59 protein-coding genes and 2 tRNA genes (2 of these 61 only partly in view) are annotated in these 54,935 nt (G+C 59.9%); 23 read left to right on the top strand and 38 right to left on the bottom strand.

Translation table 11 applies throughout. The features are described 5' to 3' along the window. A protein-coding gene (locus tag PspCFBP13509_RS20995) for a CusA/CzcA family heavy metal efflux RND transporter (protein ID WP_137212641.1) crosses the window boundary here: on the top strand, positions 1-869 show its 3' end. It extends 2,278 nt beyond the left edge of the window; only the last 869 of its 3,147 coding nucleotides appear in the window; its start codon lies off the left edge, out of view; its stop codon occupies positions 867-869. Here PspCFBP13509_RS20995 and PspCFBP13509_RS20990 read toward each other — a convergent pair. From PspCFBP13509_RS20990 to PspCFBP13509_RS20980, 3 genes are all read right to left on the bottom strand, one after another. Continuing rightward, complete coding sequence (locus tag PspCFBP13509_RS20990) at positions 793-2,229, bottom strand: heavy metal sensor histidine kinase (RefSeq protein ID WP_137212640.1); 1,437 nt, start codon at positions 2,227-2,229, stop codon at positions 793-795. The genes PspCFBP13509_RS20995 and PspCFBP13509_RS20990 overlap by 77 nt on opposite strands. Then, positions 2,226-2,900, bottom strand: coding sequence for a heavy metal response regulator transcription factor (locus PspCFBP13509_RS20985; RefSeq protein WP_027606942.1), 675 nt, complete (start codon positions 2,898-2,900; stop codon positions 2,226-2,228). Before PspCFBP13509_RS20985 ends, PspCFBP13509_RS20990 begins: the two co-directional genes overlap by 4 nt. Positions 2,901-3,239: 339 nt before the next feature. Then, positions 3,240-4,559 (bottom strand): OprD family porin, encoded by a 1,320-nt coding sequence (locus PspCFBP13509_RS20980; RefSeq protein ID WP_065948498.1) that lies wholly within the window; start codon positions 4,557-4,559, stop codon positions 3,240-3,242. 225 nt (positions 4,560-4,784) lie between these two features. On the opposite strand from PspCFBP13509_RS20980, the gene PspCFBP13509_RS20975 reads away from it, so the two are divergent. Continuing rightward, positions 4,785-5,117, top strand: a complete 333-nt coding sequence (locus PspCFBP13509_RS20975) for a DUF2790 domain-containing protein (protein ID WP_065923999.1) — start codon at positions 4,785-4,787, stop codon at positions 5,115-5,117. A gap of 110 nt (positions 5,118-5,227) precedes the next feature. Further along, on the top strand, positions 5,228-5,803 hold the full coding sequence (locus tag PspCFBP13509_RS20970; protein ID WP_137212639.1) for a flavin reductase family protein: 576 nt from the start codon (positions 5,228-5,230) through the stop codon (positions 5,801-5,803). Positions 5,804-5,809: 6 nt separating this feature from the next. On the opposite strand, the gene PspCFBP13509_RS20965 is transcribed toward PspCFBP13509_RS20970, so the two are convergent. After that, complete coding sequence (locus PspCFBP13509_RS20965; RefSeq protein ID WP_065948496.1) at positions 5,810-6,619, bottom strand: AraC family transcriptional regulator; 810 nt, start codon at positions 6,617-6,619, stop codon at positions 5,810-5,812. Between the two features lie 137 nt (positions 6,620-6,756). On the opposite strand from PspCFBP13509_RS20965, the gene PspCFBP13509_RS20960 reads away from it, so the two are divergent. Together PspCFBP13509_RS20960 and ddlA are read left to right on the top strand one after the other, a co-directional pair. Beyond that, complete coding sequence (locus PspCFBP13509_RS20960) at positions 6,757-7,395, top strand: LysE family transporter (protein WP_065924002.1); 639 nt, start codon at positions 6,757-6,759, stop codon at positions 7,393-7,395. Positions 7,396-7,439: 44 nt separating this feature from the next. Beyond that, positions 7,440-8,534: a D-alanine--D-alanine ligase gene (ddlA, locus tag PspCFBP13509_RS20955; RefSeq protein WP_137212638.1), complete on the top strand. Its 1,095-nt coding sequence runs from the start codon at positions 7,440-7,442 to the stop codon at positions 8,532-8,534. Positions 8,535-8,700: 166 nt separating this feature from the next. Here the strand turns inward: ddlA and pgeF are convergent, their stop codons facing one another. The 9 genes from pgeF to PspCFBP13509_RS20910 form a co-directional block, all read right to left on the bottom strand. Further along, positions 8,701-9,423: a peptidoglycan editing factor PgeF gene (pgeF, locus tag PspCFBP13509_RS20950; protein WP_137212637.1), complete on the bottom strand. Its 723-nt coding sequence runs from the start codon at positions 9,421-9,423 to the stop codon at positions 8,701-8,703. A 23-nt stretch (positions 9,424-9,446) separates the two neighbouring features. After that, positions 9,447-11,276: a gamma-glutamyltransferase gene (ggt, locus tag PspCFBP13509_RS20945; protein WP_137212636.1), complete on the bottom strand. Its 1,830-nt coding sequence runs from the start codon at positions 11,274-11,276 to the stop codon at positions 9,447-9,449. A 36-nt stretch (positions 11,277-11,312) separates the two neighbouring features. Beyond that, entirely contained in the window at positions 11,313-12,092 is a 780-nt protein-coding gene (locus PspCFBP13509_RS20940) for a PhzF family phenazine biosynthesis protein (RefSeq protein WP_137212635.1), read from the bottom strand. Between the two features lie 100 nt (positions 12,093-12,192). Further along, positions 12,193-14,634 (bottom strand): TonB-dependent siderophore receptor, encoded by a 2,442-nt coding sequence (locus tag PspCFBP13509_RS20935; RefSeq protein ID WP_137212634.1) that lies wholly within the window; start codon positions 14,632-14,634, stop codon positions 12,193-12,195. Positions 14,635-14,738: 104 nt separating this feature from the next. Next, positions 14,739-15,695 (bottom strand): FecR family protein, encoded by a 957-nt coding sequence (locus PspCFBP13509_RS20930; protein WP_137212633.1) that lies wholly within the window; start codon positions 15,693-15,695, stop codon positions 14,739-14,741. Continuing rightward, the gene (locus PspCFBP13509_RS20925; protein WP_065948510.1) at positions 15,688-16,215 is read right to left on the bottom strand and encodes an RNA polymerase sigma factor; all 528 of its coding nucleotides are present in this window, start codon (positions 16,213-16,215) and stop codon (positions 15,688-15,690) included. The genes PspCFBP13509_RS20930 and PspCFBP13509_RS20925 overlap by 8 nt, the downstream gene beginning before the upstream one ends. 132 nt (positions 16,216-16,347) lie before the next feature. Next, the gene (locus PspCFBP13509_RS20920) at positions 16,348-17,181 is read right to left on the bottom strand and encodes an EamA family transporter (RefSeq protein ID WP_137212632.1); all 834 of its coding nucleotides are present in this window, start codon (positions 17,179-17,181) and stop codon (positions 16,348-16,350) included. 226 nt (positions 17,182-17,407) lie between these two features. Then, on the bottom strand, positions 17,408-18,358 hold the full coding sequence (locus PspCFBP13509_RS20915) for a transporter (protein ID WP_235865543.1): 951 nt from the start codon (positions 18,356-18,358) through the stop codon (positions 17,408-17,410). Between the two features lie 190 nt (positions 18,359-18,548). Then, complete coding sequence (locus PspCFBP13509_RS20910) at positions 18,549-19,796, bottom strand: acyl-CoA dehydrogenase family protein (RefSeq protein WP_137212631.1); 1,248 nt, start codon at positions 19,794-19,796, stop codon at positions 18,549-18,551. A gap of 226 nt (positions 19,797-20,022) precedes the next feature. On the opposite strand from PspCFBP13509_RS20910, the gene PspCFBP13509_RS20905 reads away from it, so the two are divergent. Next, positions 20,023-20,712 (top strand): AraC-like ligand-binding domain-containing protein, encoded by a 690-nt coding sequence (locus PspCFBP13509_RS20905; protein ID WP_137212630.1) that lies wholly within the window; start codon positions 20,023-20,025, stop codon positions 20,710-20,712. 292 nt (positions 20,713-21,004) lie between these two features. Here the strand turns inward: PspCFBP13509_RS20905 and PspCFBP13509_RS20900 are convergent, their stop codons facing one another. The 6 genes from PspCFBP13509_RS20900 to PspCFBP13509_RS20875 all read right to left on the bottom strand — a co-directional run bounded on the left by PspCFBP13509_RS20900 (position 21,005) and on the right by PspCFBP13509_RS20875 (position 24,866). After that, positions 21,005-21,682: an energy-coupling factor ABC transporter permease gene (locus PspCFBP13509_RS20900; RefSeq protein ID WP_137212629.1), complete on the bottom strand. Its 678-nt coding sequence runs from the start codon at positions 21,680-21,682 to the stop codon at positions 21,005-21,007. 68 nt (positions 21,683-21,750) lie between these two features. Continuing rightward, the gene (locus tag PspCFBP13509_RS20895) at positions 21,751-22,191 is read right to left on the bottom strand and encodes a nitrile hydratase accessory protein (RefSeq protein WP_137212628.1); all 441 of its coding nucleotides are present in this window, start codon (positions 22,189-22,191) and stop codon (positions 21,751-21,753) included. Continuing rightward, complete coding sequence (nthB, locus tag PspCFBP13509_RS20890) at positions 22,188-22,841, bottom strand: nitrile hydratase subunit beta (RefSeq protein WP_065948489.1); 654 nt, start codon at positions 22,839-22,841, stop codon at positions 22,188-22,190. Before nthB ends, PspCFBP13509_RS20895 begins: the two co-directional genes overlap by 4 nt. 20 nt (positions 22,842-22,861) lie before the next feature. Further along, positions 22,862-23,494, bottom strand: a complete 633-nt coding sequence (gene nthA, locus PspCFBP13509_RS20885; protein ID WP_027606924.1) for a nitrile hydratase subunit alpha — start codon at positions 23,492-23,494, stop codon at positions 22,862-22,864. A gap of 91 nt (positions 23,495-23,585) precedes the next feature. Further along, complete coding sequence (locus PspCFBP13509_RS20880; RefSeq protein ID WP_027606923.1) at positions 23,586-24,074, bottom strand: group I truncated hemoglobin; 489 nt, start codon at positions 24,072-24,074, stop codon at positions 23,586-23,588. Positions 24,075-24,789: 715 nt separating this feature from the next. After that, positions 24,790-24,866 (bottom strand) — tRNA-Met (locus PspCFBP13509_RS20875). Between the two features lie 86 nt (positions 24,867-24,952). Here PspCFBP13509_RS20875 and PspCFBP13509_RS31985 point away from each other — a divergent pair. Then, complete coding sequence (locus tag PspCFBP13509_RS31985) at positions 24,953-25,075, top strand: hypothetical protein (protein ID WP_268876142.1); 123 nt, start codon at positions 24,953-24,955, stop codon at positions 25,073-25,075. A 151-nt stretch (positions 25,076-25,226) separates the two neighbouring features. On the opposite strand, the gene PspCFBP13509_RS20870 is transcribed toward PspCFBP13509_RS31985, so the two are convergent. After that, positions 25,227-25,778, bottom strand: coding sequence for an RNA polymerase sigma factor (locus PspCFBP13509_RS20870; RefSeq protein ID WP_065924015.1), 552 nt, complete (start codon positions 25,776-25,778; stop codon positions 25,227-25,229). A gap of 262 nt (positions 25,779-26,040) precedes the next feature. Between PspCFBP13509_RS20870 and sctW the strand changes: the two genes are divergently transcribed. From sctW to sctU, 11 genes are read left to right on the top strand one after another with little or no spacing between them, the layout of a single operon-like run. Continuing rightward, positions 26,041-27,132, top strand: a complete 1,092-nt coding sequence (gene sctW / locus PspCFBP13509_RS20865) for a type III secretion system gatekeeper subunit SctW (protein ID WP_162844253.1) — start codon at positions 26,041-26,043, stop codon at positions 27,130-27,132. Beyond that, positions 27,129-29,222 carry a type III secretion system export apparatus subunit SctV gene (gene sctV, locus PspCFBP13509_RS20860; protein ID WP_027606910.1) on the top strand — a complete coding sequence of 698 codons (2,094 nt, stop codon included), beginning with the start codon at positions 27,129-27,131 and terminating at the stop codon, positions 29,220-29,222. The genes sctW and sctV overlap by 4 nt, the downstream gene beginning before the upstream one ends. A 34-nt stretch (positions 29,223-29,256) precedes the next feature. After that, positions 29,257-30,165, top strand: coding sequence for an FHA domain-containing protein (locus PspCFBP13509_RS20855; RefSeq protein WP_065924106.1), 909 nt, complete (start codon positions 29,257-29,259; stop codon positions 30,163-30,165). Next, complete coding sequence (locus tag PspCFBP13509_RS20850; protein WP_137212627.1) at positions 30,162-31,520, top strand: FliI/YscN family ATPase; 1,359 nt, start codon at positions 30,162-30,164, stop codon at positions 31,518-31,520. Before PspCFBP13509_RS20855 ends, PspCFBP13509_RS20850 begins: the two co-directional genes overlap by 4 nt. Next, positions 31,507-31,935, top strand: coding sequence for a type III secretion system stalk subunit SctO (sctO, locus tag PspCFBP13509_RS20845; RefSeq protein WP_065924016.1), 429 nt, complete (start codon positions 31,507-31,509; stop codon positions 31,933-31,935). Before PspCFBP13509_RS20850 ends, sctO begins: the two co-directional genes overlap by 14 nt. Further along, entirely contained in the window at positions 31,932-32,393 is a 462-nt protein-coding gene (locus PspCFBP13509_RS20840; protein WP_065924017.1) for a type III secretion system HrpP C-terminal domain-containing protein, read from the top strand. Before sctO ends, PspCFBP13509_RS20840 begins: the two co-directional genes overlap by 4 nt. Further along, a complete protein-coding gene (locus tag PspCFBP13509_RS20835; RefSeq protein ID WP_065948476.1) occupies positions 32,387-33,400 on the top strand; it encodes a FliM/FliN family flagellar motor switch protein in 1,014 nt (337 codons plus the stop codon). Before PspCFBP13509_RS20840 ends, PspCFBP13509_RS20835 begins: the two co-directional genes overlap by 7 nt. Further along, positions 33,397-34,050: a type III secretion system export apparatus subunit SctR gene (gene sctR / locus PspCFBP13509_RS20830; RefSeq protein WP_137212626.1), complete on the top strand. Its 654-nt coding sequence runs from the start codon at positions 33,397-33,399 to the stop codon at positions 34,048-34,050. Before PspCFBP13509_RS20835 ends, sctR begins: the two co-directional genes overlap by 4 nt. Positions 34,051-34,057: 7 nt before the next feature. Continuing rightward, complete coding sequence (gene sctS / locus PspCFBP13509_RS20825; RefSeq protein ID WP_027606903.1) at positions 34,058-34,321, top strand: type III secretion system export apparatus subunit SctS; 264 nt, start codon at positions 34,058-34,060, stop codon at positions 34,319-34,321. Between the two features lie 10 nt (positions 34,322-34,331). Next, positions 34,332-35,120 carry a type III secretion system export apparatus subunit SctT gene (sctT, locus tag PspCFBP13509_RS20820; protein WP_065924020.1) on the top strand — a complete coding sequence of 263 codons (789 nt, stop codon included), beginning with the start codon at positions 34,332-34,334 and terminating at the stop codon, positions 35,118-35,120. Beyond that, entirely contained in the window at positions 35,117-36,214 is a 1,098-nt protein-coding gene (gene sctU / locus PspCFBP13509_RS20815) for a type III secretion system export apparatus subunit SctU (RefSeq protein ID WP_137212625.1), read from the top strand. Before sctT ends, sctU begins: the two co-directional genes overlap by 4 nt. On the opposite strand, the gene PspCFBP13509_RS20810 is transcribed toward sctU, so the two are convergent. From PspCFBP13509_RS20810 to PspCFBP13509_RS20725, 18 genes are all read right to left on the bottom strand, one after another. Next, entirely contained in the window at positions 36,215-36,565 is a 351-nt protein-coding gene (locus tag PspCFBP13509_RS20810) for a transcriptional regulator (RefSeq protein WP_065948508.1), read from the bottom strand. An 11-nt stretch (positions 36,566-36,576) separates the two neighbouring features. Continuing rightward, complete coding sequence (gene hrpT, locus PspCFBP13509_RS20805) at positions 36,577-36,780, bottom strand: HrpT family type III secretion system protein (RefSeq protein WP_065924022.1); 204 nt, start codon at positions 36,778-36,780, stop codon at positions 36,577-36,579. Continuing rightward, positions 36,777-38,900 (bottom strand): type III secretion system outer membrane ring subunit SctC, encoded by a 2,124-nt coding sequence (gene sctC, locus PspCFBP13509_RS20800; protein ID WP_065924023.1) that lies wholly within the window; start codon positions 38,898-38,900, stop codon positions 36,777-36,779. The genes hrpT and sctC overlap by 4 nt, the downstream gene beginning before the upstream one ends. Before the next feature lie 14 nt (positions 38,901-38,914). Then, positions 38,915-39,325 (bottom strand): type III secretion protein, encoded by a 411-nt coding sequence (locus tag PspCFBP13509_RS20795; protein WP_323145765.1) that lies wholly within the window; start codon positions 39,323-39,325, stop codon positions 38,915-38,917. After that, positions 39,309-39,527: a hypothetical protein gene (locus PspCFBP13509_RS31440; protein ID WP_065924025.1), complete on the bottom strand. Its 219-nt coding sequence runs from the start codon at positions 39,525-39,527 to the stop codon at positions 39,309-39,311. The genes PspCFBP13509_RS20795 and PspCFBP13509_RS31440 overlap by 17 nt, the downstream gene beginning before the upstream one ends. A gap of 84 nt (positions 39,528-39,611) precedes the next feature. Continuing rightward, positions 39,612-40,205, bottom strand: coding sequence for a type III secretion system stator protein SctL (gene sctL / locus PspCFBP13509_RS20785; RefSeq protein ID WP_065924026.1), 594 nt, complete (start codon positions 40,203-40,205; stop codon positions 39,612-39,614). Positions 40,206-40,216: 11 nt separating this feature from the next. Further along, positions 40,217-40,765 (bottom strand): type III secretion protein, encoded by a 549-nt coding sequence (locus PspCFBP13509_RS20780; protein ID WP_065948507.1) that lies wholly within the window; start codon positions 40,763-40,765, stop codon positions 40,217-40,219. 13 nt (positions 40,766-40,778) lie between these two features. Beyond that, entirely contained in the window at positions 40,779-41,579 is an 801-nt protein-coding gene (gene sctJ / locus PspCFBP13509_RS20775; protein ID WP_137212624.1) for a type III secretion system inner membrane ring lipoprotein SctJ, read from the bottom strand. A gap of 5 nt (positions 41,580-41,584) precedes the next feature. Then, on the bottom strand, positions 41,585-41,953 hold the full coding sequence (locus tag PspCFBP13509_RS20770; RefSeq protein ID WP_074843642.1) for an EscI/YscI/HrpB family type III secretion system inner rod protein: 369 nt from the start codon (positions 41,951-41,953) through the stop codon (positions 41,585-41,587). A 544-nt stretch (positions 41,954-42,497) separates the two neighbouring features. Next, positions 42,498-43,421, bottom strand: a complete 924-nt coding sequence (locus PspCFBP13509_RS20765) for a sigma 54-interacting transcriptional regulator (RefSeq protein WP_065924028.1) — start codon at positions 43,419-43,421, stop codon at positions 42,498-42,500. 312 nt (positions 43,422-43,733) lie between these two features. Continuing rightward, positions 43,734-44,834: a redox-regulated ATPase YchF gene (gene ychF / locus PspCFBP13509_RS20760; RefSeq protein ID WP_065924046.1), complete on the bottom strand. Its 1,101-nt coding sequence runs from the start codon at positions 44,832-44,834 to the stop codon at positions 43,734-43,736. 22 nt (positions 44,835-44,856) lie between these two features. After that, on the bottom strand, positions 44,857-45,441 hold the full coding sequence (pth, locus tag PspCFBP13509_RS20755; protein ID WP_010213318.1) for an aminoacyl-tRNA hydrolase: 585 nt from the start codon (positions 45,439-45,441) through the stop codon (positions 44,857-44,859). A 167-nt stretch (positions 45,442-45,608) separates the two neighbouring features. Beyond that, entirely contained in the window at positions 45,609-46,208 is a 600-nt protein-coding gene (locus PspCFBP13509_RS20750; RefSeq protein WP_027606889.1) for a 50S ribosomal protein L25/general stress protein Ctc, read from the bottom strand. A 138-nt stretch (positions 46,209-46,346) separates the two neighbouring features. Then, complete coding sequence (locus PspCFBP13509_RS20745; RefSeq protein ID WP_003171603.1) at positions 46,347-47,288, bottom strand: ribose-phosphate pyrophosphokinase; 942 nt, start codon at positions 47,286-47,288, stop codon at positions 46,347-46,349. A 46-nt stretch (positions 47,289-47,334) separates the two neighbouring features. Continuing rightward, positions 47,335-47,409 (bottom strand) — tRNA-Gln (locus tag PspCFBP13509_RS20740). Positions 47,410-47,446: 37 nt separating this feature from the next. After that, the gene (gene ispE, locus PspCFBP13509_RS20735; RefSeq protein WP_205885421.1) at positions 47,447-48,250 is read right to left on the bottom strand and encodes a 4-(cytidine 5'-diphospho)-2-C-methyl-D-erythritol kinase; all 804 of its coding nucleotides are present in this window, start codon (positions 48,248-48,250) and stop codon (positions 47,447-47,449) included. 49 nt (positions 48,251-48,299) lie between these two features. Continuing rightward, positions 48,300-48,917, bottom strand: coding sequence for a lipoprotein insertase outer membrane protein LolB (gene lolB, locus PspCFBP13509_RS20730; protein ID WP_027606887.1), 618 nt, complete (start codon positions 48,915-48,917; stop codon positions 48,300-48,302). Positions 48,918-48,921: 4 nt separating this feature from the next. Then, positions 48,922-50,646 (bottom strand): tetratricopeptide repeat protein, encoded by a 1,725-nt coding sequence (locus PspCFBP13509_RS20725; RefSeq protein ID WP_027606886.1) that lies wholly within the window; start codon positions 50,644-50,646, stop codon positions 48,922-48,924. A 274-nt stretch (positions 50,647-50,920) separates the two neighbouring features. Between PspCFBP13509_RS20725 and hemA the strand changes: the two genes are divergently transcribed. The 5 genes in view from hemA to murI are tightly spaced (each overlapping or abutting the next) and all read left to right on the top strand, a layout consistent with a single transcriptional unit that may run on beyond the window. Next, positions 50,921-52,207 carry a glutamyl-tRNA reductase gene (hemA, locus tag PspCFBP13509_RS20720; RefSeq protein WP_027606885.1) on the top strand — a complete coding sequence of 429 codons (1,287 nt, stop codon included), beginning with the start codon at positions 50,921-50,923 and terminating at the stop codon, positions 52,205-52,207. Then, complete coding sequence (prfA, locus tag PspCFBP13509_RS20715) at positions 52,204-53,286, top strand: peptide chain release factor 1 (RefSeq protein WP_027606884.1); 1,083 nt, start codon at positions 52,204-52,206, stop codon at positions 53,284-53,286. The genes hemA and prfA overlap by 4 nt, the downstream gene beginning before the upstream one ends. Next, positions 53,287-54,117, top strand: coding sequence for a peptide chain release factor N(5)-glutamine methyltransferase (gene prmC / locus PspCFBP13509_RS20710; protein ID WP_137212623.1), 831 nt, complete (start codon positions 53,287-53,289; stop codon positions 54,115-54,117). Next, positions 54,111-54,866 carry a molybdopterin-synthase adenylyltransferase MoeB gene (locus PspCFBP13509_RS20705; RefSeq protein WP_065924049.1) on the top strand — a complete coding sequence of 252 codons (756 nt, stop codon included), beginning with the start codon at positions 54,111-54,113 and terminating at the stop codon, positions 54,864-54,866. The genes prmC and PspCFBP13509_RS20705 overlap by 7 nt, the downstream gene beginning before the upstream one ends. Next, positions 54,859-54,935 carry the beginning of a glutamate racemase gene (gene murI, locus PspCFBP13509_RS20700; protein ID WP_065924050.1) on the top strand. Its footprint extends 718 nt past the window's final position, so 77 of the gene's 795 nt are visible here — the first part of the coding sequence; it begins with the start codon at positions 54,859-54,861; its stop codon lies off the right edge, out of view. The genes PspCFBP13509_RS20705 and murI overlap by 8 nt, the downstream gene beginning before the upstream one ends.

The following is a 54,935-nucleotide window of genomic DNA, read 5'->3' as shown; positions in this document are numbered from 1 at the left end:
CCGGTACCCTGTATGAAGGTGACCGGCGTTTCGACATGGTCGTGCGCTTGTCCGACGCGCTGCGTACTGATATCGACGGTTTGTCGCGGCTGTTGATTCCAGTGCCGGCACTGGCCGGGAATGCGGCGGGGCAGTTGGGGTTCATTGCGTTGTCCCAGGTCGCCAGCCTGGACCTGGTGCTCGGCCCGAACCAGATCAGCCGCGAGAACGGCAAGCGTCTGGTGATCGTCAGTGCCAACGTGCGCGGGCGGGATATGGGGTCGTTCGTGGACGAGGCCGAGGCGGCGATCACGGCGCAGGTGAAAGTCCCGGCAGGTTACTGGACCACCTGGGGCGGCCAGTTCGAACAGTTGAAGGAAGCCGCCGAGCGTTTGCAGATCGTGGTGCCGGTGGCGTTGCTGCTGGTGTTCGGGTTGTTGTTCATGATGTTCAACAACCTCAAGGACGGACTGCTCGTGTTTACCGGGATTCCGTTCGCGTTGACCGGCGGGATCATGGCGCTGTGGTTGCGCGATATTCCGCTGTCGATCTCGGCAGGCGTGGGCTTTATCGCCTTGTCCGGCGTGGCGGTGCTCAACGGCCTGGTGATGATTGCCTTCATCCGCAACCTGCGCGAGGAAGGACGCTCGCTGTCGGTGGCTATCCACGAGGGTGCGCTGACCCGCCTGCGCCCGGTATTGATGACCGCGCTGGTGGCCTCCCTGGGGTTTATCCCCATGGCCCTGGCCACCGGCACCGGCGCCGAAGTGCAGCGTCCGTTGGCGACGGTGGTGATCGGCGGGATCATTTCTTCTACCTTGCTGACCTTGCTGGTGCTGCCGGCGTTGTACCAGTGGGCTCATCGCCGGGAAGAGGAAACACCAGGTTGAACCGTGTGAACCGTCCGGGCTGGCTGCTGACGTCGGTGTGCCCCTGATGCAGCTGCATGATCGACTGCACAATGGCCAGCCCCAGCCCGGTGCCACCTTCGGCGCGGGTGCGGCTGCTGTCGGCGCGGTAGAAACGTTCGAACAGATGCGGCAGGTGGTGTGCTTCGATGCCACGCCCGGGGTTGCCTACCGACAACGACGCGCTCTGGTCATAGGTCTCCACCAGCAGCAGAACGCTGGAGCCTTCGGGCGTGTGGCGGATGGCATTGGACAGCAGGTTGGAAATGGCTCGCTGGATCATCAGGCGATCGCCCGTTACCCAGGCGTCGCCGCGCAGGCTGAGGGTCACGTGTTTGTCTTCGGCGCTGAGGGCGAACAGCGCCATCACCCGTTGTGCTTCTTCGCCCAGTGACACCGGGCCAAATCCGGCACGCGCCGCCGGATGGCTGACCTGGGCCAGGAACAGCATGTCGGAGACGATGCGCGACAGGCGTTCCATTTCCTCGGTGCAGGATTCCAGCCCCGCCTTGTACTCCTCCGAGGGCCGTTCGCGGGACAGGGTCACCTGGGCCTTGCCCATCAGGTTGGTCAGCGGCGCGCGCAGCTCGTGGGCGAGGTCGTCGGAGAACTGCGACAGCTGCTGCACACCGGCGTCCAGGCGACGCAGCATTACGTTGATGCTTTGCGCCAACTCGCCCAGCTCCTGGGGCAGGTTGTCGATGGATAAGCGGTGGGTCAGGTCCTGGGTCGTTACCTGGGCCGCGACATGGCTGAACTGCTTCAACGGTGCTAACCCACGCTGCACCAGCCACCAGGCGCCCATGCCGATAAGGATCAGCAGCATCGGCAGGGCGATGAGGGTGGCGCGCAGGTAGGCACTGAGCAGGGCCTGGTCATCCCTGCGGTCCAGCGACAGCAACACCCGTACGCGCTCGCCGCTGGCCAGGCGCATCAGGCTGGAGGCACTGAGTACCTGGTTGTCGTCCTGGTCTTGCCAGTTGAGGTAACCGAGGGTTTCCCGGGGGGAGAAGTCGGTCAGCAACGGTTCCTGGGGTTTGGCACCGACACTGAGCAGCACCGCGTTATCGGGTGCGGTGCCGACGATGGTCAGGTAGAAATTGTCGTGGCCCATCACCAGGTCCAGCAACGAGTGGGGACGGGCTTTGATTGCGTGGGTGTCCAGGCCCAGCGCGAGGCTGTGCTGGAGCTGTTCCATCTTGCTTTCCAGGCCCTTGCGCGCGAGCTTTTCCAGCTCATGGGTCAAGGCCAGGTAGGCCAGGGTCGCCAGCAGCACCACCAGCCCGGCGCCCATGAGGCTGACCGTCAGTCCCAGGCGCATCGACAGGCTGCTGGTCCTCATTGGCGCGCCTCCAGCACATAACCCACGCCGCGAATGGTGTGGATCAGCTTGACCTCGCTCTGGTCATCGACCTTGCCCCGCAGTCGGCTGATGGAGACCTCGACCACGTTGGTGTCGCAGTCGAAGTTCATGTCCCACACCAGCGAGATGATCTGCGTGCGGGTCATTACCTCGCCGGCCTGGCGCATCAACACATGCAGCAGGGCGAATTCCTTGGTGGTCAGGTCGATACGCCGGCTGCCGCGATAGGCGCGATGGCGGCGCGGGTCCAGCTCCAGGTCCGCGACGCGCAGCACATCCGGCAGCGGGATATGTTCGCTACGGCGCAGCAAGGTGCGCACACGGGCCAGCAGTTCGGGGAACTCGAAGGGTTTGACCAGGTAATCGTCGGCGCCCATGTCCAGGCCCTTGATCTTGTCGGCCAGGCGGCCGCGCGCGGTCAGCATCATCACGCGCTGGTTGCCGTCCCGGCGCAGTTGTTCCAGTACCTCCCAGCCGTCGGTGTTGGGCAGGTTCACGTCGAGGATCACCAGTTCGTAGGTGTGCTGCCGGGCCAGGTGCAGGCCGTCGATGCCGCTGGCGGCGCAATCGACGACGTAGCCACTTTCGGTCAGGCCTTGCTGCAAGTAATCGGCGGTTTTCTGCTCGTCCTCAACCACAAGGATACGCATGGGGATTTACCTTCAAGGAAAACGAAAGGAGATGGCCTCATAGAGGCTTGAATAGGCTGTAGGAAAACTCTGAAGCCTGAAGTAGCTTTAGGGTCAAGCCGCGTCAGGCCGGTGCGACGATTCGTCACTGACCGGGCACGCAAAAAAAACGCCCCGGCTGGGGCGTATAAAATTCATCTCTGTTCCAAAGGAGCTACACAAAAGCCGCAGAGATGAGAAGTGTTCGATGCGCAATATAAAAAGTGCAACTTAACGAGAAGGTGAGGCCGATATTACAGTTCTGACAGACTTCAACCTGTGAACAGATGTAGGGCATCGGCAAGTGAATGTAAGCGCGTCTTAAAGCACCGCCAGTGGGTATTCGATAATGACGCGGACTTCTTCAAGGTCGGACTCGAATGAACTTGAGCGCACGGTGGCCTGGCGCAGACGCAGTGATAAATCCTTCAAGTTGCCGCTTTGCACCACGTACTTGGCTTCGATATCCCGCTCCCAGCGGCGCTGGTCGGTGAGCGGATCGCCGGCGGCATCGCGGCGCATATACACCGCGTTGGCGTTGCTGTAGTCGGCGCCGGTGCCCTTGCCGTAGCGGGTCATGAACGACAGGCCGGGAATGCCGAATGGCTGCATGTCCAGGTCGTAGCGCAGCATCCACGAGCGCTCCTTGGGCGAGTTGAAGTCGCTGTACTGGATCGAGTTGTTGAGGAAGATCGAGTCCGACTGGCGCAGGTAATCGAAGTCGTCATCGCCGTTGTTGCGCTGGTGCGACACGGCCAGGCTGTGGGCGCCCACCTTCACGCCGAGCCGGGCGCTCCAGATGCTGTTATCGAATTCACCCAGCAGCTTTTTGCCTTCATCCACGGCCTTGTAGTAGTTGATGTCGCCGAACAGCGAAACGTCTTCGTTCAGCGGGTAACTGGCGGCGCTGCCGACGTAGTACTGGTCCCAGGCGTCCTTCAGGCGGCTGCTGTACAGGCTCAGGCCGAGGTGTTTGTTCACGGTGTAGTCGCCGCCGAAGTAGCCGATCCAAGGTGAATCGACCGGGCCGGCGTAAAACGTTGCGAACCCTTTGTTCATGCCGCTTTCGTTGGGTTGGCTCATGCCGCTCAAACGCCCGCCCTGCAAGGTCAGGCCTTCCAGGCTGGTGTTTTGCAGGGTCACGCCACGGAAGCTTTCCGGCAACACCCGCGAATCGCCGTAGGCCACCACGGGAGTCAGCGGGAACACGTCGCCGGCCTTGATCACCGTGTCCAATACCCGCAGTTTCGCCGCGCCGCCGACCTTGCTGTAGTTGTCTTCGGGATGGTTGTTGCTGTCCACCGGCAGCATGCCGAACGAGCCCTTGCCGCCGCTGCGGCCGGTGCCCGAGTCGAGTTTCACGCCGACCATGGCGAAGGCGTCCAGGCCAAACCCCACGGTGCCCTGGGTAAAGCCGGATTCGAATTTACCGATCAGTCCCTGGGCCCAGGCTTCGGAATAGCCATTACCGGTGGGGCTGGATTGGCCCTTGCGGTCATCGCGATTGAAGTAAAAATTGCGCGCCAGCACGTTCACGCTGCTGCCTTCGATAAACCCTTCAGGTTTGTCTTCCGCGGCCGCGGCTGCCAGGGGCAATGTGGCGATCAGTGAAAGGGGAAGGGTGTAGTAACGGATCCGCATGTTTCGCTCCTCGGTGTTGGCAGTTATCAGCTTCTTATGGAGGCGGGCGTTCTTATTGATCTGGCCCGGGCTGATAGTTGCAAACCGTGGATAACGATTGGGTGGCGTGAACATTACAATTCTGGAAGCTCGTCGCCACCTAACAAATAAGTAATGTTCTGGTGAACATCGCGTCAGGGTTCGTTCGTTAGTCTCGGCACTGAACTTTCAGTCGAGGAATAGGTGATGAACTTTTATAAAACCGCTCTGGGTGTATTAACGGCCGTCCTGTCTTTCGGTGCATTGGCCGAAGGCGGCGGTGATCGCACCTTTGCCCTGATGATGGAGCGCAATGAAAAGGCCATGGCCGATTACGCCGTGAGAAACGGCAAGCCAGTGCCCCAAGTGCAGGCGTATCGCTATGGGATGAAGCTGGACATTGCCAAGGTGGTCAACGTGACGCCGCCGATCCGCGCGTGCAGTACCGTGCCTTCGCGCATGACCTATGAAGACTCCAGCGGCAAGCTCACTACGTTGGAGTACCAAGTCATGGGCGTGTGTCGAAATAACGGCAGTTAAATATGCTGGCGCTCAACGCGTAGGACGATTCACTAACCAACTGTCGAGCTGATCCATAGGGCTGACGCTTGGGGTATCGTAGGCTTTTTCGTTTGAAGAGCCGATCCTCCATGAGCCCTACTCACTGCCGCCCCGTTCCGTTGTCCAAGTCCTACCGTTTGCTCAATCACGGGCCAACCGTACTGGTGAGTGCGGCCCACAACGGCCAGCGCAATATCATGGCGGCTGCCTGGGCCATGCCGCTGGATTTCGAACCGCCGAAGGTCGCTGTGGTGTTGGACAAGGCCACCTGGACTCGCCAATTGCTGGAAGGTGCCGGCAGCTTCGTGCTGCAGGTGCCCTGTGTGGCCCAGGTCGACCTCGTGCAGACGGTCGGCAATACCACCGGCACCGAGCGTGACAAGTTCGCCGCTTATGGCCTGCAAACCTTCAGCGGTGAACACACGGAGGCGCCGTTGCTGGAAGGCTGTGTAGCCTGGCTGGAATGCCGCTTGCTCCCCGAGCCCCACAACCAGCAGACCTATGACCTGTTCCTCGGCGAAGTAGTTGGGGCCTATGCCGACGAGCGCGTGTTCAGCGAAGGCCGCTGGCATTTCGAAGGGCATGATCAGTTACGCACCTTGCACCATGTAGCGGGTGGGCATTTCCTGAGCATCGGCGAGCCCATCGATGGGCATTCGCTATAAGCGCACTCAGCGCCCGAGCATCTTCACCCATCGCGACGGCGGCATACCGTAGGTGCTGCGAAATTGCCGGGTCATATGGCTCTGGTCGGTGAAGCCGGCGGTCAGCGCCGCGTCCACCAGCGACTGCCCCTGCGCCAGCAGACTGCGCACCAGGTCCAGCCGGCGCATCGTCAGGTAGCGATAGGGGCTGGTGCCGAACAGCACGCGAAAGTCCCGTGACAATGCCCAGCGGTCGCGGCCGGCGTGGTCGGCCATTTCGTCCAGGGTGATGCTGCGGCCCAGGGCGCTGTGGATAAACTCGCGGGCGCGCTCGGCGGCGACGTAATCGAAGGTCTTGCGGCTGACGATGGCGCCAGCGGCGTTGCTCAACGCGTGGGCCAGGTCGAACATCGCGTCCTGTTCCTGCAACGGGTCAATCGGATGATCAAGGTTCTGCAGCAGCACTTCGCTGGCGCGGAACAGCCTTGGGTCAGTGGATAAACCACTGGGGATAAACGGCAACGGCTTGCCGCCAAGGATCTGCTGGATCAGCGACGGCTCCACGTAAATCATTCGGTACTTGAAACCCTCGTCACTGCCGGCGTGACCGTCATGGGTCTCATCGGGGTGAAGCACCATAGTGGTGCCGGGCAGGCTATGGATCATGTCGCCGCGGTAGTGAAAACTCTGCACGCCAGACAAGGTACGCCCGATGGCATAGGTGTCGTGGCGATGGGGGTCGAAGGCGAAACCGGCGAAGTACGCCTCGATACGGTCCAGGCCGCTGGCATGGGGGGCACGGTGCAGCCAGTCGAAGTTGCGGGTCGGTTTGCCCATGGTGGCTTGTCACAAAAAGAGGTGGAAACACGTTAACCCAGTCTGCATCCCTTGTCTGCCGGGGTCTTGTACGTTTGTGCAGGCGGCGGGCGAGGTCTATGCTCCCTGCTCGTGCCCTGCGCTGATGGAACCGCCCAATGGAATTTATCAACCCCACCTATGTGGCGCCTCTGGTCTCGCTGGCCCTGCTGTGGACGGTGGCGGTGGTGACGCCGGGTCCCAACTTCTTCAATACCGCGCAGTTGGCCGCCAGTTGTTCGCGCCGTCATGGCGTGGTGGCGTCGGCGGGCGTGGCTACCGGCACGATCATGTGGGGGCTGGCGGGTGGGCTGGGCATCAAGTCGCTGTTTACCGCCGCGCCCATGTTGTACCTGGCGTTCAAGATCATCGGCGGCTGCTACCTGATTTACCTGGGGCTGAAACTGTTCAAGCGCTCGGCACCGGCGATGGGCCAGAGCTTGTTGCCGGACGAAGCGCGCCGCTCGTTGTTTTCCGCCTGGCGCCTGGGGTTACTGGGCAACCTGTCCAACCCCAAGGCCGCATTGTTCGTCGCCACCATCTTCGCCTCCACCATGCCGCCGTCGCCGTCGCCGATGCTGCTGACCCTGGCGGTGATCACCATGGCCAGCTTGTCGTTCAGCTGGTATGCCTGCGTGGCCCTGGTGTTTTCCAGTGCGCACATGGCCAACCTCTACAGCCGCTCGCGCAAATGGCTCGACCGTTTTGCCGGCGGTTGCTACGTGTTGTTCGGCGCACACCTGGTAGCGAATCGCTGACCGTCCGTGGTAAGAAGCCTTACTTTCAACAGTGAGGCCGGGTCATGAGCAAGGTGCGGGTAGGGATTATTTTTGGTGGCCGTTCGGCCGAGCACGAAGTCTCGTTGCAGTCGGCGCGCAATATTGTCGATGCACTCGACCGCACACGCTTCGAGCCGGTTTTGATCGGCATCGACAAGGCCGGCCACTGGCACCTCAACGACACCTCGAACTTCCTGATCAACCAGGAAAACCCGGCACTCATCGCCCTTAACCAATCCAATCGCGAATTGGCGGTGGTACCCGGCAAGGCCAGCCAGCAGGTGGTGGAAACCTCCGGCAACGGGCTGCTGGCACACATCGATGTGATCTTCCCCATCGTCCACGGCACCCTCGGCGAAGATGGTTGCCTGCAAGGCCTGTTGCGCATGGCTGACCTGCCTTTCGTCGGCTCCGACGTGCTCGGCTCGGCAGTGTGCATGGACAAGGACATCAGCAAACGCCTGCTGCGTGATGCCGGTATTGCCGTGACCCCGTTCATCACCCTGACCCGCAGCAACGCCGCGCGTACTTCCTTTGAAACAGCGGTGAATAAACTCGGCCTGCCAATGTTCGTCAAACCGGCCAACCAGGGGTCTTCGGTGGGTGTGAGCAAGGTTGGCAACGAGGCTGAGTACCACGCCGCGGTTGAACTGGCCCTGGGTTTTGATCAAAAGGTGCTGGTGGAGTCGGCGGTCGAGGGCCGCGAAATTGAATGCGCCGTGCTGGGCAACGAAAACCCTGTCGCCAGCGGCTGTGGCGAGATCGTGGTGAACAGCGGCTTTTACTCCTACGACAGCAAATACATCGACGGCCAGGCGGCCCAGGTGGTGGTGCCGGCCGACATCAGCCATGCAGCCAGTGAGCGGATCCGCCGCTTGGCCCTTGAGGCGTTTGAAGTGTTGGGGTGCGCAGGGTTGGCGCGGGTCGATGTGTTCTTGACCGACGATGGTGAAGTGCTGATCAACGAAATCAACTCACTGCCCGGCTTCACCCGCATCAGCATGTACCCCAAGCTGTGGCAGGCAGCGGGCATGAGCTACAGCGAGCTGGTGAGCCGGTTGATTGAGCTGGCGTTGGAGCGGCATGCGGGGCGGAAGGGGTTGAAGATCAGCCGTTAACGGATGGGATAAATACCTGTGGCGAGCGGGCTTGTCCCGCGTTGGGCTGCGTAGCAGCCCCAATAAGAGCGCTGCAGTGTGCCAAGCAGGTCCGGGGCTATGTTTTGGGGCTGCTTCGCAGCCCAACGCGGGGCAAGCCCGCTCGCCACAAGGGCGCGTAGGTTCGTCAGGGTCTACGAGCAATCCACGAATAAATCAACGTCTTCGCTTCCTCCGGCTGATGCGTCCTTCTGCGGTAGCTGGCAAACGTCGGCGACGTACAGTAGGTGCACACTTCGCTCACGTCGATCTGCTCACGCTTGACGCCCGCCGCTTGCAGCAGCAACAACCCATACCGGCTCAAGTCAAACCACGCACTGCCTGCTTGTCGTGCATGGGGCGGAGTAATTTCGGGGGACCGCAGCGGTGCCGGTTGCACGAAGCTCCACGGTGCCTGGGCGTGTTGCCACAGGTGCCCTTGGTCACTCTGGAAGTCGGCGATAAACCCTTCGCTCACTTCATAACAGCACGGCTTGATCGATGGGCCGATAGCCACTTGCAGTTGGTCGGCTGCAATCCCCTCGGCGGCAAAGTGCTGCATGACGTTGGCGATAATCCCGCGTTGCAGCCCCTTCCAGCCGCCATGTACTGCGGCTACCCGTTCGCCGGTTTTCGACGCGAACAGAATGGGCAGGCAATCTGCCGTGATCACCGCAATCGGGTGAGCGTGGTGCGTCAACACACCATCGGCCTCGATCGTATTGGCCACCTGGCCGGCCTGCCATTCAATCACCGAGGCGCTGTGCACTTGCTTGCAGATGAACACTTCATCCGGGCGCCGTGGGTCATCGATCGAACAGAAACCGTGGTCGATGCCAGGGATGGCAGCGAGATTTTCAGCCTGATGCAAGGGATAACCTCCGTTCAATAAAGTCAGTCGCCGAGCGCTTCGCCTTCGCGCCGAGGGTCGGCGCCGCCGCTGAGCGACACCTTACCCTGGGCATCCCGCTTGAGCACGATGGCCTGGACGCCGCTGGTCATGTCGATCTCGCTCAGCTCATGGCCCTTGTCCTTCAACACCTGCTTCAGGCCTGGGCTGAACAAGCCCGCCTCCAGCTCGGTAGCCCCATTGCGGCTGCCGAAGTTGGGCAGGCCAATGGCGGCTTGCGGGTCGAGGTTCCAGTCGAGCATCGCCACCAGGGATTTGCTCACGTACTCGATGATTTGCGAGCCGCCCGGCGAACCGAGCGTAGCCAGCAATTCACCGCTCTCGCGGTCGAACACCAGGGTCGGCGCCATGGCCGAGCGTGGGCGTTTGCCGGGTTGCACGCGGTTGGCGACCGGCTGGCCGTTTTCTTCGGGGATGAAGGAGAAGTCGGTCATCTGGTTATTGAGCAAAAAGCCTTGGACCATTACATGGGAGCCAAACGCGGCTTCCACCGTGGTGGTCATCGACACGGCGCCGCCCAGGTCATCGACGGCGACGACTTGTGACGTGGAGATGCGCAGTGGCGAACGGTCTGGTGCGTAGGCGACTTGAATACCCGCCGGTCGGCCCGGCTTGGCGATGCCCATGCTGCGCTCGCCGATCAGCGTGGCACGCTGTGCGAGGTAATTCGGAGCCACGAGGCCGGCCACCGGCACCGGTGTGAAGTCCGCATCGGCCACGTACAGCGCGCGGTCGGCAAAGGCCAGGCGACCGGCTTCGGCGATCAGGTGCACGGCCTCGGGCGTGGGCTCAAGCCCGGCAGGCGAGGCGCTTTTTATCGGTGTCATCGGCGCGATGGCCAGGTGCGGGTCGCGGGCTTCCAGGGCCTGCAATGTGCCGAGCATCTGCGCCACCGCAATCCCGCCTGAGGACGGCGGCGGCATGCCGCAGACTTTCCAGCGCTTGTAATCGGTGCACAGCGGCACGCGTTCCTTGGCGACGTAGCCCTTGAGGTCGGCTTGAGTCAGGCTGCCCGCATTACGGTTGCCCTGCACCTTGCGCGCAATCTCATCGGCAATCGGCCCGTGGTACAAGGCGTCCGGTCCTTCCTTGGCGATGCGCTTGAACACAGCGGCCAGCGCCGGGTTTTTCAGTCGTGTACCGGTGGCTTTAGGCGTGCCATCGGCATTCAGGAAGTAGGCCGCCATCTCCGGCGATTGCGGGATAAAGCGGTCAGCGGCGATCAGGCTGTGCAAGCGCGGTGAAATCGCGAAGCCCTGCTCCGCTAAGCGAATCGCCGGCTCGAACAGCTGGGCCCATTGCAGGCGGCCGGTCTTCCTATGGGCCATTTCCAGGGCCCGCAGCACCCCTGGCGTGCCCACCGAACGCCCGCCGATCTGCGCGTCGGTGAAGGCCATCGGCGTGCCGTCGGCGTTCAGGAACAACCGCTCGGTCGCCCCGGCCGGGGCCGTTTCCCGCCCGTCATAGGCGTGCACGTTTTTCCCATCCCACAGCATGATGAACGCACCGCCGCCAATGCCGGAGGATTGTGGTTCCACCAGGGTCAACACCGCCTGCATCGCAATGGCAGCGTCAATGGCCGACCCGCCCTGGCGCAACATCTCGCGTCCGGCCTCGGCCGCCAGCGGGTTGGCAGCGGCGGCCATATGGCGCTCGGCATGGCGGGTGCTGAGGTCGGTGCGATAGCCCGAGCCCAACTCCGGTGCCGGTGGCTGTTCGTTGACCGGGGTGTGGCAGGCAGCCAGGGCAAGGGCTGCCGCCATGAGCGACAGTTGGCGGCGGGAAATCGAAAACACGTGCTGAACTCCGTTCATTGTGCGAATGATCTGTTGTCCATGGGGCGCTGCGGTTTACAGGTAAATCGTGCCTTGCATGTACAACACTGCCTTGCCGGAAATAATCACGCGGTCGCCCTGCAGCTCGCAGTGCAATTGGCCCTTGCGCTGGCCCCCTTGCTCGGCCGTCAAGTGCGATTTGCCCAGGCGCTCGGCCCAGAACGGTGCCAGCGAGGTGTGTGCCGAGCCGGTGACCGGGTCTTCATCGATCCCCACATTCGGCCCGAACCAGCGCGAAATGAAATCAAACCGGGTGCTCTTGGCGGTGACTGCAATCCCGCGCTTGGGCAGGCCCTTGAGCCGCGCAAAGTCAGGCGTCAGCGCGGCGACCTGGGCTTCGTCGTCCACCAGCACGATGTAGTCATCGGTGCCGAACACGTCGGCGCTCTCGATCCCCAGGGCACTCAACATTCCAGCGGGCGGTTCGCAACGCTGTGGTTGCCGGGCGGGGAAATCCATCGCCAGTTCATCGCCATTGCGCGTCACCCGTAGCTCGCCGCTGCGGGTGGCAAAGCGCAGCACCTGGGGTGCATCCGCCAGCGCGTGAATCAACACCCACGCCGTCGCCAGCGTGGCATGGCCGCACAGGTCGACTTCGACTTGCGGGGTAAACCAGCGCAACTCGTAGAACCCATCGCGGGGCACGAAGTAGGCGGTTTCGGAGAGGTTGTTTTCGGCGGCGATATGCTGCAGTTGCTCATCGGGCAGCCACTCGGTGAGCGGGCACACCGCGGCAGGGTTGCCGCCGAAGGCATGTTGGCTGAAGGCGTCGACATGGTAGATGTCCAGTTTCACCGTGAAGCACTCCGTGCGTGGGGGGAGGCTGGACACTAACAGTGGTAAGGGAGGGCGTCAAAAGCGGCCTACCCCGGGATAGGCCGTGTGGCTCAGGCAATCAGAAGTCCCAGCGCGTGGTCAGCATGAAGTGACGCGGTGCGCCGTAGATGGCGGAGTTGTAGAAGCCTACGTTGGTGTAATACGGCTTATCGAACACGTTATTGAGGTTCAGCGTGGTCGACAGGTTTTTCGTGAATTGGTAGCGCGTCATCAGGTCCACCACCCAGTAGGACTCCTGGGAAAATTTCTCGGTGGTGTTTTTGGGGCTGTTGTAGATGTCCTGCCACACCGTATTCTGCCAGCGCAGGCCACCGCCGACGCTGACTTTGTCCAGCTCGCCCTTGAGCTTGTAGATCGTGAACATGCTCACTTGATCCTCGGGCTCGAAGGTCGAGATTTTTTTGCCGGCGTCGTCGCGTACCACCTTGTGGGTGTAGCCACCCTGCAACTGCCAGCCTGGAGCGATTTCGCCGGACAGTTCCAGTTCGTAGCCCTTGGTCGTCGCGTCGGTGCCCTTGAAGGCAAAGTTGGGTGGTGTCGGGGTTTGGTTGTTGTACGCATCGTCGGGCAGGGAGCGGTTGCTTTCCTTCACCTCGAAGTACGCCAAGCTGGCGTTCAGGCGACCGTCGAGGAACTCACCCTTGAGGCCCACTTCATAGTTCTCGCCTTCGTCCGGGTCAATCAGCTTGCGGTTACGGTCGAGGTTGTAGCTTTCCTGGGGCATGAAGACATCGGTGTAGCTGACATAGGCCGACAGGTTGTCCGTGAGGTCATAGATGGCCCCGGCATAGGGAATGAAGCGTCCGGTTTCACGGTAGGTGTCGGTGCTGCCGGTCAGGGTGTAGTCGACCACGCGCCCGCCGAGCAACAGTTTCAGGTCGTCGGTGAGGTTCCAGCGGGTGGTGACGTACATGCCGGTCTGGCGAATGGTGTCGTCGGTGACTTGGGAGGCCACGCCCCAGTCGGGCTTGGCCAGGTTGCCGTGCCAGTTGAAGTAGTCGACCAGGTTGGCCGTGGGGAAGGTTTCGTCCCAATAACCCTTGCCCTTCCAGTGGGCGGTGCTGATGGATCCACCGACCACCAGGTCATGTTCACGGCCGAGAACATTGAACGGGCCGCTGATATACAGGTCGGCCGAGTCGCTGGTGGTTTCGCCCTTGTAGCGCTGGGCGTTGATATTGGCAGTGCCGTCCGCCGCCGGCTGGTAGAACTGGATCGCACCCATCTGGGCGTCGTAGCCGTTGAGCTTGTGGTCCAGTTGCAGTTTGGTCACCCAGCCGTCGCCGAGGTCGTGCTCCAGGTTCGCGAACACCGTGCGGGTGTATTGCTGCCAACTGCTCCAATCAGTGGCATTGCTGAAGGAGCGCTTGGCATTGTTCAACTCGCCGGCATAGTTGAACAGCGGGAAGCTGCCGGACCAAGTGGAGCCTTTGGGTTTGCTGTCCTGATAATCGGCGCCCACGGTGAGCAAGGTGTCGGGTGACAGGTCGAATTCGAGAATGCCGTAGAACACCGAGCTTTTGTTCGAGTAGCGGTCGATCCACGACTTGTTGTCCTGATAGGCCGCCACCGCACGCCCACGCACATTGCCGGTTTCGGTCAGCGGGCCGCTGACGTCCACTTCCGTGCGGTAGTGATCCCAGGTGCCCGCCGCCGTGGTGATGTGGCCGAGAAATTCCGCCGTAGGCTTCTTGCGCACCAGGTTGATGGTGCCGCCCAGGGAACCGGCGCCGCTGAGCAGGCCGGAGGCACCCTTGAGCACTTCGACCCGGTCATAGATCGCCATGTCGCTCAGGGTGTTGCCCGCCGAATAGGCCACGTTGCGTACGGCTGAGGGAATACCGTCGTACTGGAAATTGTTGATCGAAAAACCGCGCGAGTAGTAATTGCTGCGGTCGGTGTCGTAGGCCGACACGGTAATGCCAGGGGTATGGCGCATCACGTCGTCGACACTGTCAAGGGCGAAGTCATCCATGTGCTGGCGGGTAACGACACTGATGGACTGCGGCGTTTCACGCGGGGTCAGCACCAGGCGCGTGGCCGTGGCGATGGTGCCCGGGGTGTAGGAGCCGGTGCCTTCGGTGACGGTGCCCAGTTGGTTGCTGATCACGGTGGTGGTGCCCAGTTGCAGGGCCGCGCCGGGTTGTGCGGTGCGGGTCAGTATGACCGCGTTGGGACCATTGAGCTCGAAGCTCAGGGGCGTGCCTTTGAGTAACTGGGCCAGCGCCTCCAGGGCGGTCATGCGGCCGCTGACGCCAGGCGACTCGACGCCTTGGGCCAAGTCCGCCGCATAGGCAATTTGCAGCCCGCTCTGCACACTCAATTGATCCAGGGCATTGACCAGCGACTGACGCGCTATGGCAAAGCTGCGGGTATCTGCTGCTTCACGAATGGCCGGCTTGCCCGCCGGTTCCACGGCAACCGCAGTGTTGCACGCCAGGCAGACGGCAAGCGCAAGGATGCTACGGGCGTGGGTCGGATTGAGTGCTGGAAAGTACATGTGAGCCCCGTTAGAAATAGGAATGATTTGCAAAGGCAAAGTTCTTGACGGGTTGAAGCTTCGAAAGCCGTAAAACTTTTTGCGACGGTGTCAGGGGCTCTGTATCAGCGAATAATCAGGATGCCACCCGGCAGGCGCTGGATGTGGGTGGAAGTGACTCTACTCAACGCCTGCACGATCGCCTGGGGGTCATCCAATTGGTAATTGCCGCTGACCCGCTCACCGGCAGCGGTATCGTTCAATAGCAGGATCGGTGAGGGGTAATAGCGACGGATCTCTGACAACACCTGTGCCAGCGGCGCGTTCTGGAACGACAGCCGTCCGTTGATCCAGGCCATCTGCTGTTCGCCACCTTCCAGGGACAGCGGTTGCAGATGCCCACCCAGCAACTGTTGCCAGTTGCCCGCCTGCAACAGGCTCTGTTCGCCCTTGCGGTTGGCGAAGCGCACCTGGCCTTGTCGCACGGCGACGGTGACGCCCCCGTCGCGCTGGCTGACGCTGAATTGCGTGCCGACTACGGTCACGCTGGCCTCGGCGGTTTCGATGCTAAGAGGGCGCTCTGAGTCGTGTGCGGCTTCGACGTAGAGCTCGCCACGCAGCAGCTTGATGCGGCGATGAGCGCCGTCGAAAGCGATGCTGATTGCGCTGCGGCTGCCCAGCACGATGTGCGAGCCGTCCTCCAGGTCAAAGCGTTCCAACTGCGCAACGTCGGTCATGTGGTCAGCCTGCAGGCGCATCGGCACATCGGTCATCCAGCCGATGCCCAGCGTGATCAACACGGCAGCGGCGGCAGCCATGAAGCGTGTCTTGCGGTGCGTGGCGGCTTGCGGGGCAGGGGGCAATTCCAGGTCGCTGGCGAGGTTTTTCAAGGCTTGCTCGAAGGCGCGGCTTTCCCACATCGCGGCCAGTTCCGCATACGCCGTGGCGTGCCGGGGATCCGCATCACGCCACTGCTCAAAGCGCTGGCGGGTTATGGGGTTGCGCACCGTCTCATCGCGCAGGGCGAACCAGTCGGTCGCCTGCTTACGTATGGCATCGGGGGTGTCGGCGCGATCAATCATGGTCGGTCGTTTGCTTGACGCAGGCAGTGAGGGCTTGGCGCAGATCTTTTTCCACCGTGCTCAACGACACCTGCAGGCGTTGGGCGATTTCGCTTTGGGACAGGTCATGCAATCGATGCAATACCAGGATTTGTTGCTGGCGTTTGGGCAAGGTAGCGAGCACCTGTTGAAACTGCAGCAGTTGTTGTTGGCCCTGGGCCTGGCTCTCCGGACCGGGTGCCGTGGTGGGCACCTCGACAACCAGGCTTTCGGCCAGATGGCACTCATAGCGCCTTTTACTGCGCACACTGCGCAGATGATCAAAAGCCAGGTACTGCGCAGTTTGATAAAGAAACGGCTTCAAGTGTTCGATAGGGCGAGCGTACAGCGCTTTCGCCACCTTCAGGTAGGTTTCCTGGGCCAGGTCCTCCGCCTGGCTCGAACAGCCGACGACGCGCGACAGCATACGGATTAACGCACTGCGCTGCCCGATAAAAACGGCGCTGAGTTTTTCCTGATCCCCTGGCGTCCCTGTCTCCATGGCCCCGATACCCTGATGCGGCGTTGCGCGAATAGCAGGCATATTAATGAGAGGCGGTCTCATTTGATAGGGCGGCGGGTGATTTGTTTGGAGAGCAGTCCTGCCGGGCGTGTCATGGGTTCGACCGGCGCGTCAGCCCAGCCGCAACACCATAGCTCCACTGGCAATGATGCACGCAGCCATGATGCGGCGGCGGGTCAGTTGCTCTTTGAGCACCAGTGCCGAGATCACCACGCCAAACAGGATCGACGTCTCCCTGAGCGCCGAAACCGTGGCGATCGGTGCCGCCGTCATTGCCCAAAGCGCCAGGCCGTAGGACACGACGGTGCCGAAGCCACCGATAACACCTGGGCGCCAGTGGCGCGCCAGATAGCGGCAGAATTCGCGCCGCCTGACGGCAAATGCCCATACGGCAAGCGCGATGCCGGTGAGCAGGAATATCCACAGCGTATAGGCCGCCGGGGCGCCGGATTTGCGCACACCCACACCGTCGATAAGGGTGTAGCCGGCGATGACCGCCGCGTTGACCAGCGCCAGGAGCATCCCTTTTCGCTGACCGATGCTGGGGGCGGCAGCCATGCTCAAAATGCCGATGCAGATGATGGCAATGCCGAGCCAGGCAAATGAGGACAAGGATTCGGACAACAGTCCCACGCTCGCTGTCGCCACCAGCACCGGCGCGGTACCGCGCATGATCGGGTAGGTCTGGCTCATGTCGGCAATGCGGTAAGTCGAGGCGACCAGCACGAAATACACCACCTGCAAAATCACCGACGCGCCGATGAAGGGCCAACTTTCCTTGGCCGGCAGCTCTAGAAACGGGATGACCGTCGATGCGATCAGCGATGCAATGGACGCGATCATGCAGGTGGTCAGCAGCTTGTTGTCACCGCCCTTGACCACGGCATTCCAAGTCGCGTGCAACGCCGCGCCCAGCATGATGATTGCGAACACATCAAGGCTCATGAAGGGACATCCTATTGGCTCAGTTCTGTATCCAGGAGGGGGCTGCGAGTATGCCCCAGGCACTTTTTTCAAGGCATAAAAAACGCTCTACCTTTCGGTAAGCCGTTATCAGTAGCGGGTTACGCGTCAATTGAGGGCAAATGCTGTTCGATTACGCCTGGTCGCCCCATGCCCGGATATGTTTCAACGCCAGGCGTTATCGAGTAGCCCTGAATGAGATTTTTGCTCAGAACACCTGCAACAGTCGAACGTTGATGCGGGCGCTTTCCTTGAAGCCATTTTCCACCTCAAGGTCGCGCCCGAGCGCCACCAGCACCTGCGTCTTCGGGCGGATGAAGTAACTGCCACCCACGCTGATTTTTCGTTGCCGAGCCTCGTCGTCGCTGTCAACGCCATTGACTCGGGTCTCACCGCCCCAGGTCTGCGACAGGCCGACGAAAGCGTTGGCTCCGGGCGTGAACTGGTAACGCAAATATCCCTGCCCCTGGTAGAGCTGTTTCTGTTTGAGCGTGTCGCCGGCAGCGCCGTAGTTGTCGTTCTTGCCGTGGAACATGACGTCGCCGGTCAAATCGACATACCAATTGTCGGTCAGCCCTTTGACGAAACCTACCTGTAAATCAAATTTCCAGCGGTTCTCACCCAGATTGAGCGGGCGGTCGTGGCTATAGCTACCCGTTGGAAGGTACAGATAGGGCGCTATGGCTAGATAGGTGCGAGACGCTGAGTCGTTGATCAACCAGATTGGTGCGGCCAGGATAATGTCACCTACCCCGCTGGTCTTGCCCAGTGCACTCGTGTCGCGCCCGGCATCCAGCCGGCCAAACGGTACCAGGATCTGGGGGCCTACCGTCAGCCCGCCAATCGTGGTGTAGTGCACCAGCCTCCCGATACCGACATCCGAGACCAGCCGAGGATCCCGCGCCGTCTGCCGTCCCTGGGCATAGAGTTTGTTGCGCTCGGCATGCTGCAGGTACAGCAACCCCGCCGTCGTACCCTCCGGCGCCGGGACGAAATCACCGATGTCCACATCGATGGCGCGCGCGGTCATCGGCACCATCGTGACCATCGGTAGACAGGCCAAGGCCAATACCTTGTTCATGCAGCTCAGGGGCGAGTGGGTACCGGCCTTTGACACGTGGCCGGTCCTGCGGGCGACGCTGGAGAATGCTTGGGTCATTACGGAAGTCCTCTCTCGAGTAGTCATCTGTCATTGATCGGTCGGCGAAGTGCGGCGACACAGGACAACGCGGCAGTGCGCATGACAAAGATAGGGGGGACGTGCCCCAAGTCGCTTTGTTGGGGCGGTCATTCGTTGTGCTGGGAAGGACAGTTGCTCGGCGCTTACGCCTCGTGGCCTGGGGGCCGTTTCAATTGCGTGCCTCTGCGCCGGCCATGGCGTCGTAGGCCGGCGAGCGCAGCAGCGCATGGAGTTGCCGGCGGCGGACCCCCACGTTGCCGCCGTCGTACAGGGGAAAACACAGCGCGTCCTGCATCAGGCCGGCCAACGGGTAGAGGTCGGTATAGGCATCGACACCGACAACGCGCATGGCATCGTAGACAGCCTGAACGCACAGTTCCGAACAGTGAACCTTGGTGATGATGGCCAGTTCGCGGCTGCGTCCCTGGGTGGTATCGAGCTGGTGACAGGCTTTCCAGGTCAGGTAGCGCGCGGCCTCGATGCGCATCTTGATATCGGCCAGCATGAAGCCAACGTTCTGGTGCTCAATCACAGGCACCGTGCCGGAGCGCTTGTCGGTGCGGGCAAACTTCAAGGCGACGTCGAAGGCCGCGCGCATCACACCTACGCAGGCCGCGCCGATGAGCGCCGCAGTCCAGGAGAAGGCATCTTCCACCATGGCAATGCCATCGCCCGGCTTGCCCACAATATTGGCCGCCGGCACGCGCACATTGTTGAAATGGATGCGCGGCGAGATCGTCGCGCGATGGCCGACGGTATCGAGAAAGCCCGCGATCTCGATGCCCTGGGCGCTGCCGGGCACCATGATGACCGCCAGCGATTGCTGCGGCGGCAGGGCCGCATCGGTGCGGCATATGACGCTGTACAGGTGCGCGCCCTTGCCGTCCCAACCGGTGCTGTTGGTGGTGTAGTGCTTTGCGCCGTTGATGACCCATTCGTCGCCTTCGAGGCGGGCGAATGTCTGCACGCCGGCGGAGGGGGCGGAGCTGTCGTAGTTAGCGCCGCCGGTGACCTCAGTGAAGGCCAGGGCGGCCAGGCGCGAGCCATCTTCGACGAAGTCCGGCAGGAAGCGGCGCTTCTGCTCCTCGGTGCCGTGGTGCAGCACCGCGTGCAAACCCAGGCCGGTGCCCAGCAAGGCCGAAGGCAAGTGGACGTCGGCGGCGGCGAGTTCTTCGGCAGCCAAGGAAAAATCCAGCGTGGTCAGGGCGCTGCCGCCGAACGAGGCGGGCAGCAACGCCTTGATGAAGCCGGCGTCGACCATGGCATCGTAGAACGGCCGCATGGCGTAGAACCGGTCTTCCGGTCGCGCGATTGGGGCGATGGTGGGGGCGACCTTGCTGAGGACTTCGGCGGCGAAGGTTCGCGCGCTTGCCTGTAAAGCCTTCTGTGATTCGGTGAGCTGGAAATCGATAGCCATGGGAAGCGACCTTTCTTGCGGTGGGTTAGGTAACGGACAACCCATCGTAGGCAGCCGGACTGCCTCGGTCTCGCTGGAGCGTGCAAGCCCAATTGACGATCTGTGCAACAGGAGGCACACATGACACGTCTGAGCGGCCCGCCCTACCGTGACATTGGCTCAGAAATCAGTCGCTGGCTTGCGCTCGCGATGATTGTCTTTTGCGCCACTGAGGGGTGACCGCAGGATGCAAATCTGGACTACCGAAGCGTGCGTGCAGCGCGAAAGATTCAGCTACTGGCGTGAGGTCCTCTGCGAAGCCTTCGTCTCGCTCAATCCCATCCTCAAGCAAGAGCCTGCAGGATCGGACTTCACGGGCGAGGTGAGCTCCCGGCCCCTTTCCATGAGCGCGCAGACCCGCGTGTTTTCCCGTGCGCAGTTCGTCCAACGACGTTGGGATGAAATCCGCCGCAACCCGGTCGAGTTCTGCTTCGCGAACTTCCAGTTGGAAGGGTCATGCGTGGTACGTCAGGATGGGCAGGAGACACTGGTGATGCCCGGTGACTTCTCCGTCGTGGACTCCACGCGTCCCTACTTTCTCGATTTCAGGGAAGATTGGCGCGTGCTGTCATTCCGTATACCCAGGGAGCAACTGGTGTCCAGGCTCGCGGCACCGCGCCAGGCGACAGCGCGCTGCGTCAGTGGCCTGATCCGGGAGCTGCGCTTGCGGCACAGCGCGCGCGATCTCTGCAGTTCCGGCCATCCTGGCGTGCTCGCCGTAGCGCTGCGCTGGGGATTTAACGATGCCTCGCATTTCTCCCGGTTGTTCAAGCAACGGTTCGGGATCTCCCCACGCGGACTCGCAGCCAGCGTCGAAGGTGAAGCCAAACCAGGAACGAACAGTTGTGGATCGGTCCAGGATCTTCTGATCAGGTGAAGACAAGGTTCAGGAACTACAAAGGCGATCAAGGTGCGAGGTGCCGGGATGCGACGCGGCGCAGGGTGACCTGCGGTCATCTGTTGGTAGTCCCCGTTCATCACGGCGCGTTTCGCCATGAATATGGAGCCAGCGGTACTCCCCGGACTGACTTGCGGGGGCTATTTCTGAAACGCATCAACTACCTCCAGTTTTGCTCACGAGGTGTTGAGGTCGTTCTCGCTCTTGATGCCCCGAGCATTGCGGTCTTCGATGCCCGGGGACAGTCTGGCTTGGACTGGCGTCTGTCGACTCAGGCGGTCTGGTACAGACGGCGCTCGACCAGCCTGCTGTTACGCAGGCGATGCGTTGCCTTGGCACCGGCCAGCACGGCCAGGTCCAACAGCGGTTCGAGGATGACGACGGTCATGTAGGCACTGCCGAAGGTCAGGACTGACAGTGCGTTCTCTGCCGTGAAGCCCTTCCCGTAGAAGGCCCAGAAGGCAACCCAGGCGACGATGCCTGACTGAAAGGCCGTCGACAGGCCCAGTGCCTGGCGATAGCCCAGATCAACATAGGGCGTGTTTGGCGCGATGATACGCCGCGCCAGGGCAGCAACTGCCAACAGCGGTACCAAAAGGGTGGTGACGTTCATGCCGTACTGCGGCAGGTCGAATGGGGCGAAGAACAGACCCTGGATTAACAGCCCCAAAGCGAGACCTACTGCTGCAGGTGCTGCACCGAACAACAGGAACAGCGTCGAGCCGAGGATGAGATGCACCTCCGAGACGCCAACCGGATGATGCGCTAGCAGTTCAAAGAAGCCAAACACCAGCGCCGTGGCGGCGGCGGCGCGAACTACCAGCGAGACGGCACCTCGTTCGCCAATGGCGTCCGCAACGAGTTTGACGGTGTAGGTGCCGACGCTTGCGGCGGTAACATAGCTCAGCCAGAGTTTTCCGGCTTCCACGAGGCCAGGTTCGATATGCATGACGATGACTCCTTGGCCGCCTCTGCGGCTTGCTAGGTAAAAAAGGACAACAAAAAACTGCTCCGCCCTCAGTTAGAGGCTCGGCTGATCGCCACGGGCTCGCGATGCGGCAGATGCTCACCGGTGTGCCCGTGGGCCGGTGGACAACTTGCATTGAGCAAAACCACCGGTTGTCCATGGGGAGTATTCAGGTAGGCCTGCCTCCATTCCTCGCCCCGCTGGACGATGTCCTCCATCCCGGTCAGGCCAAGGGTGGTGACCATTCTTTCCATGGCCGTGATCCATTGCCGGTAATAGGCGTCATTGACGCCTTCTCCGGGTTGCGCCGGGGCGGCCTTGATCTCTTCGCTGAATACCTGCACCCAGTCCTTCCAGGGGAACACGCCGGCTTGGTGCAAGTGCACCAGCAGGGAAAAAGCCTGAGCCTGCCAAGGCTTGTCGAACACCGGGCCTTCATCGTCGAGAGGGAGGCTGACGGCCTTGTAGTCGTGGCGCATGCTCGTGTTCATACGGCCTCCAGGTAGTTGTCCCATAGGTCGATGCACACACTGTCCGGTCGCCGTACTCCCCACAATTCTTCGGCACTGAAGCGTACGGCATAGACCTGCTGCGGCTGTTCGCCCAAACCATGGGCCATCGTGTCCGGGGTAGCGAACGCGCCATGTGCAATCACGATTGTGCCGACCTTACCGCGGGCGTAGCGTGGCAGCCGGGTGTGATTGGTTGGGTTGAGGCACTTCGTTCGCACCCGGTCACCGACTCGGAATTGGCCGGGGACATCTTCTTTTGCCCGCGACGAGGCGCCGCCGAGCACTACGGCGTCGACGATGTCCGGTGTTAACACCGTGACGGGCTGTGTCGGTGGGGTTGGTTTGGCCGTACCCTGCAGTTCGGCGGCGCTGATGACGCCCTTTTCTGTCAGCAGGGTCTCGAAGGCGTGCAGCCAGTGCTCGTAGTAGCTCGACTGCAGGTATTCGGCGGGCTTCATGCGTTCGATGGCGTGGCGGAATTCGTCCACGTTGAAGTACCCGCCGACGAAGAGCGAGGCGAAGAGCGGAAAAACCCTGCGCTCCCAATCATGATGGAAGATGGGTTCGTGCTCTTCCATGAGCACTGGGCCGAAGCCATGCATGCCGCCCAGGTCGTGTATACCATTCATGGGTTTTCTCCTTCTCAGGTTCAGGCTACTTGATCCGGATTCTTAGGCAGTCCGGTGCCGATCATGGCGTCGCGAGTCACGAGTTCGACCAGTTGTTCCTCGTTCCAGCCATCAGTACCCGCCGGACGTTCCGGCAATACCAGATAGCGCAGCTCAGCGCTGCTGTCCCAGACGCGAACTTCCTTGTCATCAGGAATCGTCAGACCGAACTCCGCCAGCACGCCGCGCGGGTCAATGACTATCCTCGAGCGATAAGGTGCGGACTTGTACCAGACCGGTGGCAGGCCCAGGGTCGGCCATGGGTAGCAGGAGCACAGTGTGCATACCGTCACGTTGTGCACGGTCTGGCTGTTCTCCACGACCACCATGTCTTCACCCTGAACACCAGAAAAGCCCAACTCGGCGATGGCTGCGGTGCCATCTTCCAGCAGCCTGTGTTTGTACAGAGGGTCGAACCAGGCTTTCGCTATGACCTGGGCGCCGTTTCTCGGGCCGACCTTGTGTTGGTAGGTGTCCACCAAAGCATCCATGGCTACGGGATCGACCAGGCCCTTTTCCGTCAGCAGGGACTCGAGCGCTTTGACGCGTAGCGCTATGGCCTCCGGTGGCTCAGTGTGGTCGTGATCGTGATGATGTTCGTGCGTATGACTCATGTCTTTGCCCCCTCTGAAGTTGGTGAAATCGCTCCCTGCATTACTCGACGAATGCAGCAATACCAATATCCGGCGCCAGCTTTTTCACAGGTTACTTCCCTCGTTTCGGCCAAATTACCCCAACGCTTTTCATTCCTTTGGCGGGGTCCATTTCGGGGTGTGCGAGTACTACGTCGCGGTAGGAGGGGCTACCAATCACGGCGGGTTTAAACTTGATCAGAAAGTCATTGACCTCTTTGCGCAGATCCGGTGCCAGATCGTAGTCGTTGTAGCATTCCTCAAGACAATCGAGCACGGCTTGCCAGTGCACCTCGGTAAGACCCATTCCGCGATGCGCGGTGACCATGTCCCTACCTCGGTATTTGGCGCTGCCACCCCAATGTTCAGAAAGGAAATCGACAAAGTTGATGTGTTCCTTCTGGAATGTTGATTCGGACATGTGGGCCCAGATATGGCCGATAGCGGGATGTCCCATGGTCTTCCTCAAAACTGCCCCTGCGAACTGATAAATGACGTCGTAGCCCCCAAGACGCGCATAGAGGGAGGGCTGTTGTTCCACGGATGGTTGCTGGTCGGTCATGATGCGGTTTCTCCGTTTCGGCTGGGGACGATCTCATTCGCTCAATGTCGCGTTCCGCATGGTTGATAAAGGGTGCGAGAACTTGCGACGAATCCAAATTAGAGCTGCTGTCGAGCGCACGCTTTGCTGGCAAGGACAATCGTTTGGTCTAGACGGACAACGGCTTAGGAAAACCGTGCTTGCAGCAGACGCAAAATGCTGACATCGGAACTGTCCTGCGGCCATGGGGGTAGATATGGTCCGTGACTGGGGTTCCTCTATTTCTGCCTTGACCGGACGGTTCGCTGTTCTAGATCGCCGTGGACGTTGGTGTTTTACGATTGGTCCCATTCCATCGGCGTTGCAGCACCAAGGTCCCGAGTTGCAGCAGGTAAGTGGCAAACTCTTCGGGTGCCATGTCCCATCTCTGTAAAAACCAGGATGAATCGGATAGTCGCTGCTGTTCTCGTAGATGCATGAGACACCTCGTCATTTGTGTTTTTAGGGACACGGCGTGGAGTGAACATTATCTAGGGGAGATGAAGTGTGCTTGGCTCGAATGGACAACCGTTTGGTTAAAAAGGACAGGTATAGATGTCCGGCATGCCAGTGGGCAGCGATGGTGCGGGGTGGGGAGGGATAGACAGGGATAAACGGCCACATACAAGAAAGCCCGCACGAGGCGGGCTTCTTGAGGTGATTCATAGACTGCTGTAGACGTCTATGGATCGGTACTTGGTGGCTACACAGGGACTTGAACCCCGGACCCCAGCATTATGAATGCTATGCTCTAACCAACTGAGCTATGTAGCCAAGTGGCGCGCATTATTCGCGTAGAACGGGAATGCGTCAAGCATTTATTTTGAATTTTTATCTACGCTTTCAATTGTTTATCGGAAATGAGCGAGTTGGGCGACGAGTGGTTGCTGATTCGCTTCTCCCGTGAAGAGACACCCATGGCGCCGAGCAATCCTCGACCGCCGCGCAAACCTGCCCGCCGCTCCTGCTGGCAGCTGGACTGATCGCCCGAGAGCCGTGGGGCTGATGTTCGGTGTTGGTGGGATCGGTGCGGTACTGTCAGGAGGCTGGGCGATCTGCCTGGCACGTATGAAAGAGGTCTGGTTCGGTTGGGCAGATATCCTTGTCGCCCAACGCTTTGCCAGTCAGCCGGATTTACGATTGAAACGGATTCTGGGTGGCGCGCTTGAGTTGTTCGCGTGCGCGCGACAGTCGCGAGCGAACGGTGCCGATGGGGATGTCCAATACATCGGCTGTGTCCTGATAGCTGCCGTCGGTTTCCAGGGAGGCGTACATCGTCTTGCGCATTTCCGCCGGCAGGTGGTCAATGGCGCTCAGGGTATTCTCCAGGCGGCGGTTGATCTCAAACTCCCAATCCAGGTTGTTGTTTTCTTCCTGTCCATGCCACAACGATTCATCAAATTCGCAATGCACGGGTTTGGCATACATGCGCCTGAAGTGGTTGCGAATCAGGTTTTGCGCGATGCCGCACATCCAGGTGCTGAGCGAGGCGTTACCGCAGAAGCGCTCGCGGTTGCGCCAGGCCTCCAAGTACGTCAGTTGCAGAAGATCATCCGCATCTTCGGGGTTGAGTACGCGCTTGTGAATGAAGCGCCTGAGTTTTTTCTGCTGGTCGTCTGTCAGGTGATGCATGAATTGAGGCGAGCTGCCAACGAGGTGAGCTAAAGCTTCAATGGGGAGATTCATGTTTTTTTTCCTTAGGGTAGACGCAGTCGAGCGGGTGTCGACAGGTCCCCTTAGCACTCCCTGTGCCAATCGAAAAAAATACATAACTGTATGATTTACATATATAAATATTTTTGGCTGTTGGGTTTTTATGCAGTGATTTGCATGCGGCGCCGAAGGCTTTTGCAAGTTTTTTCAAATTCCCAGTGAGCACGGATTTTGATGGAACTGCATGGGGAGACGTTGCCACACAGGGAAACACTCTTCCTGTACTGGCGTGTCCATGGAACAAGTATCCCGTAAAACAACTGACCCTCGTAACGATGTGCGCACCCACCCCTCTGAGGGTGAAGCGGTTGTCAGCCATGCCTCAGCGCAAGTGCACACATCCGCGAAGGGCATCGATGAGCTTGCACATCTGTTTGGTCAGGAGGTGGAGCTCAACAGCCGGGCGCTGAGCGAACGGAAGATGGCGGTACGCGTGCTTCCGGCCGAGCAGCTTGCGCAACTTTATGATCAGTTGGGCCATCCGGCCAAGAAAACGCTGGCTTTCCTTTCACTGCTCTTCAGGCAGCAATTGCAGGACAGACCTACTGTCGAAAAATTGCTGAAGCTTGCGGACGGGGACCCGGCGCGCGCGTTCGTGGTGCTCAAGCATGTGGTGGCCAAGGCAGACAGCGAGGGCCGCCCGTCCGACACTACGTTGTTGGCGCGCGATGCAATTGCCAATCTTGAAGCTCGTTTCAAAGGGGAGATCCAGGCCGGCCTGAACATTGCCTTGGCATTGCAGTCAGCCGGGGTCGACCCGCAGGAGCGCCAGGCACTGCGTGTGCTCTACTATGCCAGTGTGGTCACGCGCCAGTCCCTGCCGACGATGATGCAGGCTTTGCTGGGTGTATACGGTGGTGAGCAGTTCCACGTCGGGCTCAAGGTGATGCGTAAGGCTTTGGCGGATGACATTGCGGCCGCGGTGTCGTCAATGCCCACACCCCTGTTGCGCACTTTGCTGATGGGCCTGCGGGACTGCGGGCAACTGAGCAGCGTATTGGGCGGTTGTCACACGCTGATCCAGCGCTTGAGTATTGAGCATAACGCCGTGAGCTTGTTGCAACGCCTGCTGGGGTACGCCGGTACCGGTATCGCGGTCGATGAATTGCTGCGCTTGGGGGACGAACTGGGAGGCGGTCCGCTTGACCGTCAACTGATGTCCCTCAATGCCCTTTACCCTCTGTTTCAGCAATTTCCCCTGGCATTGTGGTCCGAAAAGCGAATACGTCTGGAAACCCTGCAGATCCTGCTGACGGTGATCGATGAACTGGACCGCGCCTTGCGTGGACCCACACGGTATGCCGGTGAGCCGAGGCTGATGACGTGACCGCACTGTCGGCCATCAACCGTGGGTTGCTCAAAGTGGCACAACGCGCCGAGGTGCTGGGCGCTGTGGTGGTCATGGCCATCGTATTCATCTTTATCGTGCCGTTGCCCACCTGGCTGGTGGATATTCTGATCGCCCTCAATATCTGCATTTCGTGCCTGTTGATCGTGCTTGCGCTTTACCTGCCGGGCCCCCTGGCGTTTTCTTCGTTCCCCTCGATCCTGCTGTTGACCACCATGTTTCGACTGGCCCTGTCGATTGCAACCACGCGTCTGATCCTGCTGGAGCAAGACGCCGGCGATATCGTCGAGGCCTTCGGTAATTTCGTGGTGGGGGGCAACCTGGCGGTGGGGATGGTGATTTTCCTGATCCTGACCCTGGTTAACTTCCTGGTGATCACCAAGGGCTCCGAACGGGTTGCCGAGGTCGCGGCGCGGTTCAGCCTGGACGCCATGCCGGGCAAGCAGATGTCCATCGACAGCGACTTGCGTGCCGGCCTGATCGACGGCACGCAAGCGCGGGACAAGCGCGAGCAGTTGTCCCGTGAGAGCCAATTGTTCGGCGCGATGGATGGGGCGATGAAGTTCGTCAAGGGCGACGCTATCGCGGGGTTGATCATCGTCGTGGTCAACCTGTTGGGCGGCTTCTCTACGGGCATGTTCCAGCACGGCTTGAGCGCCGCTGATTCAATGGCGTTGTATTCGGTGCTGACTATCGGTGATGGCCTGATTGCACAGATTCCGGCGCTGCTGATCTCCCTGACCGCCGGCATGATCATCACCCGGGTGGCGCCGGAGGGGCGCAAGGGCATCAGTAACATGGGGGCCGAAATTGCCCGGCAAATGACCAGCGAGCCCAAGAGCTGGATAATCGCTTCGGTGGGCATGCTCGCCTTTGCGATAGTGCCCGGTATGCCGACCGGGGTATTTATCCTTATTTCGCTGATAACCGGCACATTGGGGTATTACCTGATGCGCCAGCGTCAGCGAGAGGCAGCGCCCGCGGCCGAAGCCTCCGAAGCCGTGCGTCCCGAAGAGAACGGAAAAGAGGACTTGCGCGGGTTCGATCCGTCGCGCCCCTACCTGTTGCAGTTTCCCCCGGTTTTGCGTGGGACGCCTGAGGTGACGGAGCTTATTCATGGGATTCGCCAGTCCCGAAATGCACTGGTTGCCAATATTGGCCTGACCCTGCCGCCCTTCGAAGTCGAACTCGATGACTCGCTGGCCGCCGACGAAATGCGTTTCTGTGTGCACGAAGTGCCGATGGTCAAGGCCTCGGTTGTCAACTATCTGGCCGTTGAGCGTAACGCCTTGACGGTCGAGCCCGAGCATGGAATACCCGGCCTGGCTGAGCGTGATGAACAGGACTGGGTCTGGCTGGCACCGGATGATCCACTGCTCGACGATCCGCAACTGGAGCGCTTCACCGCGACCAGTCTGATCATCGAACGCATGAAGCAGGCCATGATGCTCAGCGGCCCGCAGTTCCTGGGGATCCAGGAGAGCAAGTCGATCCTCAGCTGGCTGGAGCACAACCAGCCGGAACTGGTGCAGGAACTGCAGCGAATCATGCCGCTGTCGCGCTTTTCGTCGGTGTTGCAACGCCTGGCCAGCGAAGGGGTGCCGCTGCGGGCCGTACGGCTGATTGTCGAATCGCTGATCGAGTATGGCCAGCATGAGCGTGAACCGGAAGCATTGGCCGACTACGCGCGTATTGCGCTCAAGGCGCAGATTTTCCACCAGTACAGCGAGGCCGACGGCCTGCATGCCTGGCTGCTTTCACCGCATACGGAAAACATCCTGCGCGAGGCATTGCGACAGACCCAGACCGGGGTGTTTTTCGCGCTTGACGATGAGCACAGCGCTGCGTTGATCAGCCTGCTCAACCAGGCCTTTACCTTAAGGGCCAAGAGTAAAAGTGTGCTGTTGGTGGCGCAGGACCTGCGAAGTCCCTTGCGTACCTTGCTGCTGGAAGAGTTCAACCATGTCCCGGTGCTGTCGTTTGCCGAGTTGGGGAGCTCCTCCAAGGTCAAGGTGCTGGGGCGCATTGACTTGGGCCAGGACGAGCTGATGCGTGGTGCGGTGGCATGAGTATTCGGCCATGGCCAGCGTGGAGGTTGCGATGATGTTTGAGTTAAGGGTGCTTGATGGGCTGCGCCAGGGCGCTGCGTTGCCGTTATTTGGGGAGCGATGGAGTATTGGTGCGCACGCGGACGCTGACCTGATGTTGAACGATCCGGGAGTCGTCGAGCAGCATGCGTGCCTGCGGTTTATCGACGCCAACTGGTTGGTGCAGGCCGAAGCCGGACTGTTGAGAGACCCCGAAGGCCAGGTACTGGCGCAGATCGCCAAACTGGAACTGAACGTGCCGTTTACAGTGGGGGGGGTGCGGCTGTGCGTGACCTTGGCCGAGCAACCCTGGCCTCAACCCGCAGCCCCTGCGCCGGTAGTGCCGGTAGTGCCGCTAGCGGCCAATGTGCCTGCGCAGGCGATGACGTTATCGTCAATTTCGCCCTCCCAGCAAAGGCGCCTGATCAGCCTGGTGCTGGTGGTGACGGTAATCATTGTGGCAGTGGGCATGGTTTCCACTGGGGAGCGTGAGGCGCAGGCTTCGCTGATGCCGCCCGCGGTGCAGAAACAGGAATTGGCTTCGTCTTTTGAAGTCCGTCAGCAGTTGTTGAAGATGCTCAGCGAGCGTGAGTTGAGTCAGCGGGTCACCTTGCAAGTGATCAATGACCAGGTGGCGCTCAACGGAGAAGTCTCACAGGACGAGGTGGAGCTGGTAGCGCGCATGCTCAGCCGTTTTGGCGAGCAATTCGACAGCTCGGTGCCGGTGATCAGCCGTGTGCGTGTGCGCGACGGCACACTGCCATTCAGGATTGTGCAAATCGTTGGCGGGCCGAATGGTCACGTGGTCCTGGAAGAAGGCAGCCGACTGTTTGTGGGCGACGAAGTGGAAGGGCTGCGGCTGGTGCTGATCGACAACGGCAAAGTGGTTTTTGATGGTGCGCAGCGTTACGAGGTGCGCTGGTGAGTGCGGAACTGCAAGCTCGTCTGGACGTCTGGCAACAGCGTCAGGCCCAGTCACTGAGCACCTTTGCACCGGTGACGATGCGTGGCCGAATCCAGCGCGTCAACGGCATGCTGCTGCAGTGCCGGCTACCCCAGGCGCGTATCGGCGACTTGTGCCAGGTGGAAAAAAGTCCGGGCGACTACATGCTCGCCGAGATCATCGGCTTCGATCAGCAGGACGCGGTGCTCAGCGCCTTGGGTAATTTGGAAGGCGTGCGGGTAGGCGCTGGAGTGGAGCGCCTTGGGGTATCGCATCGAGTCCAGGTCAGCGAGGCCCTGTTGGGCCAGGTGCTGGATGGTTTCGGCCGGCCGATTACGGGGCAGGGCGTGAGTGCGTTTGTCGAGGCCGACTTACCGGATACCAGTGCGGTGTTGTGTGAAGCGCCGTTGCCCACCGAACGGCCGAGGATTAACCGTGCGCTGGCCACCGGCGTGCGTTCGATCGATGGCCTGATGACGATTGGCGAGGGGCAGCGTGTAGGCCTGTTCGCCGGGGCCGGTTGTGGCAAGACCACCCTGCTGGCCGAGATCGCGCGTAACGTCGAGTGCGATGTCATCGTGTTCGGCCTGATCGGCGAGCGGGGGCGGGAGCTGCGTGAATTTCTCGACCATGAGCTCGATGACCAGCTGCGCGCCAAGGCGGTACTGGTGTGCGCCACCTCCGATCGCTCCAGCATGGAGCGCGCCCGCGCCGCGTTCACGGCCACGGCATTGGCCGAAGGTTTTCGGCGCAAGGGGCAGCGGGTATTGCTGCTGATTGACTCCTTGACCCGTTTCGCCCGGGCCCAGCGTGAGATCGGCCTGGCTGCCGGCGAACCCTTGGGGCGCGGAGGTTTGCCTCCTTCGGTATACAGCCTGCTGCCACGGCTGGTGGAGCGTGCCGGGTTGACGCGTGACGGTGTGATCACCGCGATCTATACGGTGCTGATTGAGCAGGACTCCATGAACGATCCGGTGGCCGACGAAGTTCGCTCGCTGCTTGATGGGCATATCGTGCTGTCCCGCAAGCTTGCCGAGCGTGGGCACTACCCGGCGGTGGATGTGTTGGCAAGCCTTTCACGGATCTTGAGCAACGTCGCGGAGCCGGAGGACATCCAGGCGGGTACGGCATTGCGACGGTTGTTGTCGGCGTACCAACAGATCGAGCTGATGCTCAAGCTGGGAGAGTATCAACCCGGCAGCGATGCCCTGACCGATCTGGCGGTGGACAGCCGTCAGGCGGTCGACGGGTTCCTGCGCCAGGACTTGCGTGTGCCTACGCCGATGGTGGCGACGCTGGAGCAACTTAAGGATCTGACCGCCCATGTCCCATTCTGATGTGCTTCTCGGTGAAGTGGAGACGTTGCGGCGCCTGCGCAGGCACAGGGCTGACCGCGCTGAGCGCGCCCTGCGTGAGGCCAGGCGCGCCCAGCAGGCCCTGCTCGCACATATCCAGCAGGCTAAGGATGCGCTTGAGCAGACTCGGCAGGAGGAGGCCCGGCAAAGTGCTGAATTGCTCAGTCAGCATCAGGGTCAGGTGTTGAGCCTCAAGGCCTTGAAATCCTGGGGCGCGCAGGAGCGCTCCCTATCTGCCAGTACTCAGCGGGAGATAGGCCAGTTGGAGGCATTGCGGGGCCAGCAGGGGGAAAGCGAAAGTCGGGTTGGCAGCGCCCAGAAACACGTCACGGAGTGCCTGCGGCAGGTGGAAAAACTTCAGGAGTTATCCCTCTTACTGGCTCGGGAGCCGACATGACCCAGGTTTCAAATAAACCCACTGAGCGTCCGCGCCAGCGCGAGCCGCGGGAGGAGCGTGAGCCGGGGGCCACGACAGCCGTGTCCATGGAACTCGGGCGATTATTCACTCAATTTTTTACTGGAGACGATGGCGGCGCTGGTGCGGGGACTGCCTTATCGGGCAAACAGGCGTCCGCCGGTATAGCCCTGATCGAGGCGCTTGCCGAACAACTGGCGCCTCGTGTGCAGGCTGCGTCGCAGTGGCCGTTGCAGGCGGTGCTGTACTTGCCTCGCCTGGGGCGGATCAACGCCAGCGTGCGCCGCGAGCAGGGCGCCTGGACGATTGAGCTGGAGGCAGAGCAGGACGCTACGGCGCGCTGGCTTTGCGGTGTACGCCAACAGTGCGAGGGTCGATTCGCGGGAGCGCTGGGGCTGCCGGTGAACTTGCTTATGCCCAGCGTCGGTTGCGCATGCTGATGCCGGCGCTGACCTTTCCCTTGATTAATAGCGATACGGTTGCCGCGCGCCGTCGATTGGGGCGCGGCCTGCGCCTGCCGTTCACGGTGGCCGGGCAGGCCGGCGAGTTGCTGATTGAGCCCGGGCGTGCCCCAGCTGGCGGCAAGGCTTTGTGCTTTGAGACGGTGTGTGGCGTGCTGGCGCTTGTAGAAGCAGGGCCGTTGCTCAGTCTGCTGGGTGAGTGCCCGGTGACCCTGTCCCAGGTTGGCAACGATCCGGACTCCTGGTTCTGGGCCTTGTACCAGTACCACATGAGTCCCCAGGTGCGGGCGCTGCTGGGTTATGTGCGCTTGCTGGAAACGGATCGACCCAAGGGGTTTGGCTGCCGGCTCAGTGTGACCCAGGGGGCGTCCCGGGTTGAAGGCTACCTATGGTTGACCCCCCAAAGTTTCCTGGCCTTGTGTGAGGCAGGGCCTTGGCGCGCCACTGCGGCAGCTTTGCCGGCGCCGTTTCAACTGGCAATCGCCGTGACCCTGGGCCGCGTGCAGTTACCGATTGCGCAGGTGCGCAGCCTGCGTACCGGTGATGTGCTGGTGCTCGGCCCGTATTTTTTTTCCGTCCAAGGCAGCGGCTACGTGCAGGTTGGCAGGCAACGTTTGCATGGCCGCATTGACGATGACACCGGGCCGTTGTGCCTGACGCTTACTTCTATCGAGGACTCGTCTGTGGACGAAAATTTTGCAGCGCCCCATTACTCGGAGCATGAGGATGATGAACCGGTCGTGGATGTATTTGGCCACGAACCATTCGATGAGTTGAGCATGGCGCTGAATGTGCGTTGTGGAACGCTGAACCTTACCTTGGGCGAACTGCGTAACCTCGCGCCCGGTTCGGTGTTGGGCATTAGCGGTTACGCTCCCGGCATGGCCGGCCTGTATTACGGCGATCGGCCGATTGGCCAGGGGCAGTTGGTGGAAGTCGATGGGCGCCTGGGGTTGCAGTTGTCTCGCGTGATGTTCGGCCGATGAGTTTGCAGGGGATAGACCCCCTCATTCTGGCGGTATTCCTGGGGGCATTATCGCTGATGCCCATGCTGCTGATCGTCTGCACATCGTTCTTGAAGATCGTCATCGTGCTGATGATCACCCGCAACGCCATCGGTGTGCAGCAGGTACCGCCCAGCATGGCCATCAATGGCATCGCGTTGGCGGCCACGCTGTTCATCATGGCACCAGTGGGTTATGAGATCGCCGAGAACGTCAAGGCATCGCCCCTGGACATGAGTAACGTGCAAACGTTTCTGCAGACGGGCAATGAGGCCATCACACCGTTACGCGCATTCATGCTGCGCAATGTGGACCCGGATATATTGACGCACCTGCTGGAAAACACCACGCGCCTCTGGCCTCCACAAATGGCGCAGGAGGTGCAACGCGAAGATCTGATCCTGGTGATTCCGGCTTTCGTGTTGTCCCAGCTGCAGGCAGGGTTCGAGATCGGCTTCTTGATCTATATCCCCTTCATCGTGATCGACCTGATTGTTTCCAACCTGCTGCTGGCGCTGGGCATGCAGATGGTCTCGCCGATGACCATTTCCCTGCCGCTCAAATTGCTGTTGTTTGTGTTGGTGTCGGGTTGGTCACGGTTGCTCGACAGCTTGTTCCTTTCCTATCTCTGAGTGGCGTATGGACCCGATTGTGCTGTTCAAGCAGGGCATGTTGCTGGTGGTGGTGCTGTCGGCACCGCCATTGATTGTAGCGGTGGTGGTGGGGGTGCTGGTGTCTCTGGTGCAAGCATTGATGCAGATACAGGACCAGACGCTGCCTTTTGGCATCAAGCTGGTGGCGGTAGGGGTTACGTTGATCCTGACGGGGCGCTGGATTGGCGTGGAGTTGATCCAACTGATCAACTTGACCTTCGAAATGATTGGCCGCTCGGCCCGGAACTGAGGCCTCACCCGTGTTGGCTTATCTTGATTTCCTTCCCAGTCTGATTATCGGCATGGCGCGAATCTACCCGTGCGGAATACTCGTGGCGGCGTTCTGTTTCCAGCATATACGCGGCATGCTCCGGCACATCCTTGTGATGGTCATGGCGCTGATGCCCGCGCCGGGTATTCATGCTGCGTTGACGGAGCATGATTACTCAGCGTTTGTGCTCGCTGCATTGGCGCTCAAGGAGTTGGCGCTGGGGGTGCTGCTGGGGATGTTGCTTGCGATGCCGTTCTGGCTGTTCGAGTCGGTGGGGGCTTTGCTCGATAACCAGCGCGGAGCCCTGGCCGGTGGTCAGCTCAATCCTTCACTGGGGCCGGATGCGACGCCGATAGGGCATTTGTTCAAGCAATTGGCGATTTTTCTATTGATGTCCACCCTGGGGTTAGGCGCGTTGACTCAGGTGATCTGGGACAGTTACCTGATTTGGCCACCCACCGTATGGTTCCCACTCCCGGCGCCTGATGGCATGAGCGTATTTGTCGGCCTGCTGGGCGACACGTTCACCCATATGATGCTCTACGCTGCTCCCTTTATCGCGGTGCTGCTGTTGCTGGAGTTCGGCATCGCACTGCTGGGGGTCTACAGTCAGCAGCTACAGGTGAGTACGCTGGCGCCACCGGTCAAGTGCCTGGCGGGGATCGGTATTCTGCTGTTGTATTTTGCGCTGCTGCAGGACTTGATCGTGGGGAGTATGAGCCAGCTGAGTGACCTGAAGCACTCGCTGGGCCTTTTATTCAAGGCCCCGATGCCATGAGTGACTCGGGGGAAAAAAAGCACCCGGCGTCAGCCAAGAAGCTGCGTGACCAGCGCCAGAAAGGCCAGGTCGCTCAAAGTCAGGATGTGGCCAAGTTGATGGTGCTGGCGGCCATCAGCGAGATCGCCTTGTTCACCGCCCATACCAGCTTGCAACGTTTCCAGCAATTGATGGTGTTGCCGATCTCACGCCTGGACCAGCCCTTTGTACGGGCGTTGGAAGAAGTGCTGATTGAAGGCCTGGTGGTGTTCTTCTCATTCGGCCTGCTGATGGCCGGTGTGGCGATTGCTATGAAGCTGATCGCCAGTTGGATGCAGTTCGGATTGCTGTTTGCACCCGAGGCTCTGAAGCTCGATTACAATCGCCTCAACCCAATCAGCCAATTTAAACAATTCTTTTCTGCCCAGTCGCTGATGAATCTGTTGATGAGCATCGCCAAGGCGTTTCTTTTGGGGCTGATCGTATTCCTGGTGGTCTGGCCCTCTCTTGGGACGTTGATCAACCTGGCCAACAGCGATCTGCAAAGTTACCTCCTGGCATTGATCGCCCTGTTCCGCTATCTGCTGCATGCCTGTCTTGCATTGTTACTGGTACTGGCGGTTATCGATTTCACCTTGCAGAAGCACTTCTTCGCCAAGCGCATGCGCATGACCCAGGTCGAGGTCGTCAAAGAGTACAAGGATATGGAAGGCGACCCGCATGTGAAGGGCCAGCGCCGTGCGCTGGCGCAGCAATTGGCCCAGGAGGAACCGAAGGTCAAGCTGCCAAAGCTGGAGGAAGCCGACATGCTGGTGGTCAACCCGACCCACTTTGCTGTCGCCCTGTATTACCGCCCGGGCAAGACGCCGCTTCCGCTGCTGGTCAGCAAAGGTACGGATGCCGTCGCCCGCCAGTTGATTGCGCAGGCGAAGGCCGCCGAGGTGCCGGTCATCCAATGCGTATGGCTGGCGCGCTTGCTCTATACCAAAGCGTTGGGAGCAAGCATTCCCCGCGAATCCTTGCAGGCTGTGGCACTGATCTATCGCACCTTGCGTGAGCTTGATGATGAAGCCAAGCGCGAAACGCTGGAATTGCCTGAGTTGGAACGTCGCTGATCAGCAGGTGGAGCGTGTGTCCAGGGCTTGGAGATTGGCCAGGGAAAGCATCCGGCTGAGGAGTCCGTCGAGCGCATCGTTTGCAGCCGGCAGCGCGTGCCAGATTACCAAGGCATCCTGCGCGTCCAGGTAGATAAAACAACCATCGAACACCACGGCAAGCTCAAAGCGCCGCTCCAATACCTGCTGCAACTGCCCTGCCTGTAATGCTGAACGAGCGACATGCAAGGCCATGCCCGGGCGTTTGCCGGCGTGCAGTGCACATGCTTTGATACCGGGAGCGAGCATCAGGTGAGCGGCAGCGCCACTCACCAGATTGTCCAGAAATACCTGGCGTTGATTGTCGGGCATTTCCTGGCGGCTCATCGTTCCAGCGAGATAGTCTGGTAATCCGCACGTTCCCCGGCGGGACCAGGCTCGGCACGCATCTGCGGTGGCCACCAGATCACCATCTTGTCCTTGCTCGATTGTGGGCGTGAGCAGGAGTCGCCCTTGCAGGTGGGCGTGCAGCCGGCGACAAGCAGTGCCGTTGCGATCAGGGTGACGCACAATAAGCGGTGTTTCATGGCGTGGCCTTCTGAGCAGGAGTAATCAAGGAGGGGCGGGGCACGCTGAGGTGTTCGTCCTTCACCACCGGGCGCATGGCGATAAACACCTCGGCTTCTTCACCCGGCTTGAGCCAGGCGCGCGGCCACACGCTGACGGCCAGGGTCTGCGAGTTGCTGCATTCCTTTTCGTCGATACGCACGTGGCGTTTGACCTGGTTGCGCAGGACCACTACCGCCACGTTGTAGTCCGGTCCCGCATACCATTGGCTGCGTTCGGTGTTCAGCGCGAGCAAGTCGCGGGTGCTGCACAAACTGTCCAGCCCCAGGGGCATTGGTGCCGCCTTGAAGGCCTTGGGCACTTTCCCGCTGACCATGTGCGCCAGGGTACTGATGATGTCGCTGCGCTTGATTACCGGCTGGTGAGGGCTGTAGCGCCGCGCCAACGGTGCGAGGGCTGCCTGCAATTCGACCTGGTCGGCCTGGGGCAGGTAGCGCGACGGATCGGCCTGGTCACCGATGACGCGCGGGGTGAGGATGAACAGGCGTTCACGTCGATTGTTCTGCCGTTCTGTCGAGGAAAACAGCGCCTTGCCCAGTAGCGGGATATCACCCAATAGGGGGACTTTGTTGCGCTTGTCGCTGCTTTCGGTGACGTGGAAACCACCGACTACCAGTGAGCGTTTTTCCGCCATGACGGCCTGGGTGCTGACCTTGCCTCGGCGTACATCGAGGTTGCCGGGAGTGGGGTTGGTTTCGTTGAAATTGCCATCTTCGATATCCACCGCCAAATGGATCTGGTGGCTGCCACGGCTGGTGATGACACGGGGGACCACCTGGAAGCTGGTGCCCACGGTGACCGGTAAAATGGTTGCATTCTCCCGGCCGGGGGTCAGGTACTGGGTGCGGTTGAAGTCGATGACCGCCGGTTGGTTTTCCAGGGTGAGCACCGAGGGGTTGGAGACCATGCTTGCCAGCCCCTTGGCTTCCAGCGCGCGTATATCTGCGTAGAAGCGCTCACGGTTCTCAATCGACACCTGCGAAGAGGTGCCCGGTGCCATATTGACGCCGCCACGGAATCGGCTGTTCTGAAACCCCCAGTTCACCCCGAACTCTCGCAATTGCGTGCGCTCGATATCGAGAATGATCGCGTCGATTTCCACCAGTTTGCGCGCGACATCGAGTTGAGTGATCAACTCTCGGTACATGCCCTGCCGCTCAGGCAGGTCATAGATCAGCACAGCGTTATTGCGGACATCGGCTTCGACGCGAACCCTGCTGGGTGAGACCGGGGCTCGCGAGGTGAGTGTCGGGAGCGGATCCAACGGCCCGGTGTTGACGTTTGTACCCAGCATCTGCCCCAGTAAGGGGTTGCTCAATCGGGGAATGTTCGGTACGAGCGGCGCAGGCTGTGACGGGGAGGGTTGGTTCAGACTGTTGAGGGTCGAATTGGAACGCGGCTCCAGCAATCCACGCAGAATGCTGGCCACCCCCGGAATAGTGAGCTTCTCGCCGCGGTAATCCACTTGACGATCCGTCGCATTGGCGAATTTAAGCGGGAAACTCAGCACGCTCTGCTTTTCATCCGGAGAGCGGCGCTGGGTACTGAACTGTTTGATCTGCTCGATATAGCGTCGAGGGCCCGAAACCAGTACCACGCCGTCTTCGGGCAACTCGCCCCAACCGAAACGGCTATCGAGCAGGCCAATATCGGTGAGCGCTTGCTTAAGGTCGGCAATGGTCTCGGAAGAAACCTCCAGGCGCGCCGAGTCTTGCTGGTCCAGCGTGCTGATATAGAGGGTGTTGTTGTACAGGTACCACTGGAAACGGTGTTCTACCCCCAGACGGTCGAGCATCGACTGCGGGGTATTGGCGCGAATCTTGCCATTTACGTTGCCTTCCAGCAGGCCCTCGACATGTAGTTGTGTCCCAAAGGTCTGGGCGAAATCCTCCAGCACTTCCCGGAGGGGCTTATGTTCAGCTTCATAAGCGTAGGCGGTGTTTTTCCACTCGGGGGGGATGGCCGCCAGTGTGTTCCCTGCTGGGATCAGCAGCCAGGAAAGCAGGATAGCGTTACGCCAGGGAAATCCCTTGGGCGAAGCACGGCGTAAGCGACTGTGCTCGTGGTTCTTGTTATGCATTGCCGGTTCTCTGGTTAGTACGACAGTGAGCGTAGTGAGGTGGGTTTGAGGTTTTGGGGGTGGCGAGCAAGGCGCGCGACTGTGGCGCGCCAGGTGTCGCGTTGGTTCAGCAGGGCTTCAAGGTAGCCGAGTACGTATGCCTCTCCCTGCCCACCTGGCAGTTTCTGGATCAGCCACAGCTCACCGCTGTCCGCTTTTTGAGCCAGTGCGCCATGGAAGTGATTCAGGCTGGCAGCGCCCAGGCGCATCCAGCGCTGCAAGGTGGCGGTGTCTGGGCGAGTCAAGGTCAGTTGAACACTCAGCACCAAAGCGTCTCCCTGACGATTCAGCATGATTTCGTCATCGCCCTCAAACAAACGGAGTTGTTCTTTGCCGCTGATTAACCAATCACGGACTAACGCTTGCATATTATTGGAAACTTTCAAAAGTGCTTTTGAGCAACATATGCGAAACACGCGTATGTTCCAGATATGCCATCTGGGACAGGGTGCTCTTTACTGCAAGCTCATAAAATAACTTTGCATCAGCCTGCTCTTGAGATGTGAGGGTATGGAGCTTTTTATAAAGTCTATGGGCATTTTTGGCGTTTTTAGAAAGCTCCTCTGGAAGGTTGTTGAAAATACTCATTAGTTACCCTCTTTATTATGTGGAGGTGCATGGATTAATAAGGTTTTGTCAAGGCTCGTTGTCGGCGATGCATAGCGGATGCAATTAAATGTCTATCCGGTAGTCTCTCCCATGATTGAAAAAGGCATCGAGCATTGAATTCCAGCTGATACGGAAATCACCCTCGTCGGTTTTCAATACAAGTGTCTGAGCAGGGATTGTTTCGTCGTGGTGAAGCTTCCAGAGCGTGGCTTTGTGATGGGCGAGATACTGTTTTACCTCCTCAAAGTCCTGGGGGTGACAGAGAAGCGCCGCGTCGATCTCCTGAATCTGGTCCGCCAGCAATTGCTTCAGCAGGGCTGACAGCCGCTGAGGGGCTACCGTTTCGCCAAGCAGGCGTCTAATTGCTTGGTTGGTGATCGATGTTGCGTACTCCTCCAGGTTGTCACACATCGCTTGACGGTCACGTTCCCAGCGTTTGAATTGGGCGTCTGCGCGTTGCCAGACATCCAGGGACGCCTTTTCCAGCAGAAGTTCGCACTGTCTCTCTGTCTGGTTTATCAGTTCATCGGCCTGTGCCTTGGCGTGGCTGATGAGCTGGTTGGCGTGCTCCCAGTTTGCAAGTTCCTCCCGGGGAATCAGGCAACGTGACAATCCCGCAGCATCCTTGGGCAATTCAACGGTGTATCGACATAACATCTCTGTTTTCCTTACGCGTTCGAGTCAAGGGACAGAGGGGCGTTCGCCGATGTCGTCACGCGCCAGACTACGGCTTGCCAGAGCGTGTTCAGTCGGCTGCTTGAGTTTTCGAGTGAGATATTACTTTTCTCAACCGCACATACGCGGTTACGGGGGAACCGCAATCGAAGGCGCTGCCACGTATCGGGTTCTATCCAGCTGGAAAGCAATTGCAGCGGATCAGCATCCGGCGACAGCATGGTAGGGGGCAACGCCTTGGACAAACGCATGCACCACAGATGCTGACTTTCGCTCAACGGCGGTGCGGCCTCGGGATTGAACGTGCCGTGAACCAGTGTCAGCGCCAGGTTGAGTTGCTCCGTTGATGCGAGGGCCAGGCGAAGTACGGTGGGGTGGGGGGCCGGAGGCAAGCACGCGGCAATGCTTGTGAGACCATCCGGGGCGGAACGTCTGCTGTGATAAAGCACGCTAATTGAAGTGTACTTGTCACCTCTCCAGTCCTCGTGAGCGTGCTCCCAGGGAAACGCCCACCATTCAGCCCAGGCCAGGCGTTCACTCATTGAATGATCGAATCTAGGCGTCATGAGCTGGGCCAATTGGTTCCTGCGCTACTTGCGGCCCTCGCAGAAGAGGCTGACGTCGATTGAGCAGGAACAGTGTACCGGCCACGGATGACAACACGCCGAGAAGTGCCGCGATAACGCTGCCTCGCCAAAAACCGAGATCATCGCTGGGCACCAGGAACGGGCCGAAATACACCAGCCGTTGCTGCTCCTGATAAGTGGCAGCAGGCACAAAGATCACGCTGAGTTTCTGCAGGTTATCCACGGCTGTGGTCATGCCTGGAATGCTGCTCGCTACCATCCTGCGAACGCGTGCGCGGATATTATCGGGGTCCAGGCGTGGGTCATGCTTAATGAAGACTGATGCGGATGCGGGCTGGACCGGTTCCCCTGGCGCGATGCGTTCCGGCAATACCACGTGTACCCGGGCAATAATCACCTCGTCAATGTTGGACAAGGTGGCTTCTAGCTCTTGGGACAAGGCATAAATGTAGCGTGCCCGTTCTTCCAGTGGGGTAGAAATAACCCCTTCCTTGCGAAAGGTATCGCCCAGCGTCGTCCGCGCCATTCTAGGTAGCCCTGCGGCTTCCAATGTACGTACGGCGCGTCCAATATCGGTGGCGTTGACCGCCACGACGACACCGTCTTTGGCCGGGATTTTTTGGGCGCGAATATGTTTATCTGCCAATTCCGCGACCACCTCATTGGCTTCTTGCTCAGAAAGTTGCCGATGAAGTTCAACGCGGTCGCTGCAACCGTTTAACGTGCATACAAGAATAAAAAGCAGGGCGGCGGGCAGGGATTTAATCATGTTCACTATTGCATGTTACAGATTTTGTCGATGCATTGGCTTGTCTTGCCAAGGCTCTTTACTAACAGTTGGGTAGTGAGCGCCACATTAGAGAGTTCGCGCGGGTACTCTCTGAATTTTTCAGAGTCCATGCCTTTACTTGATGATTTCAGCGCCCGCGCGAGGCGGTTTTTTTTATTTTCGATATAACTTGAATGCTCCGCCAGCATGGCTAATACAGCAGGGGGGGCGACGGCAGGCGTGCTGGCTTTCGAGCCTTCGAGCATTGACGCGAAGAAACTTACATCCGTGCTGGATATTGAGTTTTTCTGTGTAACATCAGTGCCTCCGCGACGCGTATTCAGCGTTGAAAAATCAAATGCTTCTATCTGCATATAGGGCCTGCGGTATGGGGGCTGAAGCAGGTTGGTGATAATGGCGGATGCCGCATTTGCGATTTAAGCTCATATGACACCTCCCCGGCTAATGAGCCAGGGAGGTGGTCCTGTTACGAGCGGATTTCTTTAGCTGCGGCGTACAAGCCAGTGATCATCTTTGCCTTCAAGCTCTCTTGGAAAGTCGCCTCTGCGACGGCGGCTGCGCGATCAGACGCGGAACCTGCACCACCTCCACCACCAGCTACCCCATCGGCACCACCGAACATCGAGGCGTTGTTGTATGCGTTTGAACCGTACGAATTACTACCGGATATACCAGCCATAATAAGACTCCGAGTTTGATGTTTTGAACGTTGATTCACTTGTCGTGAGTCAAGCTTCGTGGATGTCTGGAACTTTTTGTAACTTGAACCAGGCTGTGAGTAGGTGGTTCATGGGGCTAAACCGTTCCAAACAGGTTTGTGGCTATTTGTTTCTATATATGTGGTTTTTGAGTTGGAAGGATGGAGTTTTACTGAGTATTTAATAGTTCCCTTTGTCCTCAGGACAGTGGGATGTCCAATTTCTTCATCCTGTAGTACAGCGTGCGTTTTGCCATACCCAATTCAATCGCCACGGTATCCACGCAATACAGGTGGCGGTGCAGCGACTCTTCAATCAAGGCTTTTTCAATGTGCTGCAGGCGTGTCTTAAGGTTCACCTGGGCATCCTGCAGCTCGCTCACTGAGGTTGAAAACGGTGGCAGGCCCAGCACGAACCTTTTGGCCGTGGAGCGTAACTCCCGAACATTACCCTGCCAGGTATGGCACAGCAGTTGTTGCAGCAGCCCGTCGGAGGGCGGCGGGGCAGTGCGTTTGAACCGGTGGGCTTCCTGCTGAATCATCTCCAGGAACAACGGGATGATGTGCTCTCGCCGATCACGCAAGGCTGGAAGCTGGATGTTGACGACATTCAGACGGAAGTACAGGTCGCGCCTGAAGGTTCCGAGTTCGACCATCTGGTGGAGCGATTGTTGGGCAGACGCGATCACACGCATGTCCACCGGGATGAAGCGGGTTGAGCCCAGGCGCTCCACCCCCCGCGACTCCAGCGCGCGCAGCAGTTTGGCTTGCAGGTTCAACGGCATGCTATCGATCTCATCGAGGTACAGGGTGCCGAGATGGGCTGCCTCGATAAAACCGGCACGGGACTGGATGGCGCCGGTATAGGCACCGCTGTTGACGCCGAACAATTGGCTTTCGGCGAGGCTATCAGGAATAGCCGCACAATTGACCGCGACAAAATTGCCCCGCCGGGTCGATAGGCGGTGAACCCGCTGCGCCAGGGTATCTTTGCCAGTGCCGGTTTCTCCCAGCAACAGTATGTCTATATTGAGGGGGGCCGTGCTGCTCAGTGTGTTTTCAATATCCGTGTCTTCGAAGAGTGAAGTATCTTTTTCATTTTCTCCAAGGGTGGAGACCGACATCGAAGAGTTCTCCATTATCGCTCGACTTCAGTGTTGAGAGGACAGTCTATGCTCGTCAATCAGGAATGAGGGTATAGAACTTATACTGGGATATTGACGTAAGTGTGGGCCGGAATAATGTAGGAAAACCCCGGCATTATTGAGGTTAAATTGTGCAACTGCCTGGCTGCATTAAAGGCGGAGGGGGGTAAGTAGGGGAAGTCTGGTAGTGAAGTGTGAACGATGCTTGTCCTATGTTAGGAAGTTTCACCTACAAAAAAGCCGATGCAGTGCATCGGCTTTTTTATTTGTCGTAGACTTCGCAGGTAGCGTTTACACGTTAAAGCGGAAGTGCATCACATCGCCATCTTTAACAATGTATTCCTTACCTTCCAAACGCCATTTACCCGCTTCCTTGGCACCGGCCTCACCCTTGAACTGGATAAAGTCGTTGTAGGCGATCACTTCCGCGCGAATAAAGCCTTTTTCAAAGTCGGTGTGGATCACACCGGCAGCCTGTGGCGCAGTGGCGCCGACTTTTACGGTCCAGGCGCGGACTTCTTCGACACCGGCGGTGAAGTAGGTCTGCAGGTTGAGCATTTCGTAGCCGGCGCGGATCACACGGTTCAGGCCAGGCTCTTCCAGGCCCAGGGCCTCAAGGAACATGTCTTTTTCTTCGCCGTCATCCAGCTCGGCGATTTCCGCTTCAATCTTGTTGCACACCGGCACCACGATGGCGCCTTCTTCGTCGGCGATGGCCTTGACCACGTCGAGCAGAGGGTTGTTCTCGAAGCCGTCTTCAGCGACGTTGGCGATGTACATCACTGGCTTGGTGGTCAGCAGGTGGAAACCCTTGACCACGGCCTTCTCGTCAGCGCCCATGGTCTTCATCAGGCTGCGTGCCGGCTTGCCCAGGGTGAAGTGCGCGATCAACTGTTCCAGCAGGCCTTTCTGGACCACTGCGTCCTTGTCGCCGCCTTTGGCGTTGCGTGCGACTTTCTGCAGTTGCTTCTCGCAGCTGTCGAGGTCGGCGAAGATCAGTTCCAGGTCGATGATCTCGATGTCGCGTTTCGGGTCGACGCTGTTGGAGACGTGAATCACGTTCTCGTCTTCAAAGCAGCGGACCACGTGGGCGATGGCATCGGTTTCACGGATGTTGGCCAGGAACTTGTTGCCCAGGCCTTCACCTTTCGACGCGCCGGCTACCAGGCCTGCGATGTCGACGAACTCCATGGTGGTCGGCAGGATGCGCTTGGGATTGACGATGGCCGCCAGTGCTTCCAGGCGCGGATCGGGCATCGGCACGATGCCGCTGTTGGGTTCGATGGTGCAGAAGGGGAAGTTCTCCGCCGCAATACCGGACTTGGTCAAAGCGTTGAACAAGGTGGATTTGCCGACGTTGGGCAGGCCGACGATGCCGCAATTGAATCCCATGGTGTTTCCCCTCGGAAAAAAGTCAGGCCTTCTGGCTGTGCAGGTTTTTCATCGCGCGGTTCCATTCACCGGCGAAGATATCCGGCAGCACGCCGAGGGCAAAGTCGATGCTGGCATCGAGTTTTTCCTGTTCGGCGCGTGGCGCACGACCCAGGACGAAATTTGAAACCATACTGGCGACGCCTGGGTGGCCAATGCCGAGCCGCAGGCGGTAAAAATTATTCTGATTGCCCAACTGCGCGATGATGTCGCGCAGGCCATTGTGCCCGCCGTGCCCGCCGCCGAGCTTGAGCTTGGCAACGCCGGGTGGCAGGTCCAGTTCGTCATGGGCCACCAGGATTTCTTCGGGTTTGATCCTGAAGAAGCCCGCAAGCGCCGCTACAGCCTGGCCGCTGCGGTTCATGTAGGTGGTGGGAATCAACAGACGAACATCCTGACCCTGATGCGAGAAGCGTCCGGTCAGGCCAAAATATTTGCGATCGGCCACCAGGTTTACACCTTGGGCGTGGGCGATGCGCTCAACAAAAAGGGCCCCTGCGTTATGCCGGGTCTGTTCGTATTCGGCGCCTGGATTTCCCAGGCCAACGATCAGTTTAATGGCAGTCACGACAGGGGCCCTTCCTTTGGAGTTGTGGATAACATCGCTACACCCGCGTGCGGCGAAAGTGGACGACAAGAGATCATTTACTCAAGAGTAAACGCCGCGTTATCGCCCGCTTTCTCGCTACGTTTCGGTCCGCGATGTTTCCTCAAGCTCCGGCAATACAGAGTGAATTACTCTGCAGCGCCTTCTTCAGCTTCTGGAGCAACGCGTGGAGCGTGTACGTTTGCAACAGCTTTGTCATCACCGTGAGCCAGTGCGACAAACTCAACGCCTTTAGGAGCCTTGAGGTCGGACAGGTGGATGATTGCGCCGATTTCCAGAGCCGACAGGTCGACTTCGATGAACTCAGGCAGATCTTTCGGCAGGCAAGTCACTTCGATTTCGTTCAGGACGTGAGAGATCTCGCCGCCTTTCTTGACCGGAGCTTCTTCACCAACAAAGTGCACAGGCACGATAGCGGTCAGTTTCTGGCCGGCTACTACGCGTACGAAGTCAGCGTGCAGAACGTGACCCTTGGATGGGTGACGTTGCAGGGCTTTGATGATGACGTTTTGCTTTTTGCCGCCAACGTTCAGTTCGATAACGTGGCTGTAGGCCGCATCGTTTTCGAGCAGTTTGGCAACTTCTTTAGCCAGCATGCTGATGGATTCAGGGGCTTTGTCGCCACCGTAAACTACAGCTGGAACCAGGCTTGCGAGACGACGCAGGCGGCGGCTCGCACCTTTCCCCAGGTCGGAACGCACTTCAGCATTCAGAGTAAAATCGTTCATGTTGTATCTCCAAAATAACCACATTCGCCCCAGCGTTTGCGACCAGCGCTAAAGGCGATATGGGCAAAAAAGCCCCGCCCCAACAGTATGCTGGGGCGGGGCGCTTTTCGTCAGTGAGGTGTTCCGAAGGTTTGACCCTTAGCGGAACATCGCGCTGATCGATTCTTCGTTGCTGATGCGGCGAACCGCTTCGGCAACTACCGGTGCAATATCCAGTTGACGGATACGCGCACAGGCTTGAGCGGCGGCGGACAACGGGATGGTGTTGGTCACCACCAATTCGTCCAGCACAGAGTTCTCGATGTTCTCGATCGCTCGGCCCGACAGCACAGGGTGTGTGCAGTAGGCGAAGACTTTAGCCGCACCGTGCTCTTTCAAGGCTTTGGCCGCGTGGCACAGGGTGCCGGCGGTGTCGACCATGTCATCAACCAGAATACAGGTACGCCCTTCGACATCACCGATGATATGCATCACTTCAGAGTGATTGGCTTTCTCACGGCGCTTGTCGATGATCCCGAGGTCCACGCCCAGGGATTTGGCAACAGCTCGTGCACGCACGACGCCACCAATGTCCGGGGACACGATCATCAGGTTTTCAAAGCGCTGGTCTTCGATGTCATCCACCAAGACGGGGGAGCCGTAGATGTTATCTACCGGAATATCGAAGAACCCCTGGATTTGGTCAGCGTGCAGGTCAACCGTGAGCACACGGTCGATACCTACCACGGTCAGCATGTCAGCAACGACTTTCGCGCTGATAGCCACACGTGCGGAACGCGGACGGCGATCCTGGCGGGCATAACCAAAGTAAGGGATTACAGCTGTGATTCGAGTCGCTGAGGAGCGGCGGAAGGCATCAGCCATCACGACGAGTTCCATCAGGTTATCGTTGGTCGGAGCGCAGGTCGGCTGGATAATGAAGACGTCTTTACCGCGGACGTTTTCATTGATCTCGGCTGTAATTTCGCCGTCGGAGAATTTACCGACAGAGATGTCACCGAGAGGGATATGCAGCTGACGTACGACACGTCGAGCCAGATCGGGGTTGGCGTTCCCCGTAAAGACCATCATCTTGGACACGCGCAGTACCTAGAGGCTGAGGGTAACCTGGATGAGTATTAGAAAATGGCAGGGGCGGCTGGATTCGAACCAACGCATGGCAGGATCAAAACCTGCTGCCTTACCGCTTGGCGACGCCCCTGTATCTGTTGCAACGAGTACCCAGTACTCGATTCCTTTTAGAGCAGACTTTGCAGCTTGCGATGCAACATCGAAACGTTGCTTCCTTTTGCTACAAACCCTGTAAGGGTCTCTGTAAGAAGGGCCGAGACTTTATCAGCTTCAGCTTTGCTTGGGAAGCCCCCAAACACACAACTTCCAGTTCCGGTTAATTTTGCTTCGGTAAATTTACCTAACAAATTCAAAGCGTTACGTACCTCTGGATAACGCCTTGCTACAACCGGTAAGCAGTCATTTCGACTGTTTCCCTTGGGAACGGGGCGCACTTTAATGGGAGGAGAGTTACGTGTCAACAGCGGATCTGAAAAAATTTCTGCTGTACTTACAGATACTTGCGGGACAAGCACGACATACCACGGCTCTTCGGGGTATTCCGGGGTGAGTTTTTCCCCCACGCCCTCAGCAAAAGCGGCGTGTCCACGCACGAAAACCGGGACGTCGGCGCCCAGCGTGAGGCCCAGCGCAGCCAGGCGATCATGGTCCCAGCCCAGTTGCCACAAATGGTTCAGACCCAGCAGTGTGGTCGCTGCATTCGAGCTTCCACCACCGATTCCGCCACCCATGGGCAGAATCTTATCGATCCATATATCGATGCCCTGGGAACAGCCGGACTGCTCCTGGAGTTTTTTCGCGGCCCTCACGATCAGGTTGCTGTCGTGGGGCACACCTTCGAATTCAGTGTGCAGCTGGATCACGCCATCGTCGCGCAGGGCGAAGGTGAGCTCATCGCCGTAGTCGAGAAATTGAAACAGTGTCTGCAGCTCGTGGTAGCCGTCTTCACGGCGACCGAGAATGTGCAGCATCAGATTGAGTTTGGCAGGAGAGGGCAGGGTCAGTTTTTGTACGGCCACGTTATTGCCCCAGCTTGCGCGGTTGCCAGTCCTTGATCACCAGCGTGACGTCAAGGTCGGTGCCATGCAGCTTGATGCGCTCTGGCAGCCAATAACCGCCCTGTTCCACGTAGCTGAGGTACTCGACCTGCCAGCCATCCTGTTCCAGGGTGGCCAGGCGGCTGTCACCGTTGAGGCTCAGGCGGCTCTTGCTGTCCGGCGCGGGCAAGCCGCGGACCCACCACACCAGGTGCGAGACAGGCAGTTTCCAGCCAATCTGCTCTTCCAGCAGCGCTTCGGGCGAGGTGGCCTCGTAGCGCCCCTGGTTGGCGACTTCGAGGCTGACTTGTCCCGGGCGGCCGGTCAGGCGCGCGGCGCCGCGCCCCAAGGGGCCGGACAAGCGAATGTCGTAGTAATCCTGGCGTTGCAGCCAGAACAAGGTGCCGCTGCCGGAATCTTTCGGTGCGCGAACCCCGACTTTGCCTTCGATCTGCCAGCCGTCGATGCTGCCGAGCTGATCCTTGTGCTGCTTCCATTGCGCCGGGTTGCCCTGGCCCTCAACGGATTCGCGGGCACCGAAGCCCGCGCAACCGGCGAGCAGGGCGATGAAGCTGAAAACGATAACGTGGCGCAAGAACATAAGCTTAAAGGGTCTCGGATCCGGTCAGGCGCTTGATGGTGCCGCGCAGGATGGGGCTTTCGGGTTGTTCCTTGAGGAATTTTTCCCAGATCTGGCGGGCTTCGCGCTGCTTGCCATTGGCCCACAGCACCTCGCCCAGGTGTGCAGCGACTTCCTGGTCGGGGAAGCGCTCCAGGGCCTGGCGCAGCAAGCGTTCGGCTTCGTCGAGGTTACCCAGGCGATAGTTCACCCAGCCCAGGCTGTCGAGTACGGCCGGGTCTTCCGGGTTGAGCTTGTGCGCCTGTTCGATCAACGCCTTGGCTTCGTCGTAGCGCGTGGTGCGGTCGGACAAGGTGTAGCCCAGGGCATTCAGGGCCATGGCGTTGTCCGGGTCGCGCTTGATGATCAGGCGCAGGTCTTTTTCCATCTGCGCCAGGTCATTGCGTTTTTCCGCCTGCATGGCGCGGGTGTACAGCAGGTTCAAATCGTCGGGGAATTGCAACAAGGCCTGTTGCAGCACCTTCCAGGCGCGCTCGCCCTGATTATTGGCTGACAAGGTCTCGGCCTGGATCAGGTAAAGCTGGATCCCGTAGTCCGGTTCGGCATCCCGTGCAGCGGCCAGGCGTTTTTCTGCCTCATCGGTACGCCCGTTGCTCATCAGGATGTCGGCCTGGCGCAGTTGGGCCGGCAGGTAGTCGTTGCCTGGGCCGACCTGTGCGTATTCGAGCAGGGCGGCCTGCGGGTCGCTGCGCTCTTCAGCGATGCGGCCCAGGTTCAGGTGCGCCGAGTCAACATGACTTTCGCGCTCGATCAGCTCTTCCAGGTAACCCTTGGCCTCGTCCCAGGCCTTGGCTTCCAGGCACACCAGCGCCAGGGAGTAACGCAGTTCATCGTCATCCGGGTATTGCTGGAGCAGGTTGGCGAACTGCACTTTGGCGTCCTCCATGCGGTCCTGCTCCACCAGGGTGCGTGCGTAAGTCAGGCGCAGGCGCTTGTCGTCCGGGTATTTCTTGATGCTTTTTTCCAGCAGTGGAATCGCTTCCTTGCCGCGGTTGAGGTTCTGCAGCAGGCGCGCGCGCAGCAGAATCGGCGCGATCTCGCCGTCTTCCGGCGGGTTCTGTTCCAGCAGCTTCAGTGCGGCTTCGGCTTCATCATCCTGTTGCAGCAGCAGGGCCTTGCCAAACACCAGTTGACTGTTCTTCGGGTGTTTTTGCAGCAGGCGGTCAAAACTCTTCATCAGGCCATTGCGGGTGTCCTGGTCGGTGTCGGCAGCCGACAGCGCAAGGAAGTCGAAATGGGTGTCGCCCTTGCCTTGCAGGACTTTCTCCATATAGACCATGGAGTCGTCATAACGCCCGGCCCGCGCCAATTGAATGGCGGCTGCCCGCTGGGCTTCCAGATCGTCCGGCGCGTTCTTTGCCCAGATCAGCGAAGTATCCAGCGCGGCCTGATCGGCCCCGAGGTACTCGGCAATGCGGAACGCCCGCTCGGAAATTCCCGGATCCTGGGTGTTGATGGCCTGGGTCACGTAGTTATCCAGCGCAATATCGAAGCGATTGCGCTGGCCGGCCAGTTCCGCACTGAGCAGGCTGAACACCGTTTCTTCACTGAACGAGGAATAAACCTTGGGCTTTTCAGGGGCGGGTGTGCTGTCTTCCACCGGCGGTGTACCGTCCGGCGACACGGGTGCCATGGCCTGGCAGCCGCTGAGGAAGACAAAAGCAAGGAGCAACGCGGAAGATCTATTCATATAGGAAGAGGACGACTAACCTGCGGTCGGATCATCATGACACAAGCCTTCGGCCAAACATAACCGTGTAGGAGCGAGCTTGCTCGCGAAAAGCCTGAGGACAACGCGTTTTCTCAGGAGGCCGCGTCATGGTTCACGACCATCGAGAGCAGGCTTGCGCCTACAGATGGCCTTTTTATAGGCATAAGCTACTAGGACAATAGACGACGGTGGTTGTTCTGAATCTTTCGAAGTAGGACAATTGTCGGCTTCCCGACATCATCAGCGATATTGAATGGCCTTCCTCGCACTCGGTATTAACCACAAGACTGCTTCCGTAGACGTGCGCGAGCGCGTGGCGTTTACGCCAGAGCAGTTGGTTGAGGCCTTGCAGCAGCTCTGCCGTCTCACCGACAGCCGCGAAGCTGCGATCCTTTCGACCTGCAATCGCAGTGAGCTTTATATAGAGCAGGAACATCTCTCGGCGGATGTGGTACTGCGCTGGCTGGCCGATTATCACCATTTGAGCCTCGACGACCTGCGCGCGAGCGCCTATGTGCATGAAGACGATGCGGCAGTTCGTCACATGATGCGCGTGGCATCCGGTCTCGATTCGCTGGTGTTGGGCGAGCCGCAGATCCTGGGCCAGATGAAATCCGCCTATGCCGTGGCGCGCGAGGCCGGCACCGTCGGTCCGCTGCTGGGCCGTCTGTTCCAGGCCACCTTCAATTCCGCCAAGCAGGTGCGCACCGACACCGCCATCGGTGAAAACCCGGTGTCCGTGGCGTTTGCCGCCGTCAGCCTGGCCAAGCAGATTTTCAGCGACCTTCAGCGTAGCCAGGCGCTGTTGATCGGCGCCGGCGAGACCATCACCCTGGTTGCCCGCCACCTGCATGACCTGGGCGTAAAGCGCATCGTGGTCGCCAACCGTACCCTGGAGCGCGCCAGCATCCTCGCCGAACAGTTCGGCGCCCATGCGGTGCTGCTGTCGGACATCCCCGCCGAACTGGTGCGCAGCGATATCGTCATTAGCTCCACCGCCAGCCAACTGCCGATCCTCGGCAAGGGCGCGGTGGAAAGCGCGCTGAAACTGCGCAAGCACAAGCCGATCTTCATGGTCGACATTGCCGTTCCCCGGGATATCGAGCCCGAAGTCGGCGAGTTGGACGACGTTTACCTCTACAGCGTCGACGATCTCCATGAAGTGGTCGCCGAAAACCTCAAGAGTCGCCAGGGCGCTGCCCAGGCGGCTGAAGAGATGGTCAGCGTCGGCGCCGAAGAGTTCATGGTGCGCCTGCGTGAGCTGGCGGCGGTGGATGTGCTCAAGGCGTATCGTCAGCAGGGCGAACGCCTGCGTGATGAAGAGTTGATCAAGGCCCAGCGCCTGCTCGCCAACGGCAGCAGCGCCGAGGAGGTGCTGATGCAACTGGCCCGCGGCCTGACCAACAAGTTGCTGCATGCGCCCAGCGTACAATTGAAAAAACTGACTGCCGAAGGCCGCCTCGATGCGCTGGCCATGGCCCAGGAACTCTTTGCCCTCGGTGAGGGCGCGCCCAGCTCTTCGGATAAAAAATCGCAATGAAAGCGTCACTGCTCAATAAACTGGACGTGCTCCAGGACCGTTTCGAAGAACTGACCGCCTTGCTCGGCGACGGCGAAGTCATTTCCGATCAAACCAAGTTCCGCGCCTATTCCAAGGAATACGCCGAAGTTGAGCCCATTGTGGCCACGTACAAAAATCTCACCAAAGTGCAGGCCGACCTCGAAGGCGCCCAGGCGCTGCTCAAGGACAGCGACCCGGACATGCGTGAAATGGCCGTGGAAGAAGTCCGCGAGGCCAAGGAAAAGTTGGCCGAGCTGGAAGGTGACCTGCAGCGCATGCTGCTGCCCAAGGACCCCAACGACGGGCGCAATGTGTTCCTTGAAATCCGTGCCGGCACCGGCGGTGATGAAGCGGCGATTTTCTCCGGCGACCTGTTCCGCATGTATTCACGTTATGCCGAGCGTCGCGGTTGGCGGGTCGAGATCCTGTCCGAGAACGAAGGTGAGCATGGCGGCTATAAAGAAGTCATCGCGCGGGTCGAAGGCGACAACGTCTATGGCAAGCTGAAGTTCGAGTCCGGTGCCCACCGTGTGCAGCGGGTTCCCGCGACGGAATCCCAAGGTCGCATCCACACCTCGGCCTGCACGGTGGCCGTGTTGCCCGAGCCGGACGAGCAGGAAGCCATCGAGATCAACCCGGCCGACCTGCGGGTCGACACCTACCGCTCGTCGGGCGCCGGTGGCCAGCACGTCAACAAGACGGACTCGGCGATTCGTATCACTCACTTGCCGTCGGGCATCGTGGTGGAGTGCCAGGAAGAACGTTCCCAGCACAAGAACCGTGCACGGGCCATGTCCTGGCTCTCGGCCAAGCTCAATGACCAGCAGACCAGCGCCGCCGCCAACGCGATTGCCAGCGAGCGCAAATTGCTGGTGGGCTCGGGCGACCGCTCCGAGCGCATCCGTACCTACAACTTTGCCCAGGGCCGGGTCACCGACCACCGGGTCAACCTCACCCTTTACTCCCTGGACGAGATTCTCGCTGGTGGCGTGGATGCGGTGATCGAGCCATTGCTCGCCGAATACCAGGCCGATCAGCTGGCGGCGATAGGTGAATAAATGACCATTATCGCCAGCCTGTTGCGCGCCGCCGACCTGCCCGACTCGCCCACGGCGCGCCTGGATGCCGAGTTATTGCTGGCGGCGGCCTTGGGCAAGTCCCGCAGCTACCTGCACACCTGGCCGGAAAAAATCGTCAGCAGCGAACACGCCCTGGTGTTTGCCGGCTACCTGCAACGCCGCCGCGCCGGCGAGCCGGTGGCCTATATCCTCGGTCAGCAAGGTTTCTGGAAGCTGGACCTGGAGGTCGCGCCCCACACGCTGATCCCGCGTCCGGACACCGAGCTGCTGGTGGAAGCGGCCCTGGAATTGTTACCGGCCACACCGGTCAAGGTCCTCGATCTCGGTACTGGCAGCGGCGCCATCGCCCTGGCCCTGGCCAGCGAGCGTCCGGCCTGGCACGTCACGGCCGTCGACCGCGTGCTGGAAGCCGTGGCGCTGGCTGAACGCAATCGCCAGCGCCTGCACCTCCATAACGCCACGGTGCTCAACAGCCATTGGTTCAGCGCCCTGGCAGGCCACGCCTACGACCTGATCATCAGCAACCCGCCCTACATCGCCGCCAACGATCCGCACCTGGTGGCGGGCGATGTGCGTTTCGAGCCGGCCAGCGCCCTGGTGGCGGGCCATGATGGCCTGGACGACCTGCGGTTGATCATCGCCCAGGCCCCGGCCCACCTGAACGTCGCGGGTTGGCTGCTGCTGGAGCACGGTTACGACCAGGCTGGCGCGGTGCGCGACCTGTTGCTGAGCCAAGGCTTCGAGCAGGTGCACAGCCGCATCGACCTTGGCGGTCACGAACGCATCTCCCTGGGACGCTGGCCGTGCTGACCGATCAGGAGCTGTTGCGCTACAGCCGACAGATTCTGTTGCAGCATGTCGACATCGACGGCCAATTGCGCCTGAAAAACGGCCGTGCGTTGATCGTCGGCCTCGGTGGCCTGGGTGCCCCGGTGGCGATGTACCTGGCTGCCGCGGGTGTCGGTGAATTGCACCTGGCGGATTTCGACACCGTCGACCTCACCAACCTGCAACGCCAGATCATCCATGACACCGACAGCGTCGGGCAGGCCAAGGTCAATTCGGCCATGCGCCGCCTGAGCGCCCTCAACCCCGAAATCACATTGGTCGCCCACCCCATCGCGCTGGATGCCGATACCTTGGCGGCGGCGGTGGCGGGTGTGGACGTAGTGCTCGATTGCAGCGACAACTTCTCCACCCGCGAGGCCGTCAATGCCGCCTGCGTGGCGGCGTCCAGGCCATTGATCAGCGGCGCGGCGATTCGGCTTGAAGGGCAACTGTCGGTGTTCGATCCACGTCGTGCCGAAAGCCCGTGCTATCACTGTTTATACGGGCACGGCAGCGACACTGAACTGACCTGCAGCGAAGCGGGTGTGGTCGGCCCACTGGTGGGCCTGGTCGGTAGCCTGCAAGCCCTGGAGGCCCTGAAACTGCTGGCGGGTTTCGGCGAGCCGTTGGTGGGACGCTTGCTGCTGATCGATGCGTTGACCACACGTTTTCGCGAATTGCGGGTCAAGCGTGATCCCGCTTGCAGTGTCTGCGGGACGCAACATGGGTAAGGACGCGCCAATCGGTGTGTTCGATTCCGGTGTCGGCGGCTTGTCGGTGCTGGATGAGATTCAGCAATT

It is taken from the genome of Pseudomonas sp. CFBP13509 (assembly GCF_005233485.1).
GTDB lineage: Bacteria > Pseudomonadota > Gammaproteobacteria > Pseudomonadales > Pseudomonadaceae > Aquipseudomonas > Aquipseudomonas marginalis.
Note: the sequence above shows the minus strand (reverse complement) of the source record. Positions and strands in the feature narration are given on the sequence as shown.

Excerpts from the sequence above, each read along its gene's own strand:
- nthB (WP_065948489.1), bottom strand. The coding sequence starts at position 22,841 with ATGAATGGTATACACGACCTGGGCGGCATGCATGGCTTCGGCCCAGTG.
- nthA (WP_027606924.1), bottom strand. The coding sequence starts at position 23,494 with ATGAGTCATACGCACGAACATCATCACGATCACGACCACACTGAGCCA.
- PspCFBP13509_RS20840 (WP_065924017.1), top strand. The coding sequence starts at position 31,932 with ATGACCCAGGTTTCAAATAAACCCACTGAGCGTCCGCGCCAGCGCGAG.
- PspCFBP13509_RS20965 (WP_065948496.1), bottom strand. The coding sequence starts at position 6,619 with ATGGGCAAACCGACCCGCAACTTCGACTGGCTGCACCGTGCCCCCCAT.
- PspCFBP13509_RS20930 (WP_137212633.1), bottom strand. The coding sequence starts at position 15,695 with ATGATTGATCGCGCCGACACCCCCGATGCCATACGTAAGCAGGCGACC.
- sctO (WP_065924016.1), top strand. The coding sequence starts at position 31,507 with ATGTCCCATTCTGATGTGCTTCTCGGTGAAGTGGAGACGTTGCGGCGC.
- PspCFBP13509_RS20905 (WP_137212630.1), top strand. The coding sequence starts at position 20,023 with ATGCAAATCTGGACTACCGAAGCGTGCGTGCAGCGCGAAAGATTCAGC.
- sctL (WP_065924026.1), bottom strand. The coding sequence starts at position 40,205 with ATGTTATGTCGATACACCGTTGAATTGCCCAAGGATGCTGCGGGATTG.
- PspCFBP13509_RS20985 (WP_027606942.1), bottom strand. The coding sequence starts at position 2,900 with ATGCGTATCCTTGTGGTTGAGGACGAGCAGAAAACCGCCGATTACTTG.
- PspCFBP13509_RS20975 (WP_065923999.1), top strand. The coding sequence starts at position 4,785 with ATGAACTTTTATAAAACCGCTCTGGGTGTATTAACGGCCGTCCTGTCT.
- sctR (WP_137212626.1), top strand. The coding sequence starts at position 33,397 with ATGAGTTTGCAGGGGATAGACCCCCTCATTCTGGCGGTATTCCTGGGG.
- sctU (WP_137212625.1), top strand. The coding sequence starts at position 35,117 with ATGAGTGACTCGGGGGAAAAAAAGCACCCGGCGTCAGCCAAGAAGCTG.
- prmC (WP_137212623.1), top strand. The coding sequence starts at position 53,287 with ATGACCATTATCGCCAGCCTGTTGCGCGCCGCCGACCTGCCCGACTCG.
- PspCFBP13509_RS20810 (WP_065948508.1), bottom strand. The coding sequence starts at position 36,565 with ATGCCCGACAATCAACGCCAGGTATTTCTGGACAATCTGGTGAGTGGC.
- PspCFBP13509_RS20900 (WP_137212629.1), bottom strand. The coding sequence starts at position 21,682 with ATGCATATCGAACCTGGCCTCGTGGAAGCCGGAAAACTCTGGCTGAGC.
- PspCFBP13509_RS20935 (WP_137212634.1), bottom strand. The coding sequence starts at position 14,634 with ATGTACTTTCCAGCACTCAATCCGACCCACGCCCGTAGCATCCTTGCG.
- PspCFBP13509_RS20870 (WP_065924015.1), bottom strand. The coding sequence starts at position 25,778 with ATGAATCTCCCCATTGAAGCTTTAGCTCACCTCGTTGGCAGCTCGCCT.
- sctC (WP_065924023.1), bottom strand. The coding sequence starts at position 38,900 with ATGCATAACAAGAACCACGAGCACAGTCGCTTACGCCGTGCTTCGCCC.
- PspCFBP13509_RS20770 (WP_074843642.1), bottom strand. The coding sequence starts at position 41,953 with ATGCAGATAGAAGCATTTGATTTTTCAACGCTGAATACGCGTCGCGGA.
- sctS (WP_027606903.1), top strand. The coding sequence starts at position 34,058 with ATGGACCCGATTGTGCTGTTCAAGCAGGGCATGTTGCTGGTGGTGGTG.
- PspCFBP13509_RS20990 (WP_137212640.1), bottom strand. The coding sequence starts at position 2,229 with ATGAGGACCAGCAGCCTGTCGATGCGCCTGGGACTGACGGTCAGCCTC.
- PspCFBP13509_RS20980 (WP_065948498.1), bottom strand. The coding sequence starts at position 4,559 with ATGCGGATCCGTTACTACACCCTTCCCCTTTCACTGATCGCCACATTG.
- PspCFBP13509_RS20835 (WP_065948476.1), top strand. The coding sequence starts at position 32,387 with ATGCTGATGCCGGCGCTGACCTTTCCCTTGATTAATAGCGATACGGTT.
- ychF (WP_065924046.1), bottom strand. The coding sequence starts at position 44,834 with ATGGGATTCAATTGCGGCATCGTCGGCCTGCCCAACGTCGGCAAATCC.
- PspCFBP13509_RS31440 (WP_065924025.1), bottom strand. The coding sequence starts at position 39,527 with ATGAGTATTTTCAACAACCTTCCAGAGGAGCTTTCTAAAAACGCCAAA.
- PspCFBP13509_RS20725 (WP_027606886.1), bottom strand. The coding sequence starts at position 50,646 with ATGAATAGATCTTCCGCGTTGCTCCTTGCTTTTGTCTTCCTCAGCGGC.
- sctW (WP_162844253.1), top strand. The coding sequence starts at position 26,041 with ATGGAACAAGTATCCCGTAAAACAACTGACCCTCGTAACGATGTGCGC.
- prfA (WP_027606884.1), top strand. The coding sequence starts at position 52,204 with ATGAAAGCGTCACTGCTCAATAAACTGGACGTGCTCCAGGACCGTTTC.
- PspCFBP13509_RS20895 (WP_137212628.1), bottom strand. The coding sequence starts at position 22,191 with ATGAACACGAGCATGCGCCACGACTACAAGGCCGTCAGCCTCCCTCTC.
- PspCFBP13509_RS20915 (WP_235865543.1), bottom strand. The coding sequence starts at position 18,358 with ATGACCCAAGCATTCTCCAGCGTCGCCCGCAGGACCGGCCACGTGTCA.
- sctJ (WP_137212624.1), bottom strand. The coding sequence starts at position 41,579 with ATGATTAAATCCCTGCCCGCCGCCCTGCTTTTTATTCTTGTATGCACG.
- PspCFBP13509_RS31985 (WP_268876142.1), top strand. The coding sequence starts at position 24,953 with ATGAGCGAGTTGGGCGACGAGTGGTTGCTGATTCGCTTCTCCCGTGAA.
- PspCFBP13509_RS20750 (WP_027606889.1), bottom strand. The coding sequence starts at position 46,208 with ATGAACGATTTTACTCTGAATGCTGAAGTGCGTTCCGACCTGGGGAAA.
- ddlA (WP_137212638.1), top strand. The coding sequence starts at position 7,440 with ATGAGCAAGGTGCGGGTAGGGATTATTTTTGGTGGCCGTTCGGCCGAG.
- hemA (WP_027606885.1), top strand. The coding sequence starts at position 50,921 with ATGGCCTTCCTCGCACTCGGTATTAACCACAAGACTGCTTCCGTAGAC.
- PspCFBP13509_RS20880 (WP_027606923.1), bottom strand. The coding sequence starts at position 24,074 with ATGACCGACCAGCAACCATCCGTGGAACAACAGCCCTCCCTCTATGCG.
- PspCFBP13509_RS20910 (WP_137212631.1), bottom strand. The coding sequence starts at position 19,796 with ATGGCTATCGATTTCCAGCTCACCGAATCACAGAAGGCTTTACAGGCA.
- PspCFBP13509_RS20780 (WP_065948507.1), bottom strand. The coding sequence starts at position 40,765 with ATGAGTGAACGCCTGGCCTGGGCTGAATGGTGGGCGTTTCCCTGGGAG.
- PspCFBP13509_RS20920 (WP_137212632.1), bottom strand. The coding sequence starts at position 17,181 with ATGAGCCTTGATGTGTTCGCAATCATCATGCTGGGCGCGGCGTTGCAC.
- PspCFBP13509_RS20765 (WP_065924028.1), bottom strand. The coding sequence starts at position 43,421 with ATGTCGGTCTCCACCCTTGGAGAAAATGAAAAAGATACTTCACTCTTC.
- hrpT (WP_065924022.1), bottom strand. The coding sequence starts at position 36,780 with ATGAAACACCGCTTATTGTGCGTCACCCTGATCGCAACGGCACTGCTT.
- ggt (WP_137212636.1), bottom strand. The coding sequence starts at position 11,276 with ATGAACGGAGTTCAGCACGTGTTTTCGATTTCCCGCCGCCAACTGTCG.
- PspCFBP13509_RS20855 (WP_065924106.1), top strand. The coding sequence starts at position 29,257 with ATGTTTGAGTTAAGGGTGCTTGATGGGCTGCGCCAGGGCGCTGCGTTG.
- PspCFBP13509_RS20925 (WP_065948510.1), bottom strand. The coding sequence starts at position 16,215 with ATGGAGACAGGGACGCCAGGGGATCAGGAAAAACTCAGCGCCGTTTTT.
- lolB (WP_027606887.1), bottom strand. The coding sequence starts at position 48,917 with ATGTTCTTGCGCCACGTTATCGTTTTCAGCTTCATCGCCCTGCTCGCC.
- PspCFBP13509_RS20960 (WP_065924002.1), top strand. The coding sequence starts at position 6,757 with ATGGAATTTATCAACCCCACCTATGTGGCGCCTCTGGTCTCGCTGGCC.
- PspCFBP13509_RS20970 (WP_137212639.1), top strand. The coding sequence starts at position 5,228 with ATGAGCCCTACTCACTGCCGCCCCGTTCCGTTGTCCAAGTCCTACCGT.
- ispE (WP_205885421.1), bottom strand. The coding sequence starts at position 48,250 with ATGCTGCACATTCTCGGTCGCCGTGAAGACGGCTACCACGAGCTGCAG.